Source organism: Paenibacillus sp. ACRRY, assembly GCF_022346995.1.
Lineage (GTDB): Bacteria > Bacillota > Bacilli > Paenibacillales > Paenibacillaceae > Paenibacillus.
Genome location: NZ_JAKRNM010000001.1, coordinates 2,018,504 through 2,076,174 on the forward strand (window position 1 = coordinate 2,018,504; position 57,671 = coordinate 2,076,174).

The 57,671-nt window shown below is 48.2% G+C and carries 42 protein-coding genes, 1 tRNA gene and 1 riboswitch (2 of these 44 running past the window's edge); of the genes, 11 read left to right on the forward strand and 32 right to left on the reverse strand.

All coding sequences use genetic code 11. The features are described from left to right. Positions 1-2,042 carry the 5' portion of an adenosylcobalamin-dependent ribonucleoside-diphosphate reductase gene (locus MH144_RS08645; RefSeq protein WP_239299086.1) on the reverse strand. Its footprint begins 604 nt before the window's first position, so 2,042 of the gene's 2,646 nt are visible here — the first part of the coding sequence; it begins with the start codon at positions 2,040-2,042; its stop codon lies beyond the left edge, outside the window. Between the two features lie 334 nt (positions 2,043-2,376). Between MH144_RS08645 and MH144_RS08650 the strand changes: the two genes are divergently transcribed. The 3 genes from MH144_RS08650 to MH144_RS08660 all read left to right on the forward strand — a co-directional run bounded on the left by MH144_RS08650 (position 2,377) and on the right by MH144_RS08660 (position 6,629). Next, complete coding sequence (locus MH144_RS08650; RefSeq protein ID WP_239299087.1) at positions 2,377-4,137, forward strand: DEAD/DEAH box helicase; 1,761 nt, start codon at positions 2,377-2,379, stop codon at positions 4,135-4,137. A gap of 2 nt (positions 4,138-4,139) precedes the next feature. After that, entirely contained in the window at positions 4,140-5,390 is a 1,251-nt protein-coding gene (locus MH144_RS08655) for a YqhG family protein (RefSeq protein ID WP_239299088.1), read from the forward strand. A gap of 180 nt (positions 5,391-5,570) precedes the next feature. After that, positions 5,571-6,629, forward strand: coding sequence for a hypothetical protein (locus MH144_RS08660; protein ID WP_239299090.1), 1,059 nt, complete (start codon positions 5,571-5,573; stop codon positions 6,627-6,629). 101 nt (positions 6,630-6,730) lie between these two features. Here MH144_RS08660 and MH144_RS08665 read toward each other — a convergent pair whose 3' ends face one another. Then, positions 6,731-6,952, reverse strand: coding sequence for a YqzE family protein (locus tag MH144_RS08665; protein ID WP_183521046.1), 222 nt, complete (start codon positions 6,950-6,952; stop codon positions 6,731-6,733). A 220-nt stretch (positions 6,953-7,172) separates the two neighbouring features. On the opposite strand from MH144_RS08665, the gene MH144_RS08670 reads away from it, so the two are divergent. Then, positions 7,173-7,934 (forward strand): N-acetylmuramoyl-L-alanine amidase, encoded by a 762-nt coding sequence (locus MH144_RS08670; RefSeq protein WP_239299092.1) that lies wholly within the window; start codon positions 7,173-7,175, stop codon positions 7,932-7,934. Here MH144_RS08670 and MH144_RS08675 read toward each other — a convergent pair. From MH144_RS08675 to MH144_RS08690, 4 genes are all read right to left on the reverse strand, one after another. Continuing rightward, positions 7,909-8,796: a divergent polysaccharide deacetylase family protein gene (locus tag MH144_RS08675; protein WP_239299093.1), complete on the reverse strand. Its 888-nt coding sequence runs from the start codon at positions 8,794-8,796 to the stop codon at positions 7,909-7,911. The genes MH144_RS08670 and MH144_RS08675 overlap by 26 nt on opposite strands. A 141-nt stretch (positions 8,797-8,937) precedes the next feature. Beyond that, positions 8,938-10,548 (reverse strand): extracellular solute-binding protein, encoded by a 1,611-nt coding sequence (locus tag MH144_RS08680; protein WP_239299094.1) that lies wholly within the window; start codon positions 10,546-10,548, stop codon positions 8,938-8,940. A 127-nt stretch (positions 10,549-10,675) separates the two neighbouring features. Continuing rightward, positions 10,676-11,566 carry a carbohydrate ABC transporter permease gene (locus MH144_RS08685; protein WP_110759447.1) on the reverse strand — a complete coding sequence of 297 codons (891 nt, stop codon included), beginning with the start codon at positions 11,564-11,566 and terminating at the stop codon, positions 10,676-10,678. Between the two features lie 24 nt (positions 11,567-11,590). Continuing rightward, positions 11,591-12,547 (reverse strand): ABC transporter permease, encoded by a 957-nt coding sequence (locus tag MH144_RS08690; RefSeq protein WP_239299095.1) that lies wholly within the window; start codon positions 12,545-12,547, stop codon positions 11,591-11,593. Positions 12,548-12,800: 253 nt separating this feature from the next. On the opposite strand from MH144_RS08690, the gene MH144_RS08695 reads away from it, so the two are divergent. Beyond that, positions 12,801-14,528, forward strand: coding sequence for a cache domain-containing sensor histidine kinase (locus MH144_RS08695; RefSeq protein ID WP_239299096.1), 1,728 nt, complete (start codon positions 12,801-12,803; stop codon positions 14,526-14,528). A gap of 73 nt (positions 14,529-14,601) precedes the next feature. Here the strand turns inward: MH144_RS08695 and MH144_RS08700 are convergent, their stop codons facing one another. The 12 genes from MH144_RS08700 to MH144_RS08755 all read right to left on the reverse strand — a co-directional run bounded on the left by MH144_RS08700 (position 14,602) and on the right by MH144_RS08755 (position 39,800). After that, complete coding sequence (locus MH144_RS08700) at positions 14,602-18,390, reverse strand: S-layer homology domain-containing protein (protein WP_239299097.1); 3,789 nt, start codon at positions 18,388-18,390, stop codon at positions 14,602-14,604. 255 nt (positions 18,391-18,645) lie between these two features. Then, a complete protein-coding gene (locus MH144_RS08705) occupies positions 18,646-20,187 on the reverse strand; it encodes a response regulator (RefSeq protein WP_239299098.1) in 1,542 nt (513 codons plus the stop codon). Between the two features lie 97 nt (positions 20,188-20,284). Continuing rightward, the gene (locus tag MH144_RS08710; RefSeq protein ID WP_239299099.1) at positions 20,285-22,615 is read right to left on the reverse strand and encodes a glycoside hydrolase family 95 protein; all 2,331 of its coding nucleotides are present in this window, start codon (positions 22,613-22,615) and stop codon (positions 20,285-20,287) included. A 117-nt stretch (positions 22,616-22,732) separates the two neighbouring features. Continuing rightward, on the reverse strand, positions 22,733-24,784 hold the full coding sequence (locus MH144_RS08715) for an alpha-galactosidase (RefSeq protein ID WP_343226036.1): 2,052 nt from the start codon (positions 24,782-24,784) through the stop codon (positions 22,733-22,735). A gap of 149 nt (positions 24,785-24,933) precedes the next feature. After that, positions 24,934-27,318 (reverse strand): glycoside hydrolase family 95 protein, encoded by a 2,385-nt coding sequence (locus MH144_RS08720; RefSeq protein WP_239299101.1) that lies wholly within the window; start codon positions 27,316-27,318, stop codon positions 24,934-24,936. Between the two features lie 15 nt (positions 27,319-27,333). Then, positions 27,334-29,097, reverse strand: coding sequence for an alpha-1,3-galactosidase-related protein (locus tag MH144_RS08725; protein ID WP_239299103.1), 1,764 nt, complete (start codon positions 29,095-29,097; stop codon positions 27,334-27,336). 83 nt (positions 29,098-29,180) lie between these two features. Then, complete coding sequence (locus tag MH144_RS08730; protein ID WP_183521069.1) at positions 29,181-30,827, reverse strand: extracellular solute-binding protein; 1,647 nt, start codon at positions 30,825-30,827, stop codon at positions 29,181-29,183. A gap of 64 nt (positions 30,828-30,891) precedes the next feature. After that, the gene (locus MH144_RS08735; protein ID WP_239299105.1) at positions 30,892-31,791 is read right to left on the reverse strand and encodes a carbohydrate ABC transporter permease; all 900 of its coding nucleotides are present in this window, start codon (positions 31,789-31,791) and stop codon (positions 30,892-30,894) included. Between the two features lie 17 nt (positions 31,792-31,808). Then, positions 31,809-32,693, reverse strand: coding sequence for an ABC transporter permease (locus MH144_RS08740; protein ID WP_221192575.1), 885 nt, complete (start codon positions 32,691-32,693; stop codon positions 31,809-31,811). A 322-nt stretch (positions 32,694-33,015) separates the two neighbouring features. Further along, positions 33,016-35,226 (reverse strand): helix-turn-helix domain-containing protein, encoded by a 2,211-nt coding sequence (locus MH144_RS08745; protein ID WP_239299106.1) that lies wholly within the window; start codon positions 35,224-35,226, stop codon positions 33,016-33,018. A 271-nt stretch (positions 35,227-35,497) separates the two neighbouring features. After that, positions 35,498-39,364, reverse strand: coding sequence for a X2-like carbohydrate binding domain-containing protein (locus MH144_RS08750; RefSeq protein ID WP_239299107.1), 3,867 nt, complete (start codon positions 39,362-39,364; stop codon positions 35,498-35,500). A gap of 351 nt (positions 39,365-39,715) precedes the next feature. Further along, a tRNA-Leu gene (locus MH144_RS08755) sits at positions 39,716-39,800 on the reverse strand. Positions 39,801-40,161: 361 nt separating this feature from the next. Continuing rightward, a riboswitch (cyclic di-AMP (ydaO/yuaA leader) is annotated at positions 40,162-40,293 on the forward strand. Between the two features lie 5 nt (positions 40,294-40,298). Here MH144_RS08755 and MH144_RS08760 point away from each other — a divergent pair. Then, complete coding sequence (locus MH144_RS08760; protein ID WP_239299108.1) at positions 40,299-40,763, forward strand: C40 family peptidase; 465 nt, start codon at positions 40,299-40,301, stop codon at positions 40,761-40,763. An 80-nt stretch (positions 40,764-40,843) separates the two neighbouring features. Here MH144_RS08760 and MH144_RS08765 read toward each other — a convergent pair whose 3' ends face one another. From MH144_RS08765 to MH144_RS08780, 4 genes are all read right to left on the reverse strand, one after another. Then, on the reverse strand, positions 40,844-41,173 hold the full coding sequence (locus MH144_RS08765; RefSeq protein WP_239299109.1) for a carboxymuconolactone decarboxylase family protein: 330 nt from the start codon (positions 41,171-41,173) through the stop codon (positions 40,844-40,846). Between the two features lie 118 nt (positions 41,174-41,291). Then, entirely contained in the window at positions 41,292-41,510 is a 219-nt protein-coding gene (locus MH144_RS08770; RefSeq protein ID WP_095287968.1) for a hypothetical protein, read from the reverse strand. A gap of 118 nt (positions 41,511-41,628) precedes the next feature. After that, positions 41,629-41,958 (reverse strand): hypothetical protein, encoded by a 330-nt coding sequence (locus tag MH144_RS08775; protein ID WP_239299110.1) that lies wholly within the window; start codon positions 41,956-41,958, stop codon positions 41,629-41,631. Positions 41,959-42,054: 96 nt separating this feature from the next. After that, the gene (locus tag MH144_RS08780) at positions 42,055-42,636 is read right to left on the reverse strand and encodes a xanthine phosphoribosyltransferase (protein WP_239299111.1); all 582 of its coding nucleotides are present in this window, start codon (positions 42,634-42,636) and stop codon (positions 42,055-42,057) included. A 204-nt stretch (positions 42,637-42,840) separates the two neighbouring features. Here MH144_RS08780 and MH144_RS08785 point away from each other — a divergent pair, with 204 nt between their 5' ends. Then, on the forward strand, positions 42,841-43,899 hold the full coding sequence (locus tag MH144_RS08785) for a YkvI family membrane protein (protein WP_239299112.1): 1,059 nt from the start codon (positions 42,841-42,843) through the stop codon (positions 43,897-43,899). 111 nt (positions 43,900-44,010) lie between these two features. On the opposite strand, the gene MH144_RS08790 is transcribed toward MH144_RS08785, so the two are convergent. Then, positions 44,011-45,141, reverse strand: a complete 1,131-nt coding sequence (locus tag MH144_RS08790; protein ID WP_153977870.1) for a glycosyltransferase family 4 protein — start codon at positions 45,139-45,141, stop codon at positions 44,011-44,013. Positions 45,142-45,333: 192 nt separating this feature from the next. Between MH144_RS08790 and MH144_RS08795 the strand changes: the two genes are divergently transcribed. Further along, complete coding sequence (locus MH144_RS08795) at positions 45,334-46,728, forward strand: RsmB/NOP family class I SAM-dependent RNA methyltransferase (protein WP_239299113.1); 1,395 nt, start codon at positions 45,334-45,336, stop codon at positions 46,726-46,728. A 112-nt stretch (positions 46,729-46,840) separates the two neighbouring features. Here the strand turns inward: MH144_RS08795 and MH144_RS08800 are convergent, their stop codons facing one another. The 3 genes from MH144_RS08800 to MH144_RS08810 all read right to left on the reverse strand — a co-directional run bounded on the left by MH144_RS08800 (position 46,841) and on the right by MH144_RS08810 (position 49,452). Continuing rightward, on the reverse strand, positions 46,841-47,386 hold the full coding sequence (locus MH144_RS08800; RefSeq protein WP_239299115.1) for a GNAT family N-acetyltransferase: 546 nt from the start codon (positions 47,384-47,386) through the stop codon (positions 46,841-46,843). 102 nt (positions 47,387-47,488) lie between these two features. Continuing rightward, entirely contained in the window at positions 47,489-48,547 is a 1,059-nt protein-coding gene (locus tag MH144_RS08805; protein ID WP_239299117.1) for a hypothetical protein, read from the reverse strand. A 101-nt stretch (positions 48,548-48,648) separates the two neighbouring features. Continuing rightward, the gene (locus MH144_RS08810) at positions 48,649-49,452 is read right to left on the reverse strand and encodes a Cof-type HAD-IIB family hydrolase (RefSeq protein ID WP_239299119.1); all 804 of its coding nucleotides are present in this window, start codon (positions 49,450-49,452) and stop codon (positions 48,649-48,651) included. Between the two features lie 269 nt (positions 49,453-49,721). On the opposite strand from MH144_RS08810, the gene MH144_RS08815 reads away from it, so the two are divergent. Beyond that, positions 49,722-49,973, forward strand: coding sequence for a hypothetical protein (locus MH144_RS08815; RefSeq protein ID WP_239299120.1), 252 nt, complete (start codon positions 49,722-49,724; stop codon positions 49,971-49,973). Here MH144_RS08815 and MH144_RS08820 read toward each other — a convergent pair. Continuing rightward, the gene (locus tag MH144_RS08820; RefSeq protein WP_239299121.1) at positions 49,938-50,684 is read right to left on the reverse strand and encodes a pseudouridine synthase; all 747 of its coding nucleotides are present in this window, start codon (positions 50,682-50,684) and stop codon (positions 49,938-49,940) included. The genes MH144_RS08815 and MH144_RS08820 overlap by 36 nt on opposite strands. Then, positions 50,681-52,336: an RsmB/NOP family class I SAM-dependent RNA methyltransferase gene (locus tag MH144_RS08825; protein ID WP_239299122.1), complete on the reverse strand. Its 1,656-nt coding sequence runs from the start codon at positions 52,334-52,336 to the stop codon at positions 50,681-50,683. The genes MH144_RS08820 and MH144_RS08825 overlap by 4 nt, the downstream gene beginning before the upstream one ends. Before the next feature lie 217 nt (positions 52,337-52,553). On the opposite strand from MH144_RS08825, the gene MH144_RS08830 reads away from it, so the two are divergent. Next, the gene (locus MH144_RS08830; protein ID WP_095287999.1) at positions 52,554-53,099 is read left to right on the forward strand and encodes a thioredoxin family protein; all 546 of its coding nucleotides are present in this window, start codon (positions 52,554-52,556) and stop codon (positions 53,097-53,099) included. 187 nt (positions 53,100-53,286) lie between these two features. On the opposite strand, the gene MH144_RS08835 is transcribed toward MH144_RS08830, so the two are convergent. The 3 genes from MH144_RS08835 to MH144_RS08845 all read right to left on the reverse strand — a co-directional run bounded on the left by MH144_RS08835 (position 53,287) and on the right by MH144_RS08845 (position 55,822). After that, complete coding sequence (locus MH144_RS08835) at positions 53,287-53,781, reverse strand: DUF309 domain-containing protein (RefSeq protein WP_239299123.1); 495 nt, start codon at positions 53,779-53,781, stop codon at positions 53,287-53,289. After that, positions 53,768-54,583, reverse strand: a complete 816-nt coding sequence (yjbM, locus tag MH144_RS08840; protein WP_095358843.1) for a GTP diphosphokinase — start codon at positions 54,581-54,583, stop codon at positions 53,768-53,770. Before yjbM ends, MH144_RS08835 begins: the two co-directional genes overlap by 14 nt. A 141-nt stretch (positions 54,584-54,724) precedes the next feature. Beyond that, positions 54,725-55,822, reverse strand: coding sequence for a quinone-dependent dihydroorotate dehydrogenase (locus tag MH144_RS08845; protein ID WP_239299307.1), 1,098 nt, complete (start codon positions 55,820-55,822; stop codon positions 54,725-54,727). A gap of 270 nt (positions 55,823-56,092) precedes the next feature. Here MH144_RS08845 and MH144_RS08850 point away from each other — a divergent pair, with 270 nt between their 5' ends. Continuing rightward, positions 56,093-56,230 carry a hypothetical protein gene (locus MH144_RS08850; protein ID WP_164764163.1) on the forward strand — a complete coding sequence of 46 codons (138 nt, stop codon included), beginning with the start codon at positions 56,093-56,095 and terminating at the stop codon, positions 56,228-56,230. A gap of 78 nt (positions 56,231-56,308) precedes the next feature. On the opposite strand, the gene MH144_RS08855 is transcribed toward MH144_RS08850, so the two are convergent. Then, on the reverse strand, positions 56,309-57,671 hold the 3' portion of the coding sequence (locus MH144_RS08855) for a L,D-transpeptidase family protein (RefSeq protein ID WP_239299124.1). Its footprint extends 68 nt past the window's final position; the window shows 1,363 of its 1,431 coding nt (coding positions 69-1,431); the start codon falls outside the window, past its right edge; it ends in the stop codon at positions 56,309-56,311.

Consider the following 57,671-nt stretch of genomic DNA (forward strand, 5'->3'; position numbering starts at 1 on the left):
GCGGACGAGAAGGCTTTCGTTCCGTTTGCAACACTTGTTTCTTTTATCGTATCTTTTACCGTTTCTGTCACACTTGTTTGATCGCTTACTTCGCTCTTCCCCTCTTCCTTCTTCGTCGTGGATAGGACCTGTACATCGCGGCTGCCGTCCCGGTAGATCGTGACTCCCTTACAACCGAGATCAAAAGCAAGCTCATACAGCTGTGCTGTATCTTCAACCGTAAAATCAGCCGGACAGTTAGCCGTCTTCGAAATGGAGCTGTCCACCCATTGTTGAATCGCTGCCTGTACCCGAATATGATTTTCTGCTGACAGATCCATTGCCGTTACATAATAGTCAGGAAGTTCCTTTCCAGGGTGTTCATCCAGCCACTCCTGGGCAATAGGGACGAACTGCTCATCGTAACCGAGCCGGCTTTGACGGAAATATTTAAACGCAAAGTAAGGTTCGATCCCTGTCGAGGTACCCACCATCGTTCCGGTACTTCCTGTTGGGGCCTGCGTAATTAGCGTTACATTACGAACGCCTTGCTTGCGGATGGCCTCTCCCACTTCCGGATAAGTCCCGACCAGATTTTTCATGAATCCACTCTGTAAATACGGCTCCACTTCAAAGGCAGGGAATGCTCCCTTCTCGGCCGCAATCTCTGCTGATGCGAGGTATGCTTCTTTTGCGATAAAGCCATACAGTTTATCCAGAAATTCCAGCGACTCCGGGCTGCCGTACCGGATGCGTAGTTTAATCATCAGCTCTGCGAGACCCATCGTGCCAAGACCAACCCGGCGCTCCCGCTGCTGATTCTTCTGATTTTCCTCAAAATGATAAGGTGTCGCATCAATCACATTGTCCAAAAATCTGGCTGAAATGCGTGTTGTCTCCGCAAGCTCCTGCCACGCTACATCATGACTGGTTTCATCGTAAAATTTGGATAAGTTGATCGCCGATAGATTGCAGACGCCCCATCCTGGCAGGCCTTGTTCGCCGCATGGATTAGTACATATAATCGGATTAAAATACCAGCTGTTGGACATCTGATTATAATACTCCATAAAGACAACACCCGGCTCTGCTGATTTCCAGGCCGATTCGATAATTGTACGCCATATATCCCGGGCCTTTACTGTGCGGTAATGGATAACCCTGCGCCCGGTTTCCCTCCATTGCTGCAGATCCCCGTTCCACTCGTTGTCATAATCGGGGTCGCTCGTATCCGGAAAAACAAGTTCCCAGTCCCCGTCCTGTTTGACGGCTTCCATAAATGAGTTGCTCACGCATACGGACAGATTGGCATTGGTAACCTGCCCCATCGTTTGTTTGACCGTAATAAAATCCATTACATCCGGATGCCAGTCGTTCATCATCAGCATAAGTGCTCCCCGGCGGCTGCCTCCCTGTTCAATCAGTCCAGTGGTATAACTGAATAAGCCGCCCCAGGATACCGAACCGCTGGAAGATCCATTGACCCCTTTAACAACTGCACGACGCGGACGGAGTGACGACAGGTTGATGCCAACGCCGCCACCGCGAGCCATAATCTCTGTCATCTCAGTCAACGTTTTCATGATGCCGCCCCGGCTGTCCTGTGGAGAAGGTATAACATAACAGTTAAAGAGGGTCAGCTCATCGCTAGCACCCGCACCAGCAGCAATTCGGCCCCCCGGAACCAGCTTCCAATCGTCCAGTACAGCCCGGAACCTGGATTGCCATTTTTGCTGTTCTTCCGGAGTGGATTCTACAGATGCCATCGCTCTCGCAAGCCGGTCCCACATCTCCTCCGGTGTTTTTTCTATATTAAGTGTCAGCTTCTCCACTTCCGTCTGGATCGTTTCTCCACTGCGAGTCTTCACTTTCACCGTCTGACCCCGCCGTTCGATGATTTCCCCCACTTCCTTTGTCGGAAACTTCGGGTCATCTTTCGTCAGAACAAGTACAACATCTCCTACCTTGGCATGGTTTGAATCGGCATCCTTCCAGGCATAACGGTCCAAAAATATTTTTTCGCTTAGCCCTTCCAACTTGTGCGACAATTTGTTCGAATTCATTATGTTTGACAGCCTCCCCAAAAATCCCATTACATTTCTATTATGTGTTTAAATTATGCCAAAACACCACATATAGTGATTTATATTCAGTATAGTACACCATATATTGATTTTCCATGTGACTTAAGTCACAGCTATTCTTGTTATTTGCCTTGTACTTGGACTAGCTCGCTCTTACGCCATCAGACTCTCTCATTCAAAATTTGTGAATTTTTTGGGACATAACAGCTCGGATTCGCACCTTATTTGAAGGTTGGTTATGAACTGCCTCTCATTCGTCCATACTATGACCTACGAATAAAACGTCATCATGTATGGCAGGGGAGGCATCACCATGAACCGGAAACATCCGCTTCACATGAATCAACCTGCAGCAGAACTGCCCGTTCCGCTCGAAATCGATCGCAGCTGGCTGACCCAACTAGAGTCACGGCTCGATAAAGGCGGTCCTTGGGGAGATTACAGACTCTTTCAGCTCGGCATTCAAGCGGAAGAGACCAATCTGATTCCCAATTTTGACGAAATACAGTGTCTGAAGCATTTGCAGGGACTGACCCCGCTTCCGCACCAGATGGACACTGCACGCAAAGTATTATTTGAAATGTCAGGCCGTGCCATTCTTGCTGATGAGGTTGGTCTGGGAAAAACCATAGAAGCCGGTCTGATTTTGAAAGAATATATGGTCCGCGGTCTCGTATCCAAGGTTCTCATACTTGTGCCTGCATCCCTTGTACTCCAATGGGTAAGAGAGCTGAATTCAAAGTTTGGCATTCCCGCAGTTGCGCAGAAAAAGGCCTATTCCTGGCAAAATGAAGTGGTTGTGGCTTCCATGGATACGGCTAAGCGAGAACCGCATAAGGACATCTTGCTGAGTACGGACTATGACATGATCATTATTGACGAAGCTCACAAACTCAAAAACAAAAAAACGACCAACTATCAATTCATGCTGAAACTGCGAAAAAAATATTGTCTGCTGCTGACCGCTACACCAGTACAAAATGACATGAGCGAGCTGTTCAATCTAATAAACTTGTTGAAACCGGGCCAGCTCGGTCGTCAAGGTGACTTTGCTGCCAACTTTGTCGTGGATAAGCGAATCCCCAAAAACCAGGAACAGCTCAAGGACGAATTATCCAAAGTCATGATCCGGAACCGCCGCGGTGAAGGACCAGTACAGTTCACCAAGCGGAATGTTTCCAATGTGAATTTGCAGCTATCTCCGGAAGAACAGGCACTTTACGATGGGGTAACTTCCTTTGTTAAAGATCAATATCAGGAAGCTGGTGGAAACCTGAGCAGCATGCTCTCACTTGTTACGCTACAGCGGGAAGTGTGCAGCAGCCGGGATGCAGTATTTGTTACGCTGGTCAATCTGTCCAAGAAGCTCCCGCTTGACTCCCCCCTCCGGGACAAAATTTGGGATCTGGTTGCCCATATCAAGGCCATTAAGGAAAATACGAAGGCCGAGAAAACGATGGAACTGATTCGAAACATGAATGAGAAAGTCATCATTTTCACCGAATACCGGGCCACGCAGGAGTATTTGCTGAATTATTTTCGCAACAACGGGCTCACTGCTGTTCCGTATCGTGGCGGCATGAACCGGGGGAAAAAGGACTGGATGATGGACCTGTTCCGAGGCCGTGTCCAGGCCATGATCGCAACCGAAGCCGGTGGTGAAGGCATTAACCTTCAATTTTGCCATCACATGATTAATTTCGACCTGCCCTGGAACCCCATGCGCGTAGAGCAGCGAATTGGCCGGGTACATCGGCTGGGCCAGCAAAATGACGTCAACATCTACAATCTGTCGACGACAGGCACAATTGAAGAACATATCCTGAATCTACTGCATGAAAAGATCAACATGTTCGAGATGGTCATCGGCGGACTGGACGTTATTCTGGAACGACTCGAGAAAAAGGAATCCATTGAAAAAAGTCTCTATAAGATTATGCTCGAATCCCAAAACGAAGATGATATTCGCCGCAAAATGGATTCGCTTGGACAATCGCTGAATTCCATTCAGCGTGAAGTCGCCGATGAAGTGCCGACCGTCTCCCTTCTGGATCTGGGCAAAGGAGGACACTGACCATGACCATGTCACCCCAAGAAGTTCAGGCCTATGTGACAACCTATCTCGAAGCTATGGAATGCCAGATCATGGAGCGTTCTCCTGCACATATAACCGTTAAATTATCGCCGGAAGCGGACAAGGCATTAACCAACCGTCCGTACTATTGGGGATTTGTTGAGCGCACTGGAGCTCCGGCTGAGACGATGTCTTTTACGTTCGTATTTGATCCGGCAGCGTATCAGCAAGCTATCGATGCTGCAGAAGCCAGAGCCGCTCAGGCATCTCCCTCGCTCTCTGCAAGCCAAAATGGACCTGTCGGCCCAGGCAGCCCGGGTTCTGGTTCTGAAGCAGATGCACCTAAAGAAACCATTCTTGGCCGCTATTTCGGCATTACTCCAGCTCTGCCGCAGCTCGGGCCCGGGCGCATCCTGCGTGAAGACGTCGTCTATGGCAGTCGCAGACTGCAGCAGATTTTCGAGGCAGCTCGTGAAGGCGGCGCATTTGTGAATCTGTTTGAGCAGGCACCCAAACGTCAGCTGCGTGCAGCCGCACCAGCAGTATATGAACCGTGGCTTGGTGTATGTTTCAAAGTGGAATTTGCCTGTGATTTGAAACGGGAGGAGCTCCATTTTCTTGGCATCTCCCTTCGCACAGGTGAAATTATCGAACAATTCGGTTCCAAGCTGACCCGGCGAGACCTCAGCCCAAGACTGGCTGAGAACATGCATGTCCAGACAGCCAAGGTATCGCTAACGGATGCTGGAACTGCGCTCGAGACACACCTTACAAGGCGTCTTCTGGAACTGGACTATGGTTGGGCAGAACAAGCCAAGGCACGACTGGACTTGGAACTCGCTGTGGTTGATGCGTATTACGAAGCTGTACTGAGAGAAGATACGCCTGAGGTTGAGTTAGACGACAATTCCACAGGAGCTGGTCGTGATTCTGCTTCCATCGGGCAGGAACCCGGGACTAATTCCATGAGGATTCAGTCTATTGCGACGGATCACACCCTTGTCCCTCCTGTGAATCGAATATCCGCAGACATGACCGGATTGGAGACACACTCGGATACGGAACTTGCTGCTGAACAGGCCGTCACGGTGGATGAGGAAACAGATTCCGAGCAGGAAAAGGCCCGCCAGGCGGTTCTGGATCGTGAAGCGATGAAACTGCAATACGAAACCCGCCGGACAGAAATGATCTGGCAATACGAACCCAAAGTGAAGGTCACGGCCATAAGCAGCGGCATGTTTCATTTAAGATAGACGCAGACACTACTTTTCCAGCAAATGACGGCAAAAGTAGTGTTTATTCATGAGCAGCCACCCGACAGGTTGCAGCAACCTTTTCATGGCTTGTCCACTAGAATGAACCTAGAAGTAATCGTGCAGCGAATAATCGTCCCTGTTCGTCATAATGTACTCCAGAAGAAGAAGGTGTTAATTATGAACCGAATCTTTCATAAGCCATGGCACGTCATCCGACGGGTAGCAGGCGTGGGTGCCATGTGCCTTTTGGGTTTAACTACATTGTCAACAACATTGCAAGCAGAAGATATCTTAAGTTTGCAAGCAACCACCACAGAACTTTCCTTCCAATTAACGACGGCAAAAAGCGATGCTTCCCATGCATCTGATAAGTTTGCTCCTGCTGCTGTTCAGCAGTTTGCTCTTCAACAGGTTAAGGCCTTGGGCTCCTTACAAAAGACGGACCAAGGCTGGAATCGGGCGCAGCTAGACTTTACGCCTCTTGGCCCCGGAACGCACAGCTGGCTTGTAAACGCTCATAACGATGGAACACCTGTTGGATATATGATCATTACAGCTAACCGGACAGGGAAACTGCAGCTTAGCGAGTACGGACAGGGAGAACACAATCCTTATGACCTCTCTCTACTGCAGCATTCTCTTCAAAGACATAATGTGAATCTGAAGAACTTGTCATATGCAGAAGACATCCAGTTACGTTATGCCTCTCCTCTCCTTGCCTACTGGAAAGTGGAGCAAGCAGGTGTTGGCACCATCTATATCGATGCAACCAACGGTGACACTTTACCGAATGGTGCTGTAAAGGCCATGGAGCGTGAATCTCGAGTTGAACATACTCGACCGCCTTCTCCCGCGCTATCCGTGTCTGTACAACTCCAATCCAGAACAGATGAACTTTCCAAGGCTTCAGCCTTCTCAGCGGATCCGTTCTACGTGCAACCGGATTTTGATCCTGCCGATAATCTCTTGTGGATTACTTCGGAAACCGTCCCTGTAACAAGTTTGCAGCCGTTGATTCAGCATTGGAGAGACCATCAGGCCATTGTCTTTTCGGCAGATGATCGCAATGTATTGTACGGAGGCCCTCTTCCTGTCACCGGATATCAGGTCTGGAGAATGGATGACGGATCTGCGCAAATGGAATATGTAGCGATTGGGGGACATTCTTCCGTAAGACGTTTCGTACCGATCGACACGTTGATGAAGGATGGTCATTTTTATACTTTCAAGCCGTGAAGCTGTGGAGTTTTAATCGTCTCAAGCAAACACAAATAAGACGCCTTCCTCTGATTTCATAATCAGGAACGCGTCTTTTATTCTTTGTGGATTAAACAGGTTTATTTGCCAGAAGAACTTCGCTTCTGCATTTCCCCGCGTGGATCTAATGCTTTTTCCTTTTTCCCTACCCACAATGATACGGCAAAGGGGAGCATGCCAAACCATTTCATTGCCCAAGGCTCTTTTACCTTGGAACGACCTTTCCGCTCTTCCTTCGGTGTATCCATAAAATGAACAACCCGCTGTGTAATGTACTTCACCAGCTCATCACTTTTGGCCATCCATCTCTGCCTCCTTCTTAGCCTGAGCATTTATGCGAACTGCTCAGCTGTAATGCGCAAGCTTACGATATATCTATTGTGTGCAGAACGGCCCATGCATAAACATTTTTTTGCTGCTGAGAGTATGAAATATCCAAGAATGCACAGTCTAATGCCAAAGGTATCCATTCTAATACGCTATTGCAAGAGATGCCTATGACAAAAAGGAGCGTGCATACACATGGTTAAGCTGCTATCTGCGTTAGTGGCATGGCTAATCGGGTTCAATTCAATACTCATGTTACCTGCGCAAGCAACCTCCGCGGTTATCGAGTCATCCTACCCCAACCAAAAATCAGTAAGTCCTTCCCTGCTGCCTGTAACGGATGGTGACAGTTATCGTTCCACGCACCATGCTTTTGCAGCTCCTGTCATCCTGCTGGATGTGGGACACGGCGGTATTGATGGGGGTACGTCAGATGATGGTGTCCTTGAAAAAGACATCAATCTGGCGATCAGTCAAAAGGTGTACCTCCTGCTTCGCAGCAAAGGATATGCTGTCATCATCAACCGGTTGGGAGACTATGCCCTTAGTGACGAAAACCGCTGGCTGAACAGCAGATCCCGTCATCGCAGGGATCTGGCACAGCGCAAGAGTCTCAGTGAAGAAGTGAGCACGGATATTGTGGTCAGCATTCATGGAAACTGGAGTCCCAAATCGTCTACAAGGGGACCGGTTGTCCTTTACCAGAAAGAAGGTCGCAGCTACCTTCTGGCAGAGTCCATTCAGAACGAACTTAATCAGCTGTTTGGCACACGGCGCGAAGTGGTATGGGGCAAGCCTTTCTACCTGTTAAATCAGGTCAAACAACCAGCTGTTATCGTTGAGACCGGATTTGTTAGCAATGCAGCAGATCGAGCCATGATGACTGATCCAGCAGAGCAGAAACGCATTGCCCAGTCGATTGCGGACGGTATTATTTATTATTTGTCGGTAGTGTAGGGGCAGCATGCCAGTGCCAAACTTCACGCACCAGATCACCGATGCCAACAAATTCAATCTCACCCTTCAGCCGGGTAACGGATTCGCGAACAACGCTGGATGTGTTTAGCCCCGTCTGACCAACATGCCCAATGACAACACACATATTCTTTTCAACAGCTCGCTTGGCTGCTAAATCCATCTGCTGGCGAATATGCGGCTTCGAATTCCGGTCGTCCAGAAAGATATCATTACCGACCGGAGGCATGTTTTTGGATACTGCAAGTTCACCCACAACCGAACGAAAATTGGTACGACTATCTACAAAAAACAGTCCTCGTTCACGGCAAACATCAAGCACAATAGACATGATTCGTTTGTCTGAAGTAACTTTCGAGCCCATGTGATTGTTCATGCCGATGGCGTAGGGAACATCATCAATGGCTTTCTCCACTCGTTCGCGGACCTCATCATCTGTAAGACTGGATGTAATCGCACCGGGACCGAGCCATTCAGGTCTTCCTGATTTGGGTTCCATGGGCATGTGTACGATTACATCCATCCCTTTTTCATGTGCAGCGATAGCGTCTTTTTTGGTGGTGGGCAAAAACGGCATGACCGCAAGCGTCAGCTTGACTGGCATATCCAAAATCTCCGCCGTGCCTTTCATATCGTTGCCCGCATCATCAATGATGATCGCCATACGTTTGGGCTGTGGTTGGGATTGAGTCATTACTGCCGCCTGACCAGGTTCTGTGACCAGTGATTCTGCACTACAGGTAAACGGGTTCACTCCATAAGTAATAAACAGCATGCTCACCATCAACCATGCAGTTCGAATCGTCCATGTACTGGACCGTACTTTACGTTTGGCCTTTTTCATCCATCGTTCCCTCCTTTGTTCGTTCTCCTCATTATTTGAACATTGAAGAAGGAATATGTTAGACAAAAAAAGCCTGTTCCATCCAAAAGAGAAAGGCCCTCCCTTAGGAGAGCCCTCCACAATATCGTCATTCCGTCCAGCTTACTTGGTTCCCCATACCTCCATACGCTGAGCGTATTTCTGGTTAATAATATTCTCCACTTTCTCATCCCCTGCCTTTTTCATATCCTCGAGCATTTTGTCAAATATGGCATTGGCTTCCGCTTCAGTCGGGGCAATAATGGCTCTGGTAATACTTTGGTCCATAATATCCTTGACCTTTTGTGCCGTCAGAGCTTCCGGTGTTCCCCCATCCGGATTCAGGTTATCATATTCAGCTGTATCCCAGACCGAATCACCCAGGCTCTTGATGGCCAGTTCATCCACTTCGCTGCGCTGATATTTGACGGCCATGTCGTAGGGCTGTCCGTTCGGATCCAACCCATTTTTGATAAACCACAGCCATTTACGAACCCCGCTGGTTTTCACCGTTTCATCCCAGTTATCCTTGAAGCTCTGCAGGAATGCAGGATCAGGTTGACGTTTGCCATCCACCATGGTGTATTGTTCGCCTTCCTTACCCCATAGGAGCAAGTGCTGTCCTTCATCACTCGCCAAATAGTTGAACAGCTTCATCGTTTCTTCCGGGTGTTTATTATTTTTGGTTATGGCAATGGCATCCCATCCGAGCGAGCTTCTCGGTCCAAAGGTCGTTTGGGCCGGGTCCACACCAGGAGCTACGACTTTATATGCGAATAATTGATTCTTCTCACCGCCATCCTTTTTCAATGCGGCATTGCCGTTGCCCGGATCCCAGTACGCGCCTGGTGTGGAGAATACCGCACCTGTTGTGAGCTTCTGAATCCATGTTTGTGTTTTGCTAATGGCGAATTCCTTTTCGATCAACCCTTCTCTATATAGACGGTTCATATATAGCAGCATTTCACGATACTTAGGATCCTTAACATCATATTGCAATCTACCATTATTATCGTAATAGGTTTTTAAACCCCACATGCCCTTGAAGGTGCCCAGATTCGCCCCCATATTCTCGCCATTCATCGTCATGGGAACCGATTCTTTACCATCAATCGTGCTGTATTTTTGTTTAAACTGTTTGAGCAGTGCCTCAAACTCGTCTGTCGTGAACGGCTCGGATCCATCCGCTTTCTCAGGAGCAAGCTCTTCGAGCAGGCTTTGCCTCATCAGCATACCGAAGACTGGATCACTGTCGAGTCCGTACCAGTTTGCCAGATAATAGTTTTTACCATCCGTATAACGTGTCTTGGTCAACGTGTCCCCGTACATTTCCTTTAAATCTGCTCCATATTCCTCGATTAACTCATCAAGCGGAATGAAGGCTCCACTAGAAATATATTTGTCCAGAGAGGCATCTCCTCGGCTCATCACCACGACATCGGGGTAATCCCCGCTCGCCAGCATCAAGCTCAGCTTCTCGGTCGGATTTCCCGTCGGCTGCTGTATGGAGATCTCTATTCCGGTTTTGTCGGTGATTTGTTGTGCAACCGCGTCAGTGAATGGCTCACCTTTGGTATTGCCATCAAACCAGGTCAGCGTGATCGGGCCTTGTTCAGCTCCTTTTTCGCCTGTACCTGCGCTATCTGTCCCTTCGCTTGAAGAACAGCCCGCAAGCAAGCCCACGACTAATGCAGCAGTAATACCCATAACCATCCATTTTTTTGTCTTTTTCATTGACACCCTAATTCCTCCCAATGAATGAAGTGACTTGCGTTATTATGGAGCAAACCAATGAAGCTGTACCACCCCCTTTCAGGAGTGCCCGCCGAGAGTTCTTCTCAGGCAGCCAGACCAGCAATGATTAACTCTTTACTGCTCCGAGCGTCATGCCTTTGACAAAATACTTCTGTAAAAACGGATAGACGAGAATGATCGGCAACGTAGCAACCATCGTCGCAGCCATTCGTATGGTATCACTCGAAACAGCATTCCGCTTGGCTGAGTTGGCCAGCATCTGCGTTTGCGAGACCATCCCACCGGTCTGAAACTGACTCAGGATTTTGACAAGTACAGCTTGCAAGGTTTTCAAGTCTGAGCTGTACGTGAATGCATAAGAGTCAAACCAGGAGTTCCAGTGTCCAATAGCCTGGAATAATCCGACTGTTGCAAGCACAGGTGTAGTCAGCGGCATGACAATTCGGAAAAAAATCGTAAGATCATTAGCTCCGTCCACTTTGGCCGATTCCTCGATCTCATGAGGAAGCTGCTCCATGAACGTTCGTACAATAATCATGTAAAACACATTCATCAGACTCGGCAGAATGAAGACGGAGAACGTATCAATCATATTCAGCGCTTTGAGTACCATGTAATAGGGAATCAATCCGCCGCCAAAATACATCGTGAATATGAAGTACAAATTCCAACCCTTACGCCCCACCAAATTCCGCCGGCTCAGCGGATACGCCAGCATCGTGATAACCAGCACCGAGAGCGGTGCGCCAATCAGAGTTCGTTTGACTGTGACCCACAGCCCATTCAAAATCTCACTGTCTTTCAAAATCTGGCTGTAGCTGTCCAAGGTTGGTACACGTGGCCACAAGTAGACACCGCCTCGAACCGTATCCTCTGCGCTATTCAAGGAGAGGACAAGTATATTCCAAAAAGGCAGAAATGTAACCAGTAAAACCAGGACCAGAATGAGATATACAAAGAACTTAAATATCCGATCACCGAATCGGTTTAATAACATCATGAGCACTCCTTTCCTTCTTGGTTAGAACAACGCCTGATCGTTCACCTTTCTTGAGATCCGGTTCACAATAACCACGAGTATGAAAGCAACGACAGATTTGAACATTCCGACAGCAGCTCCGTATGAAAACATGCTGTTCTGCAAGCCGTATTTGTAGGCATAAATATCGGTGACCTCCGAATACTCAAGTACAGTGTTGTTTTGCAGGAGATACTGCTGTTCAAAACCCGCATTCAGAATTCCGCCGACCGCAAGAATAGCCAATATGACAATGGTTGGACGTAAAGCTGGCAGAGTAATATGCCACATTTGCTTAAATCTGCTCGCCCCATCTACTCTCGCAGCTTCATAAAGTTCAGGGTTAATGGAGGAAATGGCCGCAAGATACATAATTGCACTGAAGCCCATCTCTTTCCACATGTTTGATAAGGCGATAATCCACCAAAACAAGGGTCCATTTTGCAGGAAAGCGATCGGATCATCCACAATACCCAGCAGCACCAGAATATTATTGAGCATACCGTCTGAAGCCAGGAGCGTAATGACAATATTGGCCGCAATAACCCACGAGATGAAGTGGGGCAAATATGATACCGTCTGTACAAAGCGTTTGAAAAATCCCTGCCTGGCTTCATTCAGGACAAGCGCAAGGATGATTGGCGCAGGAAACCCAAACAACAGTGTGAGCAAGCTCGTTGCGAGTGTATTGCGCATAACCCGATAGAAATCACCTGTGGTGAAGAAATATTCAAACCACTGGAAGCCTACAAACTCTGCATGGAAAAACTGCCTAAAAAAGGACTCCCCTCCCGGCTGATAATTCGTAAATGCCATATACAGTCCGAACATGGGACCATAGGAAAACAGCAAGGTTACAACGAAGGCAGGCAGCATAAGCACGAATAACCATTTTTGTTCTTTTAGTCTGCTGATCAGATTATTGCTCCTGACTGTTTTGATAGCGCTTACCTTATGCATCAGATGCCCTCCCCTTTCTTTATACCATCATGATTGGCCTGATTCAGATTCAGCTGATTACCTTTTTATCTTAATTTTGATAGCGCTTGCTTTCCATACTTCAATTCTCCGATAAATGCCGTTTTTTAAAGATGTTTTTGGTGAAAAGCGTTATTGGATTTCCATATTTGGTCTGCTATGATGAACTCTATGTAATCACTTTCAATTGAGAGAGGGCTGCTCGATGCGTCCATTTTACAGAAAATACATTTACATGCCTTTTGTTGATTTAAGCTTCAGATCCAAACTCTTTCTTGTATTTGTCCTGGTCACCATTATCCCGATGATGCTGCTGGTTTATTTCTCGTTCGAACTTACCAAATCCAAGCTGACGGAACAGCTGTACATCAACATGATGAATTCAACCGCCCAGATCACCAAAAACCTGGAGAATAAACTCGATAGCTATGAACATATTTCAGCCTCCATTTATCTGGATAATCGACTTGCCAATTACCTGACGACAGAGTATCAGGATGATCCTTCCTATCTGGATGTTTATAATTACATTGGCAATCGCATCGATACCATTATGGCTGCCTACCCTGATTTTGATAGCGCATTCATATATTCGGACAATCCGTCTCTGCCTAAGGATAATTACTACATCAAGCCGATTACACCCGAAGTTGATGAGACCGAGCTGGTCCAGAAGCTGAAACAGTCGTATGGTAATATCATTCACCTCTCCTCCCCGCAAACCGCAGATGGACCTGCCATGTTTACCCTTGCGAGACTGCTGAATAATAATAGCAATCAATATCCGTATGGGATGCTGGTATTCCAAATTTCCGAGTCTGTTATCTATTCGTTAATGGAGAAGGAAGCCGGAGGCAAAGACATTTTTATCATGAATGACCAAGGCGTTATTCTATCTTCTGCGGACAAAAAATTAATCAATACCCGGTTGCCGGAGCTGCTTGACGAGCAGTTTGATGACTCTCTTTCCGGCAGATTCGACACGACCTATCAGGGCGTCAAAGCACTCGCCGTCTATAACACGCTCAAAAATGGCTGGAAGACCGTCTCCATCTTCCCTTATGAAAGTATTATTAAAGATGCCAAATCACTGTCGCAGCTTATGATTAAAGTGTCACTTGCCTTTATAGGTGTGGCTCTGCTGCTCATTTATATTACGGCTTCACTGTTTAGCAAACGCATCCGTACTTTAATTCGTATGATTCGCCGGATTGAACGCGGAGACTTCTCTCCAACACATGAGGAACAATTGGGCAGTGATGAGATTGGACAGCTTCACTTCGCATTCCAGCAGATGACGATCCGATTGAGAAGTCTCATCACCGAGGTATATCAAAAAGAACTGCAGAGCAAGGAAGCGGAGCTCGATCTTTTGCAGGCCCAGATCAACCCTCATTTTCTGTATAACACACTGGGCTCGATCTCTTCTCTCGCGATTAAACATCAGGATCCGCAAATTCAGGAGATGGTATTAAATCTCGCCAAGTTTTATCGGATATCCCTGAACAAAGGAAAAAGTGTTCTGACCATTAATGAGGAGTTGAAGCTAACCCAAAGCTACAACGCCATTCAGCTGATCCGATTCAAGGGGCAGTTGAATTTCATTTATACCATCGATCAAGCGATCTTACCCTACTCCACGGTTAAGCTTGCTCTCCAGCCATTTGTTGAAAATGCGATTATTCATGCTGTCTGGAATCAGGAAAGGCCGCTCAACATTCATATCAAGGGGGGCTTCGAAAATGACTCGATCATCCTCTCCGTCATGGATGACGGCATGGGCATGTCGCGTGAAACCCTTCTATCTCTACTTGAAGACAAACCAGGACGGGGGTATGGTATTTCCAACGTGGACCGGCGAATTAAATTGAAGTTCGGAGAGAATTACGGTGTCCACGTATACAGCAGATTGGGTGCGGGGACGACGGTGCAAATCATCCTTCCACAAAAAGCCCTTTTATAACAGTCATGAATGCCATCGTTCTATACAAAAATACAGAAATAGGGCTGCGGAGTAATCCGCAGCCCTTGACGTTTTACTTCAGAATCAAATTGTAGATGACCTGTGCCGCTTCTGCCCGGGATGCGATCCCTTGGGGCTCAAACGTTCCATGTCTGTTTCCTTGAATCAGGCCCCGATAGGCGGCTTCGGTTACTGATGCAGCTGCCCATGGTGAAACCAGATGCATATCGCTGAATATTGTAACGTTGGAATCAACAGGCTCCTGAGCCTTTCCCAATGAATAACCCTTTATCAGCATGACTGCCATTTTCTCACGAGTAATCGGCAGATCTGGTTCGAAGGCATCCCGACTTTTGCCGCTTACAATCCCGGCCCTATACGCGATGGAGATCGGCGCAGCATACCAGCGATCCGCCGCTACATCGCGAAACTTCATTTCCCCGGCTGTGGTCAGTCCCAGAGAATGTACGAGCATTGAAGTGAACTCGGCCCTTGTAACCTCACGCCCTGGTTCAAACAAGCTCCCGTGTGTACCCTGGACAATCAGCTTGGCCGTCAACTCTTGAATAACAGGGCTCGCCCAGTGGTAAGCAGGGACATCTGTGAAGGAGCGCTCCAGCTCCAATACAGCGTATGTGCCGAATGGACTGATTTCCCCTGTCAATACATTCACTGCATATTCACCTCGGACAAATTCAAGCTTACCTTTATCTCCAATGACATACATGCCACCTTTAGAAGAATTGAAACCTTCGACCGCATGCAGACTCAAAACGACGGGCTTATCAAACTTGGAGAGTGTTTCGTTTGATCCCGATTTGCTCTGAATAGATATACTGAATTCGTAGATTTCACTCTTCAATGAAACCTTGGCTTGCGTCATGTCCTGTGCTGCGGCAATGATCTCGTTACCTTCACTGCCAAGTGGAACCATCTTGAGAGAGACGATGCTGCCTTCCCGCTGCTGTTCTGGCAACTTATTCATAAGCTGCTGAAGCACCTCTGCAGGAATTTGGAGGCTTAGCTTGCCCGATTTCACTACCAGTGCGTAGTTTCCAAGCTGCTTGACAACAGCTGAGGATAACTGCACTTCCTGCGTGTCAGCCTTGATTTCCACTACGGCTTGACCTGACTCTTTGTTCGTTTCCAGCATATCTGCTGTGATGGACAGGGTTGTAGTCACACTTTCTTGACCCCCGTTGTTCTCAGTCATGCTGCTGCCATGATTATTGTCAGTACTCCCTGAGTTTCCTGGCACTCCAGGATTCCCCGGGTTGCTCGGGGTGCTCGGGTCGCCCGGATTCCCGGGAGTACCCTTCATTTCCGTCAATTTCACCAGTCTTGATTCAGCTGCTTCCAGCGTAACCGACCATGAACCCGATACGGACGAAACTTCGCCTGTCCAGAGGTCTTTGAGCGAATACGTTTGGGCAGCATTCAACCCTGCGCGTTCCAAGTCAATCGTCCGCTCAGCAGGACTGGTCGCACTGTAGTTAAATAGGGCAAGGTAATAATCATCCCCGTCCTTCAACACAAATGTATCTGCAGCATTCGCGTTGGTGTTGCCTTCAAGAGGCCTGAATACTTTCCCTTTCCTCGCAACATCTAGAACATCCGTATTGTTGTACAGTGCAGTCATGTACTCCTGAGCCTTGGGATCATTCACATCATCGGAAGCCATCATGACCGTTCCCGTAATGACACCCGAGTTCACCCGGCTGCGGGCTTCGGTCAGACTTGATGCTTTGGCCAGTACCAGATGGTCAGGGTCGGTATAGGAATATATGGTTCCATTTTGCCAGAAGCCGTAGGTCAGCGAATTTAACATGTATTCTGTCTCGTTAATGCTGCCGTACGAATCGCATGAGATCCGTCTGCTGTGCGCATATTGGCTTGGAAAGATCGGTGCAATGGATGCACTGATGAACATTTTTCCGTCCAACCGTTCCTCGACATAACGCATGCCTTGATTATAGGCCTGAATGCCTGTGGATATTTCTTCATCGTAATGTTCGCCTTCCAGAGAACCGTGAGTCAGAAAATCCAGTTTGATGTAGGTGAAACCAAGATTCTTGAACTTATCCAGAAAATAATTCATCCGCATTTTGGCTCCTGGATGTGTCACATCCAGTGGATAAGCCCCGTCCAGGGTAGGCAGCGGTTTACCGGTAGAGTCCTTAAGCACGATATCACCATACGTATATTGGTTGTTGGTGCCTTCCACCATCTGATTCATATTGTTTCCCCAATACACAAATGGTGCCCAATAGATACCCGCATGCTGACCGTTGCCCTTTATAACGGATACAGCCTGTGCAAGTTCTTCATCACTCAGGTTATCCCAGTAGGAATCCATGTTGATAAATACATTGCCATCGTTGTTAAAGTTCTCTAAGTTGTTCTTAAAATAGTTGGAGACATCCACAACGTTCTGATAAGACAGTGTGCTGCCATACGCTCCCCAGCTATTCCAGCCAAAGGGAACGCCTTGCGGAAGTTCCGAATTTAATTCCAGTGGTGGCGTGATCACTGCATTCGCCTTACCGTATTCTTCAAGACCTGTCCGGTAATCACTGAACCCTCCCACCATAATCAAAGGCGAGGACAGTTCCGTTCCCGTCAGACTACCATGGGGCTGGGTATCTCGTGTCACATCCGTGGCAGCTCCGCCATATACGGAGAATTCATGAATTCGGTTGGCAGATCCTTGCCAATCAATACCTGTTTTCCAAGTATCATGTGTTACCGAACCAATCACCAAACCGTTACGTGTTGCGTTATTGAAGATGGCCGTCATTTCATAACTTGTATCTGTCCGGTTCATCGTTTGAGATTTATACCGAATCCAGGCATCGTTGTCAAAAGGCACGGTGAGTACACGATTGTCCGAGCTATCACCGATGTCCACTCCACCTGCATTGGAGACGGTAATTGGAGCCATGTAATTCGTCTGAATCTCCGTGTCTCCCATGGCATTCAATTGGGTCAGGAAATACGTCTTGTTTTCATAGAAACGATAAACCTGCTTCAACGTCGGTTTGCCAGCGGATGTGTGGACAAATGAAAGCTCGATTCCCTTGCCGAATCCGTCTTCCAATTCCAGTGGTGCGCCAGCAGTAGTATGGTTTTCATAATCTTTACTCTGCACGAGAGACTCATCACCGAGTTTAATGCTGCTGTATACGCCCCGTACCTTCTGCCCGTCAGTCCAGCTGTAACCAACCAATCCAGACTGTGTATTGTAAGTTACCTCATAATGTTCATTTGCCACAAGAAAACCGTACGTATAATCCGTCACGGAGATCGTTCCATATTGATGTGTATCCCCTGGTGTGCCCAGGTCTTCTTCTTCACCGGGATTCCCGGGCTCTGTCTCATTATCATCCAGTCCGGCAATGACAATTTTGTCGATATCAGGTGAATACCAATTGTTGTCATCGATCAGAATCGTGTTACTCCCTGCGTTCAAGGGCAGCGTAACATCATATGTGCCTACCGTATCCCAATCCGCAGTCTTCGGTGGTTCTTCGAATTGTTTTGCCCCGCCGTTGGCACTTATGTTAAATGGCCGTGGATCACCCGAAATGTAATAAACAACAACTTTATAGTTTCCAAACTCGTTTACGGTCACATTATTGAATTGCAGCGAACTGCCTTGGTACATGCCTCCGACCTTCTTGCCCCCCGATGCAGACGGGCTATCCGATACACTCGCATTTCCACTCAGCGTATTCCCATCCGCTTCGGCTTCATAGCTGTTAGGATCACTGGCACTTACCATGGCTTCTGTTGGACTGATACCTGTAACAAGACAGAAGATCAAAAGGATTATAAAGGATTTTTGCAGGACTCGTTCTAACATAACATCCCTCCAACTTCATCAAGTAGGCTAACGTTAGATTTACATGGATGGAAAAACTATGAATCACGTTTCTGTAATCGCTTTCAATTTATGATTTAGTTTCTCATCCTCCTTTGTGCTTCCAGTGTAATAAGGGCTGGTTATTCGTTACATGCCTAATTGTAAAAAGAGCGACAGGAATGATCCATATCGCAATGTTACGATTCATATTTGAATTTCTCTCTTTTGCAAAAACAATCCGATGATTTCAAATGTTCAGATCGTTTTCCTGTATTCATTCGGTGTAACTCCTTCATTTTTAAGAAAAAGGGATATGAAGTAGGACGTGCTCTCGTAACCTACTCTCTGAGCAATATCATGAACCTTGAGCGAGCCATCCGCCAGCATCTCCCTTGCTTTGCCAAGCCGGATACGCGTCAAATAATCATGAATGGTCATGCCTGTCTTATCCTTGAAAATGGACCTCAAATAGTTCGGCGACAGATAAACCTGCTCAGACAGGCTGTTAATCGTAACAGGATGATTGTAATTTTGATCAATGAGGGTTCGCACCTTATGAATCAGTTTTTCATTTTTGTCCATAAATCGCTCACCCAGCAGATTCACGGCATGACCTGCCGTATCCAGAATCAAGCCCTCTATCTCATGCAACGTCGATGCATTATAAATGGAGTGGTATAGCTCGGCTCGTTGAACCCCCTTCGAAAAGGGCTCCTGCACCTGTTCCAGCAATTCATCGACGAGATCGATAAACCAGTCACATATCATCTTCTTCTTGATTCGCATGGCAGCCAGGGCTTCAATATATTGATGCAGCTTCTGTGCCGCCCACTCAAAATCCAGTTGATGTATGGCCTCAAACCATTCCTTCTTCTCAAAAGGCGGCATATGCTCGCTGTACAATTGATTCGATACGGCTTCTGCATGGATCATCGTTCCGGTTCCTTCGTAGAAACGTTCGTTCAATATCACACGCATTTGCTCATATGAGCCGTGGAGACTAGACAATTCGGCAGCTTCGGCGCCTACCGCTGCAGTCACCGTAAAATCGAGTGCACTTCGCATTGCCACTGCCAAGTCCTCCCAGGCGTAATGCCCTGGCTGTTGGTCTGCTTCCATAAATAGTCCTGTCTCGCCTTCCTTGTAATCAACAAAGGTAGCTCTCAGATTCTTCGCCTGGAAATAGTAATTCAGATAAGCCACCAGCCGGGTGGTGCATTCTTCCAGACTCTGCTGCTCTTCTTCTGCTTCAATGGGATCGATGCTGAACAAGGCCAAGGCATACCGTGATGTCACGGGCAGACGGGTCAACCTGCTATAATCGGATGCCAGCTCCGCAGCACGAGTCGTGTCTTTTTCATAGGACAGTTCCTTTAGAATCGTAGCTTTAGCAGCCTCTGTGGAACGTTTCTTGATTGCAACTTCTTCACAGCGCTGTTTCACTTTCGAAATAACGCTTTCAATTTCATTCAAATCAAGCGGTTTAAGCAAATATCCGACCGCTCCGACATGAAGCGCCGATTTCACATAATGGAATTCATCATGTCCCGTCAGGAACATCACTTGAATGGAATCATACAACTCATGTATTTTTCGAGCCAGGTCAATCCCGTTCATAATGGGCATCTGCACATCGGTAAGTACAATATCAGGCTGAAGGGCCTCGATTTTCTCCAAGGCCTCTCTGCCGTTGCTCGCCGTTCCAATAATGTAGATCCCCATCTCTTCCCAGCGAATGTAATCCCTCATCATCCCAAGCCCGAGCTCTTCGTCGTCTACGAGAAAAATACTGTACATTGAAGTCCCCTCCCTTGTTAAGCTGTCTCTGTCTCTATTATATGTTTTCTTCCCCATTCGACCAGATGGTTATGATTCAATTGCTTATTTGCATGAATCATTGATTGATCAAGTTCAGCTCACGATTAAATGTGTAACTTCCTCCTGCTTCGGCATGAAAAGTCGTTTTCCGCTCTCCTCTGCATACGGTGTACGTGCCAGACGTAAAAGTACGGATTGTAGCGGACGTTAGCTCTCCATCCTCCCAAGCTGCATCTACTTCGGCATTGCCCTTGGTTCTTAGCCCAGTTACCTTCCCTTTACTCCAAGCCTGCGGCAGTGCTGGCAAGAGATGAATTTCGCCTGCGTAACTTTGCAGCAGCATCTCCGCAATAACCGCTGTTCCACCGAAATTTCCGTCAATGACGAAAATATTGGTTTCTGCACCGGCAATGCCTGACTTGGAATACGTAAACAGATTATCGAAGCACAGTCCACTTATCAGGTGCGAGACATGTTTGTAGGCCATTTCTCCATCATGAAGCCTCGCAAAACCGAGTCCAAACAGGGCAGCCGTAAATTCTACATCCTCCAGTTCCTCTTGCAGCATCCGGTTTTGCATCGTCACTCTTGCTGCCGCACTAAGCTCAGGTGTCCGCTCTGGCGTGATCTGATGCCCCGGATACAGGGCGAATAGATGTGAGAGATGCCGATGCTCCGGCTGTGCTTCCTCATAGTCCTCCAGCCATTCCTGAAGCTGTCCTTTCTTCCCAATCTGCAGCGGTGGCAGCATATTAACAGCTTCTCTCAGTTGTTCACCGAAATCCTGGTCCCTCTCCAGTAGTTCAATCGACTTCAGGCAAAATTCAAACAGCTCACGCACCAGAATCTGGTCTAATGTCGTTCCCATGGAGAGCTGGTGCACAGCACCGCCAGCGGTACCCGGATAGAAATGATTCTCCGGAGAATTGGATGGACCCGTCACCAACCAGCCATATTCGGGATGAATGTCCATATAGTCCAAATAGAAAGCTGCGGCTTCTTTGAGCACAGGATACGCTGTACTTTCCAGAAAAGCACGGTCCTGGCTATATTCATAGTGCTCCATCAAATGTGTGGCGAGCCACAGTCCTCCGGTAACATTCAACCCCCAAGATGTATCCCAGCCGGGGAGTGTGAATCCCCAGACGTTAGAAAAGACATGCGCAACCCAGCCTTCACTGCCATATAAGTTACGTGCCGTTGACTTTCCGGCTGCTACCAGGTCTTCAACGTACCTCATGAGCGGAAGATGGCTGTCTCCCAGGTTCGTAATCTCTGCCGGATAATAATTCATCTGGGTATTGATATCCAGGTGATAATCACAGCTCCAGCCCATACGGCATGCTTCTCCATCATTCCATATTCCCTGAAGATGAAGAGGCAGCGGAGAATTGACACGCGAACCGGCAATGGTCAGATACCGTCCATATTGCAGAAATAGCGCAAAAAGCTGGGGATCGTCATCCCCACCTCCAGCCAGCAACCGGATGCGCTGATCTGTCGTCAGATCACTTTTGCTTGCAGTCCCAAGCTGAATGTCGACCTTGTTATACTGCTCTGCGTAATCCTCGATGTGGTCCGCTCGCAAAAAGGAATATCCTTTGCCTAGTGCCTTATCGAGTATTACGCGGCTCTCCTGCTTCCACTCCGGTCCCTTTTCGCGATAATCGGTGCCGACAACAAAGTAAATGGAGGCCTCATCCGCTCCCTGGACGGTCAATCTTCCGTCACTCCCCGTAACCGTACCACCAGCTACAACAACCTTCACATACCCTTCGGCCGATACACCGCAGCTGCCGTTGCTGTGAACATTCTCGGTAGCCTGGCCCTCAAACTTCAATGTACAGTCATCCATTATTGTGCTGCGGAACGATCCCGTCTCTCCCTCCAGACGAAGCGAAAAGGATACGCCCCCAGAGCGATCACTCCAAACTCTGGAGACAACCAGGTCGTCAGCATGTGATGCAAAAACCTCACGATACACGGTTGTATCCTTGTTCCTCCAGGCAGCCTTGGCCAGTGCAAGATTTAAATCTAGCTCACGCCGGAAGCTTCCCTCTAGCGTTCTGTCAGGGCTATGCTCCGCAAATTGTATGACAACCTTGCACAACCCCAGATTGGTGCCAAAATTCTGCTTGTCGGGCTGCAAATATTGCTTCGCCAGACGATCTCCCTCATCATAATTGCCCGAATAGAACTGACGCCGTATCTCCTCCAGCGCCCTCTTCCCTCCTGCAAGAGCCGGCTCTGGATCTGCTTGACCAGACCAGTAGGTGACCTCACTCATGCTCCACACTTCTTGATGCGGTGCAGCCATGACCACAGCACCCACTCTTCCGTTCCCAAGCGGCAAACCTTGATTCCAATTCAATGCTGGGGTGGAGTACCACAATGTAAAATCGTCCATCTCACGCCCTCCTGTTCAAATGGGATTATCATCTGAATCTACTATCGCCGAAAACAAAATAAAGCGCGCTGTCTGTGTCCAACAAAAGCGCGCCTGTTATTAGGTTGTTGCAGATTATCAGCTTCTTTTAACCGTTAATCTGAAAATTTTGGACTCTGCTGGTTCCAGCGTAACGCTCATATGGCCACTGGTCTCCCCTTGTCCCCCTTCCCATAAGTCCTGATAACTGTACACAGTACTTGCATCCAGTCCGGCTCGCTCCAGGGAAACCGTTCTACGTGCAGCATTCGCAGCATCAAAATTAAAAACAGCCAAATAAAAACTCTTTTCGGCAGCCGATTCCAGTACAAATACGTCTGAAGCCTGCTTCCCGCAATCTCCTTCCAGGGGACGGAAAGTTCGGCCGAGCCGGACGATGCTCATGATTTCTTTGTTCGCAAGCCAATCTTTTGCCCGCTCCGCAGCCTCCGCCTGACGGAAATCATCTCCGAGCAGCAATACCGTACCTGCAATCACCGAAGCGGTCAGGCGGCTTCTTCCTTCGTGCCAGCCAGTTGCTTCCTGGTTGAAGCTCTTATACAGGACAGAATGATCCGGATCATTGTAGCGGTACAGCGTATTGTTCATCCACCATCCATGGGTCAATGAGTTTAATAGGTATTCCGTATCCTGAAGCGTACCGAAGACATCGCAGGAGATGCGGCGACTGTGAGCGAAGGAGTACGGAAAGATCGGCGCAATGGATAGGTTGATGAAGAACGGGCGGCCAATGGCCTCTGGTGAGAGCTTTTGCTGTAAATAAAACATGCCGTGGCGATAAGCTGAAATCCCTGTTGTGATCTCGGAGTCGTAATGCTGCCCTTCGAGGGCACCATGGGCAAGGAAGTCCAGCTTAATATACTCGAATCCTTCCGAGATGAATTTGTTCGCAAACCAGTCCATTCTCAGCAGATTTCCGGGATGTGTCGGGTCTATAGCCAAACCGCCGTCTACATCGGGCAAAATCTCGCCTTCCATGTCTCTCAGCAGAATATCCCCATAGGTATATTGACCATCCGTCCCTTCCACGACTTGGCTGAACTGCTGCGGGCTTCCCCAGAACGTAAATGGCGTCCAATAGGTACCCGCCCTGTGTCCGTTTTGCCGTACTCGGTCCAGCGCATCTTTCATCTCTTCAGGTGTAAAGTTATCCCAGAAGGCATCAAAGTTAATGTATAAGGTCTCTTCGTTCTGGAAACCCAGAGACTGCACTTCCTTCTTCAAAAAATCACTGGTCGACGTATACAAGTCATAATCGAGTTTGCTCATCGCTGCTGACCAGCTGTTCCAACCGACCGGAACTCCGCCTTGCCATGGCAGTGGAGCCTCCATCCAGGTGTTGGCACGGCCGTATGCTTCGAGACCATCTCTATAATCTTCGTAAAATCCGATGAATGCGAGTGGGGATTCAATGATTTTTCCTTTCACATATCCATGCGGCTGGGAGTCACGGGTCAGCTCACTGACAGCTCCGCCATAGAGATCCAGTTCTTCGAGGTGGCCGCTCTTCTCACTTTTAAACCGGATCCCCGTTTTCCATACCTTATGTGTGAGTGAACCCAGAATCATTCCCCGGCGGCTATCCGGCTCGAACACGGCTGCAGCTTCATAGCTTTCGACATCCACTGGAGGTTTGACAACCGTGTATCGAACCCATTTATCATTATCGAAAGGGACCCTTAGGATGCTGATCTCTTCCTGTTGATTTCCTGCGTTAAGCGATACCTGTTTGGATTGAACGACCGCGAAGCGATTGACCTTGATCTCTTCATCACTTTCGATTGTGCTCTGTACTAACACAAAGGGTACAGACTCGTATACATAGAAATGCTGTTCTAATTTGGGGAGCATGGACGACTTGTGCAGGATCACCAAGTGCACTCCTTTGCCGAATCCCTCCCGAGCAATGGCTTCTTTGCTTTTCAACTCATGTCTCTCGTAGTGTTCCGTGCTATATTCCCGACCTTGCCAGCGAAAAGCGCTGCGGAAATGGTTAACAAGACAAGAGCAATTGTCATTGCACGAAGCCTCACCATTTTCAAGATTAATCCCCAAGCTTACCTGCCCGTTGCTCACTTGGATTTGTGTGTCATTCTGCTGTACTTCAACGGCTGTATCGTTCGTTAGCATCATATGCCTCCTCCATGTTACATGGTTGGTTGGCAGAGTGGTCATCCCCTCCCCCAAGTCTGCCCTCATTATAAAGACAGGACAGACCGTAATCCATGCACCGATCTTCCGATCCATATCGCGATTTAACACACTTCCTGGCAAGATTTTTACTGGTTACCCTCCACTGCAATACTGTACGTCTGTCCAGCTGATGTCGGAAATCTCAGTGTAGAGGCATTGATACGGATCGTGTCCAATTGAGTACCGTTTGAAATTACGATTAGCGGAACATCACTGCGAAGTACACAATCCGCACCCAGCATGGAAGTGATCTGTGCTTCGGCGAGCTGTCCCATATCCCACCGGATGCTAACTTCAAAACCCCCTCGGGCACGCAGCCCGGAAACGTAGCCCTTCTGCCACGAATCCGGCAGGGCCGGAAGCAATTCAAGATATGAAAGGTGAGACTGCACTAACATCTCGGCAATGCCGGCGGATGCGGCGAAATTGCCGTCAATCTGAAATGGCGGATGCGCGCCAAGCAGATTGGCGTATACTCCCCCGTGGTTGTATTGCTCCGTGTCCCCGTCCTTAACCAGACGAAGCATGTTGGAGAGCAGTCGCAAGGAACGGTTACCATCCCGGAACCGACTCCAGAGAGCAACACGCCAGCCCAGGCTCCAGCCTGTACTTTCGTCTCCGCGTCGCTCCAGTGAAGTTCTTGCCGCGGCAAACCATTCCGGTGTTTCCTCCTCGGATAACTGTCGTCCAGGATATACACCTACAAGGTGCGACGTATGCCGGTGGTATGTATCCTCATCTTCGAAATCTTCCGACCATTCCTGAAGTTGACCATACTTACCGACTTGCAGCGGCTGCAGGCGTTCTCGGGCACTCTCCAGCTCCTTCCTAAACTCCATGTCTGTTCCAAGTCGTTCCGCTGCTTCCATGCAATTGGTGAACAACTCCCAGATCAAGGAAATATCCATCGTTGAACCCGAGCTGACCGCTGCTATACCTTCCACTGTGCGAAATTTATGCTCCGGAGAAGTAGATGGAGCTGTAGTTAAATTTCCACTTCCATCGTCAATAAGCCAATCCAGAGCAAAGAGTGCAGCCTTCTTCATGATCGGATAGGCCGTTGTCCTTAAATACGCTTCGTCTCTGTTAAAGGCATAATGCTCCCATAAATGCTGAGTCAGCCATACGCCACCCATTGGCCAGTACGCCCAGCTTGGATCCCCACCTCCGTAATTTCCAACCGGGGCTGTATGCGCCCATAGATCCGAGTTGTGATGAGCGGTCCAGCCGCGGGTACCATAGTTAACTTGTGCAGTCTTAGCACCTTTCTCTGCCAGATTACCGATCATATCCAGCAGAGGCATATGGCACTCCGGCAAGTTACAAACTTCAGCAGGCCAATAGTTCATCTCCGTGTTAATGTTCAATGTATAATTGCTGCTCCATGGCGGGCGGGTAAGTGCATTCCATATTCCCTGTAGATTGGCAGCTTGCGTACCAGGGCGTGAACTGGAGATCAGCAAGTAGCGTCCATAATGAAAGAGCAGTTCCACAAGTCCCGGATCTTCTGCCGCATAGGTCGTAATCCGCTGGCTTGTAGACATGCCATCCGGGGCGAGCGGCGTACCGAGCTGCAGTTTCACTCTGTCAAACAGGGAGCGATAATCCGAGATATGGGCGTCACGCAGACTTGTATATGGCTGGGCAGTCGCTACGTTCAGGAATGAACCAGCGATGACTGAAGCAATTTTCTCTTTCTCATCAGGCATGTTGTCATAGCCATTAAAACTTGTAGCTGCACTGAAATAGAAGGTAGCAGCCGTTGCCCCCAACAGATGAATGCCTTGACTATCCACAATCACCTGTCCATCCTCCGCTGTCACGGCCAGCTGTCCTTCAAAAACCATGCCCTTCCCGGCTCCCGGTTCACCGTATCTAATGGGATTATCGCTTGCGACATAGCTGGGATCCACATGGTCCGGAGCAGTACCTGATAGTACGAAGCGATCTTCCTTTACGTGAAACGTGTGCCGAAGCGGGCTGTCCAGGGCGGCATGCACATGGAGTTTTCCCTTTACACTTGCGGTCAGACGCAGCACAATCATCTGATGGGGATTCGAAGCAAACATCTCACGCTTGTAGGTAACGTTCCCAACCTGGTATTCAACGCTGTGCAGTGCCTGTTCTATATCCAGCGTCCGTTTGTAAGAATGATGAATGCCCCCGTGCTCAAAACGAAGAAGCAATTCTCCGAAGGGCAAATAGGATTGCGTATAGGGTCCCTGCATCTCTCTCGTCAGCGTGTCTGCCTCCTGATAGCGTCTCTCCTGTATTAGCTTGCGGACCTTGGGTAAAACCTCCTTCGCATTGGGATTATTACCGTCCGTAGGATAGCCAGACCATAAAGTGTCCTCGTTCAGACCGATTTTCTCCTGCTCTACTCCTCCAAAAATCATGCCGCCGAGACGGCCATTACCAATGGGAAGCCCCTCGGTCCATACACTGGCGGGTTTGTCATATTGAAGTTTCATAAGTTCTCTCCCTCATTACGTTTTAGCATGGTCACTGACTGTATTGCCTTGAACATCAGCTTCAGTGCAAGCTGTGAAATGGACGAAGTCTTCAATGCAGGACAGCTGATCCCCTCCGTCAAGACGAACGATTTCGTTCGATGTGAATACCAGTCCGGAGGTACTCTTGGCACACAAGAGCGTAACGCTGCTGCTCGTTTCGAATTGATTGTTCTGAATAATCACCTGCTTGTGAACAGGTAAACCCTCATCGATCTCTTCGTTTTCGGGCGCAATGGAGATAACCGGGTATTCCTGGCTCCCGCATTCAATGAAACGATTGCCTCTGATGGTCACATCTTCTACCCTCCCCGACTCATACCATGACTTGGCATCCGCCGCGATCAAAATAGCACTCATGTGCATCCGCTCGAACACATTGTTCACAATCCATACTTTACGCCGGGTGGTTACCAGAATGCCCCGAGTCGGGACCCTGGCAAAATAGTTATTCACAATCTCTACCTCAGGTGTCCAGGTGATGTTCTCAATCACATCCTGGCTGCCTATATCTTCCGGAATCCCATGTGCCAGGGTCAATATTAATTCGCGCGCAGTCAGACATTTGACTCCCACCACTTGGTTCGCTGCATAGGTGGTAAGAGAGCCAGCACGAACAAACTCGATCTCGTCCTCTGGGTAAAACGCAGGAATACCATACGTCTGGGGATGCATGAAACGGACTTTCACGGAATTCTCCCCCATTCGCTCAATGATACGAAGATAGGTACCATGCACATTAATGGAATCATCGTGTGAACCTATAAAACGACTGTCCTCTACCACGACCTTGCCTCCGCAGCTGGACAGGTGAAGAAAATCGGCGAAGCCGGCAACCGTTCTTCGGGTTTCGGTACGAGGAGTCATATTCATTCGGCGAAAAATAAGATTACGACTGAATTGGCCCACAACACCAAGTCCATGCAGGAAATGCAGACCGACATTGGCAAAGGTGACCGATGAGCATTCGGTGATAAGTACACCCACCTGTTCACGAAGCCCATCCCGGTTTTGCAGGACATGACCAACGTCAACATCAGGGGAGAAATCAAAATGAAAACGAAGCAGCCTCGGCTCGATCTCCTCAACATTTTTCGCCCGCTCCAGCCAGTTGTCCATTCTCCATGTTATATTGCGCAAGGGATCATAGGTCTGCATCGGCCCGTTCATAAAGCTCCAACCCTCTCCGACCCAGGCCAGTTGTCCGTTAAGGATCTCATAACGGGAATCCGGATGAACTCTGGCGTTGAAATAGCTGCTTCCCTTCTCTACAATCGTCATCTCGGTCACCGTTGGCCGGTCATAGTCCGTACGCAGATTGCAGATCTCCACATTGGTGCAACCGTCCAGAACCAGCATCGTCTGCTTCCCGTGGAAAATAAACAATGAGTCGTTGCCTTCCAGTTTCAGTCCATCCAGACCTTTCATCCGTAGGCCAATCGTCTTGGTGATATCCGGGTTCTCTTCCTCACTGGCCGTATTTGAGATGTAATAAGGAGCCTGAATGGCCTCATGCGGATAAAAATGATACCTCCCTTGAGCACAGTCCAGCACCACTGGTCCGGATATTTGAGAAGCTGCCTGAATGGCACGAGTCATTGCAGGCTGCGTATCCTGCTCCGAATCCGGCTGAGCCCCGTAATCCGTTAATCGTATGATCACAGGTGCAGCCTCTGCACCTTGTTTCAACCGATGAATGGTTATCCACCCTTTCTTGTGAGGATCATTGAACGAAGACAATTCTCATCATCCTTATGCTGTGGATGCAACAAAAATCAGGTGCCTTGCCCAACTCAGGCACCTGATTTTCGAATCTCCACCTGCTATTTGGACGCTTCGTAGGCCTTTTGCAAAATTTCGAGATAACGGTCCAGCTTCAGGTTTTCCAGACCTTTAACATAGGCATCCCAATCCTTGTTCAGATCCTTGTTGCCTGTAATGAATTGAAGCTGGTTCTGCTCAATGTAGTTTCGGATATTGGTTTGCAGCAAGCTTGCTTCATCAATTTCGGAAGGATCAATCCATACGGACCAGATCGGGAACAGCTCTTCTGGCTCATGTCCTTCGTACAGCAGCGTAGCATCATACAGTCTGCGCTCATAACCGTCGGAGGCATAGATATCCGTGCCTTGAACAAAGGTGTCCCGATACTCCTTAGGCATATAGAAATGAGCCATTCCGCTCCAGCCCGCATTGCGCGGCGCCTCTCCCTCAGCCATCGGAATTTGTTTAACCATCGGCTTGGAATCCTTGCCCAGTGCCACGTCGCCTTCTCCCGGATCGGTCCAATCGATTCCTTTCAGACCACTACCCCCGTTCGTTTGACCTTCGGCAGTGAACATATAGTCCACCATTTTGATTAAAGCGATCTGCGCTTCTTCACTTGCCTTGTTGGTGATGACGAATTTGGCTCCCGGGGATACGCCGCCCCCATCATGCGTTGCGTACGATACACCTCCCGGTCCGGAAATTGGAGGTACAGGATTATAGTGTGCCGAGCGTGTATTGCCAGGATCAATGTTTACGAAGATTGCGGGGTGCATTCCTGCACCGACGCCGAGAATTTCCGCATCTGCATTTTCCCCAATTTTCTTAAAGGCTTCAGCGTTCTGTGTAAAAGCTCCTGGATCAATGAGACCTGCATCGTACAACGATTTGATATAGGTCAATCCTTCCTTCCACTCCGGCGTAATGGCTGCGGATTGAACCTTTCCTCCAGCCATTTGCAGGTAGTTGCGGTCATCATCGTATACAAAGGCATTCATGAGGAATGGAATGATGCGCACACCAAATTCCTCGATGGAACCGCTAAGAGGTACTTCATCGGCTTTTCCATTTCCGTTCGGGTCCTGCGTTTTGAAGGCCTGCAGCACATTTTTGAATTCCTCCGTCGTGGTTGGCATCTCCAGATTGAGCTTTTTGAGCCACTCCGTATTCATCCACATCTTGCTCGGATAGGAGCAGTGGAAACATTCCGTATAGGCAACAAGGCCATAAATATTGCCATCCGGCGCTGTGTTAAGCGTTTTCAAATTTGAGTTACTTTCCATCGCTGCTTTGATGTTGGGGGCATATTGATCAATCAGATCGTTGAGCGGCAAGAGGACGCCCTGTTTGCCATATTTCAAAAGATCTGCCTGTGAGAATTGGTCAATGTAATGAGTAAGCAGGTAGGCATCGGGATAGTCGCCACTTGCCAGCGAGATCTGGCGCTTCTCCTTGGCTCCGTCCGACGGATTGATCTGCCAGTTGAATTTGATGTTGAACTTGTCTTCCACGAATTTGGTGAATTTGTTGGTCGGGATATCGATCCCCGATTCCTGTACGGAAAATACACTGATGTTCACCGGGCCGTCTCCTGCAGCCGGCTCTCCTGATTCAGGGCTTGACGAGTTATCACTCGAGCATCCGCTCATTACAATTGTGAACGCCATAAGCAGCATGAGTATGATTGTCAGGCTTTTCTTCAAAATGGATCACTCCCTATAGTAATTTACCGGTGAAGAAAATGATTCTCCAATCCCAAGCTGTGAATTATCCCTTAATGGAGCCAACCAACATTCCCTGTACAAAATGACGCTGTACAAACGGATAGATCACCAGCACAGGCAATGTAGCCACCACAATCAAGGAATATTTTAACAGCTCGGCAAGCTGCTGTCTCTCCACCATTTTCGCCGCATCCATCGCTCCTGCACTGTTGTTCTGAATAATAATGCTGCGCAGAATGAGCTGTAACGGGAACAGATCAGCCGATTTAAGATAAATAAGAGCATCAAAATAAGCGTTCCACTGCCCAACCGCATACATGAGTACCAGCACAGCGATAATGGGCTTGGATAGAGGGAGAACGATACTCCAGATGAAGCGCATGTCACTGCAGCCGTCCATCTCGCTGGCTTCCAGCAATTCCTCGGGAATGGAGGATTTGAAGAAGGAACGGGCAATGATGACTTGCCATACCCAAATGGCATTAGGAATTAGCAGCGCCCAGCGCGTGTCGATCAGATGAAGCTGCTTCACAACCATATACGTCGGAATTAACCCGCCGCTGAAAATCATCGTAAAGGTGATAATCATCATTAAGGCATTCCGGCCAAAAAAGCTTCTGCGGGATAGCGGATAGGCAATCATGATGGTCAGGACCACACTGATCATCGTACCTACCACCGTATAAAAGATGGAATTACCGTACCCTGTTAATATCTCGGGAGTGTTAAATAATGCCTTGTAACCACTGAATGAAATATCTACGGGCCACAGCCATACGCGGCCTGAAGTAACGGCTGCTGGGCTGCTTAACGAGCTGCTGATAATAAAAATCAGAGGATAGATCACCGCCAGTACAACGAGACTGAGCACAATATAGATCGTGATCAGGAACGCTCTGTCGGCGGCAGATTCCCTAATCCTTTTTGGTGCCGTTGCTGCCACTTGAGGACCCTCCTCTCCTACCAGATACTATTGTTGGTCACTCGTTTCGCCAAACCGTTCACGGTAACCAATAAAACGAGATTAATCAGCGAGTTGAAAAGTCCGACCGCGGTCGCAAAGCTATAGTTGGCATTCAATAGGCCGATGCTGTAAACATAGGTTGCAATGATTTCAGAGTTGGCTAGGTTAAGCGGATTTTGCAGCAGATAGACCTTCTCGAAGCCAATGGCCATGACATTCCCTACATTGAGAATCAAAATAATCACAATGGTCGGCACAAGGCCCGGGAGGTCGACGTGTCTGATCTTTTGAAACCGTGAAGCTCCATCGACTTTGGCTGCTTCGTACAGCGTCGGATCAATTCCGGCGAGAGCGGCCAAATAGATCACTGCACTGTATCCCGCTGTTTGCCATATATCCGACCAGACATAGATGGATCGGAACATCCCGGGTTCGCCGAGGAAATTGACCGATTCAAGCCCGAAAAAATTCAGGGCAATGTTGGCAAAGCCAAGCCGCGGTGCCAGAAACAGCATGATAATGGATACCATCACGACTGTCGAGATGAAATAAGGTGCGAACGATACGAGCTGTACGAACTTTTTAAACTTCGTGCTCCGCACCTCATTAATCATAAGTGCTAGGATGATTGGAATCGGGAACCCCGCCAGCAGCAAATATCCGCTCAATATAATCGTGTTCTTCACCAGTGTCCAAAATAACGGATTTTCGAAGAACAGACGGAAGTTTTGCAGCCCCACCCAGGGACTTCCCCAAATGCCTTTAATGACGTTATAGTCCTTAAAGGCAAGGACCGCATTAATCATTGGGTAATACTTGAAAATAAGAAAAAACAGCAAGGGCGGAATGACCAGCAGGTGCAATTGCCAGTGCTTCCTCATTTTCTTGCGGGCGTTGCTCCATAAGCTCGTTTCTTTTCTCTGTGGCAATGACCTGTGATTCACAACGACTTCCTTCTCCAGAACAACCCCCCCTGACTTCAGTCTGTGATGTGCAATGATGATAGCGCTTTCTACACGTTGATCATAGTGGATTGGGATGTCTTCTTAACAGGTACAATTGAGCTGTAGAGCGTACAGTTATCCCTTTTTCGAGGGAACAAACCAGCATCTGAACGGCCATTTCTCCATATAAGCCGCTAGATTGCATCAAAAAGACCGCATCGCCTCCTTGGGACAACACGGCCATAAGACCTGAATGATTTTATTCGTAGGGAGTCTGTCTATATACACTCGGGGAAATACCATTCAATCGTTTAAAGGCACGCCGGAAGGAATGTGAACTGTTGTAACCCACTCTTGCTGCTATTTCGTCCACCGTACAATTACTGTCCCTTAACAGGATCATTGCCTGATCCATTCGCACTTTGATCAGATGATCAGAAAAATTAACCCCCGTATACTCCTTGAACAGTTGGGAAATGTATTTTTCAGGCCGCTCAACGTGTTCGGCAACGCGATACAGAGTAAGCTCGGCATCCGAATACATCTCTGCGGTATATGCTTTGATCTGTTTAACGATTTGACTATGGGTATTCTTCTTCTTGTTAGCAATCAGTCCGCACAGTTCTTCCATGATTTCGTACAATTCAAACTTGACGGTCTCCAGTGTCTCCGCGGGCCCAATGTCGATAACCCGCCGTTTGACGTTTTCGATGGAATCGTATTCCATAAACGCCTTTTGATCAAGCAGCTTGATAAAGGTTCCCTTCATCTCGCCAATCAGTTGATGTTTCATTTCCATGGATAATTCCCGCTGCTCCATGTTCTGTACCATGATGGCTTCGACAATCCGCTTGGCCTCCTCAAGCTCTCCAGCCCGGATCGTCGTAATCAGTCGCTGCTCGGAGTCGAGCGGATAATAATAGGTTGTATTTTCGCTCTGTGTTTCACTGCTCCACACCATGCCCCTCTCGTTCATGTAGATGGCATATTCAAGTGCTTGATTGGCTTGGTCGAAGGAATCACTGACCTCCGTCACGGACGAGAAGTGGTTGCCGAATCCCGACTGAATGGTGATCCGGTAATCATTAAACACAACCTGTGCCAAATTCTCCATGGTCTGCGTAATATCTTCTACGGTTCGTTGTGTGTCAGCTTCCTCATCCGTGGAGAGAAACAAAATGGCTACTTTATCCGATCCCCAATCGGTCATCAGTACATTAGCGCCAAGCTCGCTCAGCGCCTGCTTCAACAGCAGCCGAGAAGCATTTAGCTCATTCAGGATATCAACGTTATCCATACTACCGTAACCTTTGATCTGGACGAGACCGGCATATCCTACTCCCTGCTGCAAATGAATATCCGCCTGTTCGGCAGCAGACCAAATCTCATCCCGTGATTTGAATTCACCGGATATCAGGCGCTTCAAAAAAGCATCCCTTACGAGTGGCAGCTGACGATTCAATTCCGATTCCAGCAGCTTGTTCTTGGTGATCATATCCGAGATGTTTCCGCTTAGAAAATCAAACTCATTCTTGGAAGTCCCGTCATCTCTCCCGAATTGTTCCTTCATCACACTTAGCAGTCGATTAATTGGTGCGCTATGACGATAGGCAAGTACTAGCCCAACGAGCAGTCCAATCAGTAGCGTTCCACCTGTAATGAGCATGCTCATCTTCTTGATCTTGTTTGCATTTTCCAGAAGGAGGTCACGCGGAATCCCTGCCTGGTATACCCAGCCGTTTGAATCCGATTGCGTAGTGATGACCAGATCATCCTCATAGAACTGGCTAACCTTGTTCGAATCGAAATTCGGATCAGCGATCATCTTGGCCATCTCCGGTTCTCCGCTGCCCTTTAGCGCAATGGTGTTCCCTTCCGCATCGCTAATGTGAACCCAGCCGCCATATCGGTCCGTCATACTCGACAGCAGTCCTACGATCATCTTCTCATCAATGACGACGACGGCTACCGCCGGTGAGGAATCATTGAAACTGTCCAGCGGCAGTGACTGCATATATGTAATGACCGAAGTGTGCTGGCCTCTGCTGACATAGGAACTGAGCGGCTTGATCTCACTCCGATGCGTTTGCTTTAATACTTGCTTCATCCATTCCTCCAGAGACAGATCCGTATAATGAAAGTCGGCATAAAAATGATTTGGCCTGTAGGAAGAACCCGGGGTAAGAATTAGATTATAATTGGCTAAATAAATATAATAATTTTGCAGGAAATCATTCGTCTGTCCAAATGTCAGCACATTCTCCATGGCTCGCCATATGCCATACACATTCGTTTCGTTATCCCTTTCATTCATTAGGACGTTCAGTTCCTGATTCACGGCAAGCTGTCTGGTGAAACCTTCGACTTCAGCCATGCGCCGTTCCAATATTTCTTGGCCCTTCTCAAGCTGAGTAACCCCATTCTCAATGGAAATGGACTGCGTTACGGAAATCGAAGTCAGATAAGACATGTAGCCACCTATGCTGGGTATGACCAATATGATGACATACGAAATGAGAAATTTCCGAAAAACACTGGAATTTCGAATGGGCAACCCCTCCATCGTTGTTGGTAGCGCTATCATAATCACAGATTATATCATTTTTTGGCTTAGTCAAATGTTTTCTTGCTTGTGCAGCAGCTCATTCGCTGCTGTTTACTGACGCAGCCTACGCTTTATTAAAATTATTCAGAAAGAAGGGGACCTATACGGTCCCCTTCTCAATTACACTATTTTCAGCCTATTCCATCCACTGTTCTCCGCCACTTGCAGCAGGCTTCGAATCATGATTAACTGACGCTTCTTCAATATCTTCAAATGCCCAATGGGAAGGTGATACATCCTTCCACTGAGGCTGCGAAACTCCAGTAAGCGGGCCTCTTCCCAACGCCCGGTTAATGATAACAACGGCTTCTGCTCTTGTCAGCTCAGCATTCGGCCGGAAGGTGCCGTCCTTGTAACCTGTCAGGATTCCCAGCCCTTGGGCTTTTTGAATCGCATCCTTAGCCCAATGACTGCCAATATCAGAGAACCCGCTGCCCGGCTTGGTTGTATCCGGAGCTAGGCTCACTGCCAGCATTGCCATCTCTGCACGGGTCAAGGACTGATTCGGTTTAAATGTACCGTCCTTGTAGCCTTGCATCAGTCCCATTTTTGCAACCTTGTCGATAGCTGCTGCTGCCCAATGGGAAGAACTCACATCACTGAACGTCACATTTGATGATGCAGCACCTTTTTCAACGACTTTGGCAAGTATGGTTGCCACCTCTGCGCGAGTGATCTTGTTATTCGGTCTAAACAGTCCGTCCTTATAACCGTTAATATACGCCTCGTGCCGCGTCGTCTCCGTATTCCCGGAAGGTTCCTCTCCCGTTTCTGCTTCCGGGACCGTAGTAACTGGAGGCTGTGCAACAGGTGATGACGGTCCACTCGGATTGGAAGGTCCTGATGGATTGGTTGGGTTGGTTGGGTTGGTTGGCCCGCTGTCCTCAGCAGCAATCGTAAATTTCAGTTGATCCGTGAGCATGAGCTCACCGGACTTCTTGACAGCCTTCAGCGTATGCACACCACTTGTCAGGCCCGATATGCTGTAGATCTCCTGCCTATTTTTACGTCCCTCACTGTACGTATCTACGGTTTGCACGAGGTTTCCGTCGATGTAGATCTCCACCTCACCTTGCTGCGGCCCTGTCGGAGTAATCATGCTGATGCCGGTACCTTTGAAGACATAATCAAAGGAATCACCATTTACCGCCGAATAATGAACATCATTGAGATAATCACCGCCAAAAACAAAACGGAGGTTCAATGTACCGAGAGGCTGCGCAGCAAGGTAGGATTTTTTAAGCGTTACCTTATCCCCTGCTACCTCATAATCGGTTCCCTTTATCAGCTCATGTGATCCATTCATAATCTTCTTGAAACTTTCCGGTTCCTGCAAAAGTGTCACTTCAATATCGACTTGAGCAGATTCAGCTTTGTCAAAAACAGCGCTCACCGGCTGAATGATATTGGGAATCTCCACCTTGAGGAAGTCAAGCAGCATGAACCGTCCCGACTTTTTCACGGCTTTAAGCGTGTGCAGTCCATCTGGCAGCCCGGAGACACTATAAACCTTTTGCTGCGCCAAACGTCCGTCACGGTAAGCACTTACCGTTTCCTTAAACTCACCATCCACGTAAATATCCATGTCGCCCTGTGAGGGATCCACTTCCGTAAAAAACTGGATACCAGTTCCCCTGAATTCATACTCAAAATAATCGCCGTTCTGCTCGGCGTAATGCACATCATCCTTATAGTCGCCAAATGCTCTTCCTGTGCTACGCGACCAGTTGCCGCTATACTTGATTCCGGGATCGTCATTGTTAATCATCGCGAATCGGATTCCTGAGGTGTCAATAACCTTAATCGTCAGCGTCTGCGGATCACCCGCACTAAATACCACGTTTAACTTTGTTGTCCCCACAGGCAGCTGTGTGAGGTAATGTTTCTTGATCGTTAACGTGTTGTCAACGACATCGTAGTCATCTTCGCCAAGATGGCCCTCATCGAATTCCACACCAGTTAACGTATTACCATTCAGGTTTAATGTAATTTTCACATCCGCCTGCTGATCCACTGCCTTATCAAAGTCTGCAGCGGTTGGGCTTATTCCACTGTTCTGGCCACTAGACTCCTTTTCCCTGGTTACCTTGAGTGCATCCAGAAGCATATATTGGCCCGATGCCTTAACGACCTTCAAAGTGTGTGTTCCACTTGGCAGATCTGTTTTGCTGTACAGCACCTGCTGGGCTTCCCTTTCTCCATCGGTATACGCGCTTACCTGTTCTGCCTCTCCATTATCGAGAATAATGCTCATGTCCCCCTGCTCTTGATGCTTCTCTGTCAGCAGCTCGATGCCTGTACCTGTGAACGTGTATTCAAAATAATCGCCGTCTTTTTCCGTATAATGTACATCGTCATTGAAGTCCCCGAAACCTCTGCCGGTATTCGCATTCCACGAACCGGTGTATTGTATCTCACTGTCGTCATCGTTAACGTAGACCACCTCGGTAACCGTGGTATCGTCTCCCACAACGGATGGTTCAGCAGCCGTTTCATCTGCTACATTGGAGTCTCCTGCTGTACCCGCATTCGTTCTCTCATTGCCTGTGGAATCCTGAATCGCTATAGTCAGGTCCTGGGAACCCTCTAATTGTTCCTTGCCTCCATTTCGCTTCCAATCCCCGGTATAGCGCATGCCTGTATCATCGTCATTCACGTTCGCTGTTCCGCTCAGTGCCTTGACTTTCAGCATTCGTGAAGCATGTGGCTCCAATAAACCACTGCTAAATCCCTCGTTAAAGGTACCCAGTTCGGAGTGGCTCCACAGGTCACGGACCGATGCAGGTCCTTCGAGACCAATATCACTCCAATTGACCTTCACCTCAGCACTCCGGTTGCCCAGATTAAACAGAGCCACACTGTACGTTCCGTCTCCGTTATTGGCATACCATACCTGCTGCTGGGTATCCATCGAAACGGGATGAGCCGGACGTCCAGCCTGATTAACGGCAATCACTTCATCATTGGTAAGAAGTTCAAGCCCATAGCTGTCCAGCCTGGTCATGTCATTCCCTGTATACAACGGTGCAGACGAGATCGCCCAGAATGTCATGGCTGTCTTCCGTTCATCCTTGGTGAGCCCATCCATGGAGCCATTGCCAACGTTTAGCGAGTCAAAATCATTCCACCCGCCAGGGCCTGCATCACGCCACCAAAGTGCAGCGATTGGAAACAATCGTGCAATATTAGCCCACTGCGTCAAACCCACATTGCTGTCGTATGCTTCGACATCCCAATCGATACGCCAGCCATTGGCGTGTTTTTTCCAGAAATCCACGTAGTTATGGTCCAGTGCCCATGAAAGCTCGAACCAGATATTATGCCTTGCCAAAGCTTTGGACCAGGCCTCCACATCTCCTCGTGCATCCCGGCTGAGATTGTTAATACCTGATCCTGGCGTTACACTGTCGAATTTGACAAAGTTAATGCCCCACTCGCCCAATAGATCTGCGATGGAATCGATGTATTTCTGAGCACATGGATTCGAAAAATCAATCTTGTAGGTATACGCATTCCAAGCATCCATCACGGTAAGCGGCTGATATGCAATATCCTGCATCCGGCAAGCTCCGCCTGTCCCATAGATCTCAAGGTTTTTATTGTATGCATCAATGGACAATCCGGGAATCAGATAGATCCCGATCTTCTGACCATTGTTATGGACATAGTCGATAACCTCCTGGAATCCGTTCGGATACAACTCTTTGTTAGGAATCGGTCTTCCGTATTCATCATTATCTCCGTTCCATCCCGCATCAATATTGATATATTCATAGCCATGAGCCTGTAACTTCTCTCGCATGGCATCCGATTGCTTCTTGATGCTCTCCGCTGATGTCCATTTTACGGAAGGGTCATACACCTGCATACTGTAACTGCTCCAGCCCATGTACGGTTTCTCAGCCAATGTTGTCTCTGCCGCCGCTTCAACCACGCGACCTTTGGTTCCTGTAAAACCAAACTGAACTGCTGCAAAGATGAACACCAGAAAAACCATCGCCATCCTTTTACCCATTCGCTTCAAATCATCCCTACCCCCTCTGAAATAGTGAATTCAAATCCATAATGATAGCGCTTTCCTTACGAGACAAGAATAGTGGATGTATTATGTTCAGAATAGGTACAATTCGGAATTTTACGTACATTTCACCATGAAAGTGGGGGTACAACAGCCATAGAACAGGCATTTCTCCCCTTGCACCGGAGTTCTTGCATGTGAGCTGCTGTCATCAGACCGATTCAGAGGAACATGGTTTAAGTAAAGATGTGTGTATCGTGGTTTAGTCATGTAAAAAGACATAAAAAAAGGTCTCCCGTAGGCGCTAGCCTAACGAGAAACCTTTTCTTCTTATGATGCGGTCGAGAGGACTCGAACCTCCACGGGGGGTTAGCCCACACGGACCTGAACCGTGCGCGTCTGCCAATTCCGCCACGACCGCATATAGCATATCTCCGAGATAATCTATCGCGGCGACAAGAAATAATATATCATGTGAAATTTAACGTGTCAACACTTAATTTAATTAGTATAAAACTACGATAACCGAAAGTTATAAAATATGGTCGAGAACTGACTTTCCCTGTTGAGAATGAATCATGCTCTCCTCTACAACTCCAATTTACTTATTTGTCCAATTTATGTGCTGATGAAACACAAATTACGTTTTTGTCATCATAAATAAACATGGAGAACTACTACTTTCCACAAAAAGTCTTGAATTCCGTTAACATTGCAGAAGGAAGAAAGGTTTGACAATTACGCATTTATGCAATATAGTTTCAAAAGGTTACAAAATATTAATTATTCATTTGCCGAGTTTCATGTTTGAAAACGGGGGAACCATTTTGGGTGAATTATTCTTATACATAGGAAATATAGGGAACCTTCTACCGAACCCTTAGCTAACTCCGTAGGCATCGAAGGGAGAACATTGATTTTGAAAAAACTGATCATTTCTATTTTTGGCGCAGCCGTTCTATTTACATCTGGTGCAGCAAGCACTGAGGCAAGCAGTATCAACACCGTCGTTAACAACATGACTGGAATACCTTACAAGTGGGGCGGCACAACGCTGGCCGGTTTTGATTGCTCTGGATTTATGAGATATATCTTCGAAAAATATAGCATTGAATTGCCACGTACTTCACAGCAACAAGCCAAGGCAGGTACCCCGGTATCCAAAGCCAATCTGCGCACAGGGGATCTGGTATTCTTCAACACTTCAGGCAGTGGCATTTCGCATACAGGCGTATACATCGGGGGCGGACAATTTGCTCATGCTTCCAGCAGTAAAGGTGTCAGCATCACCAAAATGTCGAATCCATACTTCAGTGACCGCTATGTAACAGCACGCCGGGTGACTGGACAGTTTATGTATAACAAGATGCTTGGAAAAATATAAATTGGATAAGAAACAGGCTCTGGATCATTCCAGAGCCTGTTTTGCTGTCTTATTATTTAGACTCACTTACAGGAAAAGTCTTAGTGTAATGCTTTTTGCACACGCATTGCACCTTGAGACAGCGCGTGCCCGCCGCCTACCGCTCCGGCTACCGCAATCGTCTCCATAATCTCCTGATCAGTTGCGCCCTTCGCACGTGCCTCTTCGACGTGGTAAAACGTACATACTTCGTTATTAGCAAACAATCCGATGCCGAGGGCAATCAGCTGCTTCGTTTTGGCATCAATGGCCCCTGACTGAAAACATTCACCGGTAAAATCATGATACGCTTTGACTACACCAGGCAACACATCGCTTAATTCTCCAATTTGATCCTTGTAGGCATGTACCTTATCATTCATCAATGTCATGGCTACCCGCACATCCTCTCGGCTGATAAGTTTACGAATTCTCGCTGTACCTATCTTCTCTCCCGAGTGGTGGGATTATGCCAAACCATCCATGGTAATTCCATGCATCAGTCGGACTCTATTCATCAGCCGGACTTTGGCGCGGTTCGCTAAAGAGCTGATAGCGATAGCTGCGGTCCAGCTTAACTACACGTCTGTTCTGGCGACGGATAAGCACCTGTTCTCCATCCCACGCAACGACAATCCCGGTCACATCGTTGGACTCCAGACCATCCCTTACCACTCTTACTTTTTCACCCGATAAGCGCAGTGCATCCAGTTCTGCATCACTAATCATGTCTATGGCTCCTATGCTCCAAAATAATTTACAAAAAGAGACCTAAATGAAGAGTCATTTAGGTCTCACGTGACTGTATCGGACTGTTATGTCATTCGAAAAATATCCCGACTGAAAGTTACCGCTGCGCGTGCTCTTTGCTGTCGTTCTTCTCGAACCAAAAATCAAGCACTTTGGCGGACATCACACGTTCTTCAAGGTACTCCACTTGATGCGGTGTAAATTGTTCTTTCCAAGCGAAGGACAACTCTTCACACAAGCCTACAATGGTCAGCAACTCTGACCAGGCAACATAGCGTTTGTACCAGAAAAATTGAGGATGTTCAATCATATAGGGATAAAGGTCATCGAATTCCGTATGTTTACAATCCAGGGCACGTTCAAAATGAACTTTCGACTTCGCCAGCTTTTCAATAAAAAATTGTTCTGATGCCGGTTGATTCCCCATGGTGTTGCCTCCTCTCCCTAACATAACTCCATTATAAATGAAATCCGCGGTCATGCAAAGGCATTGTTCAAAAAATAGGCTTTTTCCTTTAAACTGTCACATTTGGTTATCGTCGAATTGCACGGTACCATCGTTCAGTGAACGAATGCGCACCAAGGCTTCCACGGGAATGCCCTGCTCACGAATTGTGCGGGCTCCGGCCTGAAAACATTTCTCGACCACAACACCGAATCCAACAAGTTCCGCGCCTGAACGTTCAATGATTTTGATGACACCGCGAGCCGCATCTCCGTTGGCGATAATATCGTCTATAAACAAAATACGGTCGTTCTCATGAATATATTCACGGGACACCATAATATCGGTTACGATTCCTTTGGTAAAGGAGGGTACGCGTTCACAGTAGGCATCGGGATCTGCCAGAAGTGTCTTTTTTCGACGGGCAAATACGAGAGGAACTCCAAGTTCGTGAGCTGCGGCAAAAGCAACCGGAATCCCTGAAGACTCCACCGTAATGACCCGTGTTACACCACTTTCACGAAAGCGAGAGGCAAACTCTCGGCCCATCTCCATTGTCAATGCAGGATCAATCTGATGATTCAATAATCCGTCCAGCTTCAGCACCTGATCCGAGATGACTACGCCTTCTTGTAAAATTCGTTGTTTTAATACTTCCATAATTCGACCTCCCAAGCCTATCCTATGAGGTAAAAGTATCATAGATGAGGCTGTCAGTTCAAGCGAAATCGGCTTTCCTGCATCATTGACCGATTCTGGGGACGCAAAGCTTCTTTCAATTGTCATGAGTTACCAGAGTCAAGCATACCTTGTACCATGGTACCCGCATGTCCAAACTATTATGGGGCCTGAGAGGGGAAACGCATGAAACAGGCATTCCGGGTGCTGCAGATCGCATTTACATACATCGGAACGGTTGTAGGAGCAGGCTTCGCGACAGGGCAGGAAATATTGCAGTTTTTTACCCAGTATGGCAAATGGGCCACCATCACCATTGGCTTATCGACCATACTCTTTGTCTGGCTGGGCACCAAAATGATGCTCATCGCCCATGATACCGGCTCCCGCTCTTACGAGGACCTGAACAAGCACCTATTCGGGCATAAGGCTGGAAAGTGGATTACCTGGATAACGCTTCTGATTCTTATTGGTGTAAACAGTGTAATGCTCGCCGGAGCAGGTTCTGTCTTCGTGGAGCATCTTGGACTGCACTACCAGACTGGTTTGATTATTACGATAGTGGGAACGTACCTGCTTCTTGGACGAGGCATCAAAGCCATATTGCAAATGAATAGCATTGTAGTTCCGATGATGCTCCTGTTGTCCATTCTTATGATTACAAGCACCATACACCATCCCGGTGCCTTACGGTTCGTTACGCTGACTACAGATACCAATCCTATAAAGGTGTGGCTGTCTCCACTATTGTATTCATCTTTCAATCTGGTACTGGCTCAAGCTGTTCTGGTGCCGGTAGGCAATCAGATCCGTGATCGTAATGTCCTGAAATGGGGCGGTGTACTCGGCGGAATCGGCGTAGGCTTCATGCTGTTAGCCGCCCATTTCGCCATGTCAGCCCAGATGCCCGGTATCATGCAGTTCGAAATTCCGATGGGGAGCATTGCCTTTCAACTTGGATGGGCTGTGCAATCTGTGTATGTAACTCTGATCTTCATGGAAATATTCACAACATTCGTCGCAGATATCTATGGTATGACTCTTCAGCTTGGTCAGCACTTACAAGTACCCCCTAGATTAATTACATTAACCATTATGCTGCTCTGCTACTCACTCAGCCAGTTTGGCTTCAGTTCTCTCCTATCCATTCTCTATCCAATCTTCGGTAGCCTTGCCCTAGTCTGGGCTGGAAGATTGGTGATCGACCGCTGGGGAAGCTTTCGCGCGAGACATAAAAACTTGTGATTTATACCAAGGTCCTAAGCTCTAATGATATTTAATACGCTTTTTATCTAAAGCAAAAAGCCGCTGTTCTCACAGCGGCTTCTTCTGTTTGTTTTATTTTTAGGGGTAAATCTAGGCCTTGCTCGCGTATTGCAGGTACAGTTTTTTCAGTTCATTAACCGATCTGCCCAACGAATAGTGCGTTTTGGCCTTCTCACACGCCGAGCGTGCAAGTTCGTAACGGTACGAAGGATCCAGCATGACTTTCTCCAACGCCTCAGCAAGTGCCGAAGGGTCCTCAGGGGGAACGAGCAGCCCGTTGCTGCCGTTCTCAATCTGTTCAGGAATTCCGCCCACATCCGTACCTATAAGTGCGAGACAACTCAGAGCTGCCTCAGCAAACACGGAACCAAAGGCCTCTGCACGGGAAGGAAGTACAAATATATCGAAAAATGGCATGAACTCTTCCGGATGCAGGGTATATCCATAAAAAATAGTCTCGTTATAGATGCCCAGACGCTGAGCCAACTCTTCCAAATCAGGTCGAATTGGACCATCCCCGATTATATGCAGAACATAGTCATGACCTCTACCTTTGAGTTCCGCGCAGGCTTTGAACAAAATGTCCAGACCTTTGGCCGGAACAAGCCGGCATACCGTAACCAGCTGCGGGATCGCATTGTCATGAGGAATGGGTTTAAAGCGTTTCTCATCAAATCCGTTCGGAATGATGCCAATGACGTCAGGCTGCTTCACATAAGGAGACAAATACTGCCGAAATGAATCGGAGACGGTTAACAACCGCTCTGCCTGATGCTCCAGCTCGCCGTAAATGGCAATCAGAAACTGATGATCCAGACCGCCTGGCTCAATTCGTCCATTCAGAATCAACTCACGCTCATAACTGGAGTGAATGGTCTGAATGAGTGGTGTATCTGGAAATACACTTTTCATGGCAAGACCTGCAATGGGATGGTGAGCATGAATCAAATCATAGGGCTTCTGAATCCGCAGCTTCGTCCACCATAAATAATCACGGTAAGTCTGCATATATTTTTGAACGACAGGACTTTCCTGATACTTGGTCCAATCGAACGTTTCGAACTGCACGTCCTCCCTGCCCTTGTTGCGAATTCGCTTCGGCAGCGAGAATAAGTCCATCTCCCACCTCGGGGACGTAAACCTCTCCTGCATATACGGAATCATAGAGGATACACCTCCGGGCTGCTCCGGAGGAAAGAAAAGCGCCTGCAGCAATTTCACCGTTAGTTTCCCCCTTTCTAGCTTCAGTCTTTCAGTACATCTTCAATCATGATATATTAGAACGTATGTTTCAGTAAAGAAATAACTGTTTATTCATCACCATTTTAACAACAACGTTGCAGCTTGCAGACCCTAAGGAATGATCCGGTAAGGGTTACACGGACAAGCTAATGAAAAGGAGAGCAACAAGACATGAGCAAGCCTTCACTCCCTGAGTCGTATATACATCATATTCGGGAAATGCTCGGCTCAGAAGCAGAAGCATTTATTGACAGCTATGAAGAGCCTCGTGTACAGGGGTTACGTTTTAACTCCATCAAAGCTACACCAGAGCTCAAAAAGCAGGTTATAGAGCAGTTTAACCTGACCCAGGTTCCCTGGTGCGAGACGGGATACTACTACCAATCGAATGAACGTCCTGGCAAACATGTGTATCATGCTGCAGGACTGTACTATATTCAGGAGCCCTCTGCGATGTCGGCCGTGGAAATGCTGAACCCACAACCGGGTGAGATCATTTTGGATCTCGCGGCTGCACCAGGTGGCAAAACAACCCACATCGCCTCACTCATGGAAGACCAAGGGCTGCTCGTTTCCAATGAAATTCATCCGTCTAGAGCGAAAATCTTGGCAGAGAACGTGGAACGAATGGGCCTTTCTTCAGTCGTTGTTACTAGTGCAGCTCCAGGAGAATTGTCGGCGCGCTTTCCGGCAGCCTTTGACCGGATTATGCTGGATGCCCCTTGCTCTGGCGAAGGTATGTTCCGGAAAGATCCGGATGCGGTCACCGAGTGGAGCGATGATCTGGTCACCCTATGTGTGAACAGACAATGGGACATTTTGCAGGATGCGTATATCATGCTTAAGCCGGGCGGGACATTGGCTTATTCCACTTGCACATTCAATCGCGAAGAAAATGAAGGCATGATGGAACGTTTCGTTGCCGCTTATCCAGATCTGACTCTTGTACGGACTGAACGAATCTGGCCTCACTCGGCTCAGGGCGAGGGACATTTTGTAGCTGTAGTGACCAAAGCGGATTCCCAAGCTTATACATCCCAAGAACCGGATGAACAACCTCGCAAACGCAAAGAAAAAAGGGGCAGGAATCCACGCCAAACAGCATCATCCAAAGAACTAGAATCCGCGTGGAATGCTTACCTGGTCTGGAGTTCTGACCATACAGACACTGTAGCTAACGGAAACGGCAAACCTCTGCTTTTCGGTGAAGCTTTATATGTACTGCCAGAGCGTGCTGACCAGCTGCTGACCGATGATCGGTTAAACGGATTGAAGCTGCCCCGTCCAGGACTCCATGTCGGCGACTGGAAAAAAGGGCGCTTCGAGCCTGCTCATGCACTCGCGCTCGCTCTGGGACAACATCAGACTGTCAACATGCAGCATGTCTCCCTGGATGCAGAGACCAGCCAAGTGGCGGCATATCTTCGCGGTGAGAGCCTTCCTGCCGAAAGTGGGCTTACCGGATGGACTCTTGTGACTGCCAACGGGCTCCCCCTGGGGTGGGGAAAAGCCAGTGCAGGACAGTTAAAGAACCGTTTGCCTAAGGGTCTTAGACGTATGCAGTAGACTAACCTTATCACGACTAAAAGCCGGCGAGCATCAGTGCTCCCGGCTTTACCTTTTTGTTCATTCATTGAGATAACAAGTAGATGAAATTCATCTGTTTTTCAAATTACATCTAGGATTGTAACGGCTTCACAAACGTACTGTAACCATCGATTTTCCCCACAAAGGTATACCCATTCCGCGGGTAAAATTCATTCAGCCTCTCATTGTCACCCACACAATCCAATCGCATGACGCTTTTGTTTTCAAATTGGATACCACTGCTGGACCAACCCAAAATGTCGCGACCCAGTCCGGTACGGGCGTACTTTCTCCGAATGGCCAAACGATGCAAATAAACGGCGCCATCCTCTTGATGTGCTTTTGGTCCCCATAGTTGGGTATCCCAAGCACTTGGCTGCTGCATCAGAATAACCATCCCTGCCACTTCGTTTTCTTTCTTAAAGACAAACACATCTCCCCGGCGAATCGCCCCTGCCGTATCGTGAGAATCCTCACCTTTCAACAGCGCACTCCACTGGGAAGATCCCCGGCTTCGTAACCATTCGGCTGTCTCCCTAAGCAGGGATAGCACATCCTCAGTGTCCTCCGGCTGAGCCTGCATCGCTCTGAAATCATCGTTAATATATTCTGTAATGATTTTAAATGAGTGCTTCATGGTTCTCCTCCAATTCCAGATCTCTTTCGAACTAATGGAACTATACCCGGAATTGATTTTTTCGTCAAAATAAATCAAAAAAAGGTAAAAGGCCTAAGCCTCTTACCCGTCAATCTTCGCTTCGTCAATAATCTGGTTCCGATACAGCATGGTAAGGTGCAAAGTGTCGAATTCAAGTTCCTTGTCCAGTTCCTGAAGCAGCACCTCAACCAAGTCCCTCCTCTGTGCACTGGTTCCGGGCACTTGATAATCCATATAGCCCGTCAGGTCGGCATGAGAAGTATCAATGGTTGCCGTCCCCACAGGTAATCCGCCACGTTCCTGCAGAAATAGCTCATAAACCCTGAATTCACGGTCCTTGCGCACCAACATGACATAACAGGAATCCTCTGCTTCGTCCATCTCATCTTCAGAATGGTCCCAGTCCTCGTATTCGGTAAATTCCTCTTCTGCCGAGTCATCCTCAAAGTCGCGGTGCACCCACTCCATGGACTCCAGCTCATTACCCTGATGCCACATGCGAAGAGTAATCGTGTCAATCACTTCTTCGTCGAGTTCTCTTACGAGCAGCTCGGCTGCAGCATCAAGCTGGCTCTCTAAAGGCACGTCATACCAGTGTATCTCGCCTTGAATGTCGGCCCCGTATTGTTTCAATGAAGCTTCTGCCAGCTCAGTCCCGTCAGCATCGTTAAACACATAGGTCGATATGTTTCGTCCGGCAGTTACAAGCTCCATCTCCAGCACATGTTCCCGATCTTCATATGTAAAAGCTTCATCTGTTGTATCCGGAATTACGCGTGAATCATCCACATCCTCCATGTGTTCATCAGCATCGTAGTACATATCATCCGACTGACGTTCAGGATCAAATTCCAGGTTTTGCAGAACGGAATGCAATGTGCCACAGCTGACTAGCACTTCATAATAGATTGCCTCCACTGCATCCGTAAGTGATCGGATATACGCATGAACCTGATCAATGATGTGCTTTTCCTCATCCGCTGAAACCAATTCCCGTTCCATCTGAAGACTGCCAGACAAACGGTCTCCTTCTCTATATACCAGCAGAAGTGAACCCGCGTATTGATCATTCACCATTACATCGAGCACTTCACCACCTGATGTACGCAGATCCGGAATCAGCTCCACTTTCTGTTTCATGTGCCTGTCCTCCTCCATTTCTAATGGTATTCTCATAGGTTACCCATGAGGCCAGTAGATTATGAAGCAGGAGCCTTAGAAAATGAAAAATGTGGTTGTCATTAGAAAGCTAAGACGTGTTTTTGAACGGCATGTGCAACACCCTGCTCGTTATTGGAGAGTGTCACTTCGTCCGCAGCAGCCTTCACCTCATCCGGCGAGTTGTCCATTGCGATTCCTTTGCCCGCATAAGTCAGCATCGTAATATCATTGTAGTAGTTGCCGATTGCCAAAATTTCGGAAGGCACAATACCTTTGGATTCGGCTAATCTCTTCAGCGCCGCTCCCTTGGAGGCTTCCGGGTGCATCAGATCAATGAAAAAGTCACCACTGCGAGTCATGTAGTATGGCAGATTCCAAGTTCTCCATTCCTGCTGAACCTTGTCCATCTGCTCTATTGGGCCAAACGCGGTGAATTTGGCAAGTGGTTCTGTCAGATCTGCCCACTGCGGGAGCTTTAAGGGCTCCATCATGAAGTTGTTGTACATCTCCCGAACCTGTAATTCCAATCCTTCCGGTTGATCCACATATAATCCAAATGCCGTGTTGATGTCAAAATGCACACCGTTTGTACGGCAGTATGTTACAAAGGGCTCCAAGCCCTGACCATCCATGGCAAATCTGTGCACAATTTCACGGCTCTCCACTTCGGCCGTCACGGCTCCGTTATGTGTAATCACATATCCGTCAAGCCCTATTCGCTTCATAAAAGGAATGGTGTTGGCCGGGCCTCTCCCCGAACACAGAACGATCTCGGCTCCCTGACGGGAAGCACGGATCAGGATCTCTTGGGTCCATTCGGTAAGCTCATGATGATCGTTAAGCAGTGTGCCATCTACGTCGAGCGCAATTAATTTGATTGTCATCGGGTCTTCACTCCTCAACTGTTTAAGTAATCGCACCCTCCCAAACCCTCCCTTCCGAGGGAGGGCCCCAGAGGGCTCTGCCCTCTGGACTCCCGTCTGTTGATCGGAGTTTGGTCGGTTCTTGCTATGTGACGGTGGTGTGGGAGCGCTTGTCTGCCTGTATCTCCGCTTACCGCGCAAACCAGGCCAAGCTCAAGTGCGACCATTTCGAGCAGGGCTTCGCCCTCTGCCCGGGGCTCCCTGCTCCGCTCCGCGAAGGACGGGAGCCTGTGGCTGGTGGGCAGGGCTTCGCTCTCTGCCCGGGGCTCCCTGCTCCGCTTCGCGAAGGGCGGGAGCTTGCGCCTGCGGCTGGTGGGCAGGGCTTCGCTTTCTGCCCGGGGCTCCCTGCTCCGCTTCGCGAAGGACGGGAGCTGGTGCCTGCGGCTGGTGGGCAGGGCTTCGCCTTCTGCCCGGCTCCCTGCTCCGCTTCGCGAAGGTCGGGAGCTTTACTTACGCAGACAGGCCAGCTCGTCTGCGGTTAGTTCGCGGTATCTGCCGATCGGAAGCTCCGTATCAAGCTGTAGGTCGCCCATGGCTACCCTTTTCAAATAAACCACTCGTTTGCCTACAGCCTGGAACATCCGTTTTACCTGATGGAATTTGCCCTCGTGGATAATGAGAGAGATCGAAGAGATCACTCCCTCCTCCGTCTCCTCATGATGAAGCACAGTCAACTCTGCTGGCATGGCTTCATAACCATCATCTAGCTGTATGCCAGCCTTGAAACGTTGAACATCCTCGTCGTCCACTTTCCCAAATACGCGGGCTTCGTATGTTTTGGGTACATGCTTGCGTGGAGATAACAGATCATGCGCAAGCGGACCGTCATTCGTCAGAATGAGCAATCCCTCTGTATCTTTATCGAGTCGCCCTACCGGGAACGGATCGAATACCCGGTCCTCTTTGCGCAGGAGATCCAGAACCGTTTTATCCCTGGCGTCTTCCGTTGCCGACACAACACCCGGAGGTTTATGCAACATCAAATAGATCGTTTCACGGTAAACGATACGCTCTCCATCCGCTTCAATTACATTTGTCTCTGGATTTACCTGCATGCCACTATCTTTCACAGCTTTGCCATCGACAAGAATTCTGCCCTGCTTTACCATTTTTTTGAGTTCACTCCGGGTGCCTACACCCATATGGCTCAGTATTTTGTCGAGACGCTGTGTTTTCTTTCCTTTGTCACTCATACCGATGTCCACCTCCAGCCAGCCGGGTACTCATTTTTCAGCACTCCATCCAGCCATTTCCCCCAACCAAGTGCATAGCCATCCACGCATACCAATGCGTAACCTTTGGCAGCTACCCCAGCCTTACATTCCACGCGCGCTTCTTCGATATTCAGCGTTTCGCCTTTCAGGTACCTCACCGCTTCTCCATTCGCAGAAGCGAGGTTTATAACCCTTTTCGCCTCAGAACTGTTCAACGCACAAGCCAGTGGATGAGACGGGACAAACCTTCCGTTCTTTACGGTACCCATAAACCATCCGGGCCGGATCACTTTGAGCCCTTCCAGACGTGATGCGCCAACAGACGATTGATATACACGTTCACCGTAAAATACAGTTTCCCCAAGGAGTTCGAGGTCCAGATGATCTTCAATAAACTGTTGATACACGGTCCCAGGGTCAATGTTCACCTGATCGGTTCCTCGACCTTTTCCACGATTGGACTTACGTGCATCACGCTCGTTATTCCTTCCTGCTTTCCCCTCATTTTTGCCGCCGCGAGCTGGTCTTTCATTCCGTTCTCTCGATTCGGTTCTCATCAATCGTTCGCGTTTTCGATCTGCTTTGCTGAGCGGCTGAGTTACAGCAATCCCTTGATCTTCGGTGGTCTTGGATACTGTCTCCTCCTTATCCTCAACGCTGCTGACCTGCACTGCAGAAATCTCAGCACGATGCTGCAATACAGCTACATAATGCCCCTCTCCTTCCAACAAGTGAGGCCATAATCTAGCTGTACCACGCGTCTGATCCAGTACAGTACCCGTCTTTTCTGCCGTTTCAGGCAGCATCTGGCGTACCCAATCCGGTCTTCCTGGAGCGAACCCGGCTGTTCCCGGAATATCATTAACAGTGAAGTCTGGATTGAGATTCAGAAATTCGGCAATCATGGCTTCATTTTCCTCGGGCGCAAACGTACACGTGGAATATACGATCGTCCCTCCCGGAGCGAGCAGCTTCGCAGCTGTCTCCAGAATATCTCGCTGCATCAGCACACACTTCTCCACCGAATGATGTTCCCATGACTTCACCATGTCTTCATCTTTACGGAACATTCCCTCCCCTGAACAAGGGGCATCAATTAGTACCTTATTAAAATAATGCGGAAATGCTCCAGCAATCCGCTCCGGCGACTCATTCAGAACAACAGCGTTTCGCACACCGTACAACTCCACATTTTTGGCAAGTGCTTTGGTCCGTTCGGAATGGATATCATTGGTCACCAGCACGCCCTTACCCTGCAGCTTCGCTGCGATCTGGGTAGACTTGCCGCCAGGTGCTGCACACAGATCGAGTACATGGTCCCCTGGCTGAACGCCAAGCAGTTCAACCGGAGCCATTGCGCTTGGTTCCTGAATATAGTATAGACCTGCATGATAGTACGGATGTAGACCTGGTTTCACGCCATGGGGCACATAAAAGCCCGTCCCGCACCACGGAATGGGCCGCAAATCAAAAGGAGCCAATTCACCAAATTGCTCCATGGATATTTTTAACGTATTCACTCGAAGTCCCGCATGTGGAGACTGTTCATATGATTTCATAAATTGTTCAAACTCATCTCCGAGCAAATTTTTCATACGCTCGGCGAAGATTGAAGGTAGCTGTACAGCCATATTCACTCATCCTGTCCTGTTAAAATGCATATTGTTCTATGTTATCATATCCCGGTGCAGCTTTCCTATTGATTCGCTGCATATTCCACTACAGCGTGTAATGTTGTATAATGACAAGTAGGTTGATTCTCGTGCAAAAAACGGGTGTTTATGTATATTATCCCAACCTCTATTTTTGCCAAAACTATATTTTGATATGATCGATGGGGGATGTCCAATGAAATCGAAGAAAAAGAAAAGTGCCTCAATCCTGATTTTCCTGGGTATTTTCGTGGTCCTGATTGCAGCACTTGTCGTAGTAAACCAACAATCCAAGAAACAAATGGACGCTGTGGAGAATGCTTATGGTATCGCAGCTTCCAAGCTTAATCCGGCTACACGCGAATTGCTCGATGATCCTAACTATCAACAGATTATTCTGCCGGATGATCTCAAATCCAAGATTGATAACAAGGAAAGCTTTTTCGTTTATTTCTTTGCCTCCGACTGCTCACATTGCCGTGCAACGACACCGCAGTTGATGCCGCTGGTAGACGAAGTAGGTATTGAGCTGCCACAATTCAATCTGCGTGAGTTCGATTCAGGCTGGACAGATTATAATATCGAATTTACACCTACGCTGGTTTATTATCAAGATGGCGTAGAGAAGGATCGTATGGTTGGCGGACTTCAAGAGAACGGTAGTGACAACGGTTATACGCTGGATGACTACAGACAATTTTTTGACAAGTACAAAGGCAGCTCTGCTGCTTCGGCAAGCTAAGAAGTATTTCTTGACTACAAGTTAACATCTCACTTTAAGATGTGCAGGTGGACAGGCTCTTTCGTATTACTAGAGCTTCATAACGAATAGACGCAGACTAAAAAATCACCCCGGTCAAACCTTATTCAAGGTTCAGCCGGGGTGATTTATGTTATATCCGATATGCATCATACGATCTATACTAATTCTAATTTCCGTCGAAATTGTTCGCCTGCTGCATTGCTTTCATTTTCTCTTCATAGATGCGTCCCCGCGTCGGGCTGCGACGCTGTGGTATGTTGGGTTTCAGTACCGAAGATCGTTCTTGAATTGCATCAGTCAGTGTTCTATCCCAGATCCGTATGGTGAGATCCCTGTATGGAAAATGCTGCGACTCAGGACCTGTTAGTCCGCTGACCAGTCCCTTCACTTCCTCGACCAATTCTCCAAGTTCAATCCCTTTTGTACGTTCAGGATACTGCGCCAGCAGATCAACCGAACTCTGTAACATCATTCGGCCTCCACGAAGATTGCTGTTTCTGAAATGATATAAGCCCACTGCAATCTGCAGCAAGCCTTTATAAAAAGGATCCCGATCCTGTTCCAGCCATAACTCTTCCAACACCTCGTGGCATTCGAAGTAGTCCTGATCACGGTTAAAATAGATCAAATAATCAATATACAGCGGCTCATAGCTGCTCATCGGGATTTTCGCCCTTCCTAGCCGAATTCAGAAGAGCCTTCACATCGTCCAACAAGTCTTTTAGTGCTTCCATGTCATGGCGCTCCCAGCAGTCGTTAAAGCGCTTCTGAGCCTCAATGGCCTCATTAACAAGGTGGTAGAAATACAACTGATGTATGATGGACAGTGTCTTGGATACGATGTTTGAATCATCTTCAAACTCCTTCTGTGCTTCGAGGATCTGCAGCCGAATGGCTGACATCTCATTATCCAATACAAACGCGGCTTCCGCCGTTTTCTTCAACCTTGCCCGCATATCATCCGGCAGACTTTCCCGATATTTATAGCTCAGCGAGTGCTCAATCGTAGCCCAGAAGTTCATGGCCAGCGTTCGGATTTGGATCTCAGCCAGCACTTTCTTCTGTCCAAGAGCCGTCTGAACAGGATATTCAATAATCATATGGAAACTACGATAACCGCTCTCTTTGAAGTTCGTAATATAATCCTTTTCAATTAATACCGATAAATCCTTGCGTCCGCGAATGTACTCCGCCACTCTGCGAATATCATCCACAAATTGACACATAATACGAATTCCCGCAATATCCTCAATTCCCGTCTCTACCTGATCTAGTGGCACATTCAGACGTCTGGATTTCTCCAGAATGCTGGATATTTTTTTGACACGACCGGTAACGAATTCAATCGGGGCGTATTCTTCCCGTTTCTTCAATTCCGCTCGCATTGTCTTGAATTTGACTTTTAATTCCTCTACCGCTTGTTCATAAGGAAGTAAAAATGTACCCCAGTCTCTACCGTCCATGCTTATGCCTCCTGTCTCTATAGCGTCCCCTGTTCTAGTCTATTATACATGATGTTCAGCGGGGGGAAGAGTCCCGTACGCAATACCCTCTTCCAAGCTTCTATATTTTCGCTCCGGGGGAACTTCTTATCCTTCATGTTCTTATCTGTGCTCTGCACCGACAGCTTCGGAGATATGACGATAGCCGTCTTTGCGCAATAACTCACGCAATCCGGCATGGATACGCCGATTCACCTCAGGGCCTTCATAGATCAGAGCTGTGTATATTTCCACCAGACTTGCGCCGGCTTTAATTTTCTCGTAGGCGTCTTCGCTTGTAAAAATACCGCCGGAACCGATAATCGGGAGTTTCCCTTCAGTTTGACGATAGATGCGCCGAATTACCTCCGTGGAACGATCCCGCAGCGGTTTGCCGCTGAGTCCACCGGTTTCCTTGGCATGCTGATGGGACAGGCCGTCTCGGCTAACCGTCGTGTTGGTGGCAATGATACCAGCAACACCGCTATCCGCGATCGTAGTGACCATATATTCAAGCTCCTGGTCGTTGACATCCGGTGCGATTTTGACCAGAACCGATTTGACCGATCCGCCTGTTTTTGTGCGTTGTGCTTCCATTTCACTCATCACTGCTGCAAGCAGTTCCTTCAATTCGTTCCCATGTTGCAGGTTACGCAGATCAGGTGTATTTGGTGAACTGATATTCACAACGAACAAATCCGCATAACCATAGAGCGCCCGAATACATTTTGCATAATCCAGGTGTGCTTCTTCGTTAGGTGTAGCCTTGTTTTTGCCGATGTTGACAGCAACGGGAATACGACGTTCCTTCAGACGCGCCAATTCACCTGCCATGGCTTCCGCTCCGAGGTTGTTGAACCCCATCCGGTTGACCAAAGCTTCATCTGGAGGCAGACGGAACAGACGCGGCTGGTCATTGCCTGGCTGTGGAAGCGGTGTTACGGTGCCGACTTCCATGAACCCGAATCCAATGGATGAGAAACCCGTTACGGCCTGTCCGTTTTTGTCCAGACCTGCCGCGAGGCCAACTGGAGTGGGAAAATGGCAGCCGAACATGTCGACAGCCAGATCTTCCGTTTCACGTACGCCATACATCACCCGCAATCCAGAAGGCACCGGGCGAATACTGCCCATGCCGCTAAGGCCGCCAATAATCAGATGATGGGCCTGTTCAGGGTCCATTTTGAACAATAAGGGTTTAGCAAGACTTCTATATAACAAATCACTCACTCCGTTCTCGTCCGGTACGCCGTAAATATGCTTTCCCGTCTTTTTCATATGTAAAAAAACACTCTATACACAAGTCTATCCGTTTCTTCATCAAAAGGAAAGTAGTTTGCGCATAGACATCCTTATTTTGCCCATGTCTGCAAGCAACTTTAAAACTTATGGAAGAAATAATCCCGCATACTGGAAATGGAGTGATGAATTCTTTACAATGGGAGCATGGCAACGATATACCAGTACCAATGAACGAAGGAGGAACAGCCCATGGCTCCCAAACGTAAACCGCCTGCTTTGCAGCAAAAGAAAGAAGAAGTCAATCGGAAAGCCATTGCTTGGACAGCGGCCAGCGTCATCGGATTGATCATTATTATCGGCGCACTCATCATTATCGCCAACATGTAAACGCTCAAACCGACTGCCAGTCCTGTACATAAAGTTTCAGCTGGAGTACACACCATCTTAACAGGTTATAGGAACCGATTAGTTCAGCCAATGATACGTCTTGTTTGGATTGTTTTGTTTCGGAACAAGCGTATGCTGATAGCGATCCTTCGCTTCCGGTACAAGAATGGTCTCTGGCAGCAGATTCGTTCCAATGCGTACCGGGGTGCCCTGAGGTGCGAGTGCAAACAGTTCCTCCACATCCCCAGTACTCATTCTTACACATCCAAGGGACTCATCCAGGCCAATACTGTCTGGCTCGTTGGTCCCGTGGATGGCATAATTCGTATCCGACAGCTGCATGCCTCTTGTTCCAAATTCTCCATCAGAGCGACCATTGGGATTCACGACTTTGTCCGTAATGACAAAAGTACCTTCTGGTGTTCGCCCTCCCCCTAGCCCGACCTCATAATTGCGAATGATGGTATTGCCGCTAATCAACGCAAGTCTATGGTTGCTTTTATCGACTACGATCTCCAATTGATCCTGTAAAAAGAGTTCCCCTCCAAGCGTGTCTGCAAAAGGACCATCCGCTTGCAGAGCAGGTGATTGCCCGGCTTGTCCCGCCTGTTGACCTCCCTCTTTCTCTCCCTGTTGCTGCATGGCAAGTATTGCCGGAAACATGTCTGTCATCCCCGGTGCTGTCTCACCCAAAATGTTGTTTGGAAAAGGCTGCGCAAGCTGATTTACGTTTTTGGGCCAGGTTTTGTTTTGCTTGTAGTATGTATGGATTGCACTGGACAACGATGCCGCTGATTCTTGTTTGGCTGTCCACGCCTGTGCAAGCTGCTTGATGTCTTTTGAAACTTCCGGCGGTTCGCAGTTGCACTGGTCGGCATCGTAACTTTGGGCTGTTAATCTGCCGCTGTTATTCGTTTGCACAATATATTTCACCGGCATATTCCGTTTCCATAACGCCCATTCGTCAGCAGTCTGCATGCCCAAAACAGCGGAGGTCGCTACCTTGGGGCCCGCACCTGACCATGCAGCAGCGAGCGCAGTTTCTCCCTTATGATTCCCTCCGAATCTCGCAGCTGTAAAAACATTCGAATCGGTGATAGGAGCTGAAGCAGCTTCACGATCATCAGAGATGGGGCCATCCGCCAAATCATCCCCGGCTTCCAATGCCGATGCCAACGCTTCAGCTGCATCACGATTGAATCCTGGAGCATCTGCAGGCGGTACCAGAGCAAACACAAGCAGCATCAGCAGGGTCAGCCACATTTTGCGAATACGCTGCTTCTTCTCCTTTTGTTCCCCCATTTCCACCAGCTTGTTTTGATAATCCACCCATATGTCTGCAGGGGCCTTACTCCGTTCAAATGCTTCGTAAACTTCGCCCGCTTGCTGAAAACAATAGTTGGCCTTGCCTTCCTGACCTTCGCGCACATACTCCTTACCG

Coding starts and splice junctions, on each gene's coding strand:
- MH144_RS08660 (WP_239299090.1), top strand. CDS start 5,571: ATGAACCGAATCTTTCATAAGCCATGGCACGTCATCCGACGGGTAGCA.
- MH144_RS08675 (WP_239299093.1), bottom strand. CDS start 8,796: ATGAAAAAGGCCAAACGTAAAGTACGGTCCAGTACATGGACGATTCGA.
- MH144_RS08770 (WP_095287968.1), bottom strand. CDS start 41,510: ATGATTAGTGATGCAGAACTGGATGCACTGCGCTTATCGGGTGAAAAA.
- MH144_RS08795 (WP_239299113.1), top strand. CDS start 45,334: ATGAGCAAGCCTTCACTCCCTGAGTCGTATATACATCATATTCGGGAA.
- MH144_RS08705 (WP_239299098.1), bottom strand. CDS start 20,187: ATGTACAGTATTTTTCTCGTAGACGACGAAGAGCTCGGGCTTGGGATG.
- MH144_RS08740 (WP_221192575.1), bottom strand. CDS start 32,693: ATGAGGAAGCACTGGCAATTGCACCTGCTGGTCATTCCGCCCTTGCTG.
- MH144_RS08695 (WP_239299096.1), top strand. CDS start 12,801: ATGCCTTTTGTTGATTTAAGCTTCAGATCCAAACTCTTTCTTGTATTT.
- MH144_RS08700 (WP_239299097.1), bottom strand. CDS start 18,390: ATGTTAGAACGAGTCCTGCAAAAATCCTTTATAATCCTTTTGATCTTC.
- MH144_RS08655 (WP_239299088.1), top strand. CDS start 4,140: ATGACCATGTCACCCCAAGAAGTTCAGGCCTATGTGACAACCTATCTC.
- yjbM (WP_095358843.1), bottom strand. CDS start 54,583: ATGGACGGTAGAGACTGGGGTACATTTTTACTTCCTTATGAACAAGCG.
- MH144_RS08785 (WP_239299112.1), top strand. CDS start 42,841: ATGAAACAGGCATTCCGGGTGCTGCAGATCGCATTTACATACATCGGA.
- MH144_RS08650 (WP_239299087.1), top strand. CDS start 2,377: ATGAACCGGAAACATCCGCTTCACATGAATCAACCTGCAGCAGAACTG.
- MH144_RS08830 (WP_095287999.1), top strand. CDS start 52,554: ATGAAATCGAAGAAAAAGAAAAGTGCCTCAATCCTGATTTTCCTGGGT.
- MH144_RS08720 (WP_239299101.1), bottom strand. CDS start 27,318: ATGAAACTTCAATATGACAAACCCGCCAGTGTATGGACCGAGGGGCTT.
- MH144_RS08775 (WP_239299110.1), bottom strand. CDS start 41,958: ATGGGGAATCAACCGGCATCAGAACAATTTTTTATTGAAAAGCTGGCG.
- MH144_RS08670 (WP_239299092.1), top strand. CDS start 7,173: ATGGTTAAGCTGCTATCTGCGTTAGTGGCATGGCTAATCGGGTTCAAT.
- MH144_RS08850 (WP_164764163.1), top strand. CDS start 56,093: ATGGCTCCCAAACGTAAACCGCCTGCTTTGCAGCAAAAGAAAGAAGAA.
- MH144_RS08715 (WP_343226036.1), bottom strand. CDS start 24,784: ATGCTAACGAACGATACAGCCGTTGAAGTACAGCAGAATGACACACAA.
- MH144_RS08835 (WP_239299123.1), bottom strand. CDS start 53,781: ATGAGCAGCTATGAGCCGCTGTATATTGATTATTTGATCTATTTTAAC.
- MH144_RS08690 (WP_239299095.1), bottom strand. CDS start 12,547: ATGCATAAGGTAAGCGCTATCAAAACAGTCAGGAGCAATAATCTGATC.
- MH144_RS08780 (WP_239299111.1), bottom strand. CDS start 42,636: ATGGAAGTATTAAAACAACGAATTTTACAAGAAGGCGTAGTCATCTCG.
- MH144_RS08800 (WP_239299115.1), bottom strand. CDS start 47,386: ATGAAGCACTCATTTAAAATCATTACAGAATATATTAACGATGATTTC.
- MH144_RS08685 (WP_110759447.1), bottom strand. CDS start 11,566: ATGTTATTAAACCGATTCGGTGATCGGATATTTAAGTTCTTTGTATAT.
- MH144_RS08825 (WP_239299122.1), bottom strand. CDS start 52,336: ATGGCTGTACAGCTACCTTCAATCTTCGCCGAGCGTATGAAAAATTTG.
- MH144_RS08820 (WP_239299121.1), bottom strand. CDS start 50,684: ATGAGTGACAAAGGAAAGAAAACACAGCGTCTCGACAAAATACTGAGC.
- MH144_RS08745 (WP_239299106.1), bottom strand. CDS start 35,226: ATGTCTTATCTGACTTCGATTTCCGTAACGCAGTCCATTTCCATTGAG.
- MH144_RS08810 (WP_239299119.1), bottom strand. CDS start 49,452: ATGACAATCAAATTAATTGCGCTCGACGTAGATGGCACACTGCTTAAC.
- MH144_RS08750 (WP_239299107.1), bottom strand. CDS start 39,364: ATGGCGATGGTTTTTCTGGTGTTCATCTTTGCAGCAGTTCAGTTTGGT.
- MH144_RS08805 (WP_239299117.1), bottom strand. CDS start 48,547: ATGAAACAGAAAGTGGAGCTGATTCCGGATCTGCGTACATCAGGTGGT.
- MH144_RS08765 (WP_239299109.1), bottom strand. CDS start 41,173: ATGACATTGATGAATGATAAGGTACATGCCTACAAGGATCAAATTGGA.
- MH144_RS08665 (WP_183521046.1), bottom strand. CDS start 6,952: ATGGCCAAAAGTGATGAGCTGGTGAAGTACATTACACAGCGGGTTGTT.
- MH144_RS08680 (WP_239299094.1), bottom strand. CDS start 10,548: ATGAAAAAGACAAAAAAATGGATGGTTATGGGTATTACTGCTGCATTA.
- MH144_RS08710 (WP_239299099.1), bottom strand. CDS start 22,615: ATGGACGATTTTACATTGTGGTACTCCACCCCAGCATTGAATTGGAAT.